Annotated in this window: 48 protein-coding genes and 2 pseudogenes (2 of these 50 running past the window's edge); 26 read left to right on the top strand and 24 right to left on the bottom strand. The window is 60.1% G+C overall.

The window, feature by feature from the left end; all coding sequences use genetic code 11:
* A protein-coding gene (gene petA, locus K410_RS0100830; protein ID WP_028133079.1) for a ubiquinol-cytochrome c reductase iron-sulfur subunit crosses the window boundary here: on the top strand, nucleotides 1–359 show its 3' portion. 169 nt of this gene lie to the left of the window's left edge; 359 of the gene's 528 nt are visible here — the last part of the coding sequence; the start codon falls outside the window, past its left edge; it ends in the stop codon at nucleotides 357–359.
* Nucleotides 360–703: 344 nt separating this feature from the next.
* On the opposite strand, the gene K410_RS0100825 is transcribed toward petA, so the two are convergent.
* Both K410_RS0100825 and K410_RS0100820 read right to left on the bottom strand, forming a co-directional pair.
* Nucleotides 704–1,966, bottom strand: coding sequence for a tetratricopeptide repeat protein (locus tag K410_RS0100825; protein ID WP_063831398.1), 1,263 nt, complete (start codon nucleotides 1,964–1,966; stop codon nucleotides 704–706).
* An 88-nt stretch (nucleotides 1,967–2,054) separates the two neighbouring features.
* A complete protein-coding gene (locus K410_RS0100820; protein ID WP_245269302.1) occupies nucleotides 2,055–4,517 on the bottom strand; it encodes a glycoside hydrolase family 15 protein in 2,463 nt (820 codons plus the stop codon).
* 699 nt (nucleotides 4,518–5,216) lie between these two features.
* Here K410_RS0100820 and K410_RS0100815 point away from each other — a divergent pair.
* The 4 genes from K410_RS0100815 to K410_RS0100800 are packed head-to-tail and all read left to right on the top strand — an operon-like array spanning nucleotide 5,217 to nucleotide 9,029.
* Nucleotides 5,217–7,013, top strand: coding sequence for a 2Fe-2S iron-sulfur cluster-binding protein (locus K410_RS0100815; protein ID WP_245269301.1), 1,797 nt, complete (start codon nucleotides 5,217–5,219; stop codon nucleotides 7,011–7,013).
* 1 nt (nucleotide 7,014) lies between these two features.
* Nucleotides 7,015–7,722, top strand: a complete 708-nt coding sequence (locus tag K410_RS0100810; protein WP_028133075.1) for an iron reductase — start codon at nucleotides 7,015–7,017, stop codon at nucleotides 7,720–7,722.
* Nucleotides 7,719–8,489: a cytochrome c3 family protein gene (locus K410_RS38215; RefSeq protein ID WP_080672104.1), complete on the top strand. Its 771-nt coding sequence runs from the start codon at nucleotides 7,719–7,721 to the stop codon at nucleotides 8,487–8,489. The genes K410_RS0100810 and K410_RS38215 overlap by 4 nt, the downstream gene beginning before the upstream one ends.
* A 45-nt stretch (nucleotides 8,490–8,534) precedes the next feature.
* Entirely contained in the window at nucleotides 8,535–9,029 is a 495-nt protein-coding gene (locus tag K410_RS0100800; RefSeq protein ID WP_028133073.1) for a MarR family winged helix-turn-helix transcriptional regulator, read from the top strand.
* Nucleotides 9,030–9,127: 98 nt separating this feature from the next.
* Here K410_RS0100800 and K410_RS0100795 read toward each other — a convergent pair whose 3' ends face one another.
* Complete coding sequence (locus K410_RS0100795; RefSeq protein WP_028133072.1) at nucleotides 9,128–9,721, bottom strand: DUF2939 domain-containing protein; 594 nt, start codon at nucleotides 9,719–9,721, stop codon at nucleotides 9,128–9,130.
* A gap of 329 nt (nucleotides 9,722–10,050) precedes the next feature.
* Between K410_RS0100795 and K410_RS0100790 the strand changes: the two genes are divergently transcribed.
* The 3 genes from K410_RS0100790 to K410_RS36310 all read left to right on the top strand — a co-directional run bounded on the left by K410_RS0100790 (nucleotide 10,051) and on the right by K410_RS36310 (nucleotide 12,268).
* Nucleotides 10,051–10,575: an OsmC family protein gene (locus K410_RS0100790; protein ID WP_028133071.1), complete on the top strand. Its 525-nt coding sequence runs from the start codon at nucleotides 10,051–10,053 to the stop codon at nucleotides 10,573–10,575.
* Between the two features lie 480 nt (nucleotides 10,576–11,055).
* Complete coding sequence (locus K410_RS36315) at nucleotides 11,056–11,718, top strand: MFS transporter (protein ID WP_196235980.1); 663 nt, start codon at nucleotides 11,056–11,058, stop codon at nucleotides 11,716–11,718.
* Nucleotides 11,719–11,743: 25 nt separating this feature from the next.
* Nucleotides 11,744–12,268 carry a hypothetical protein gene (locus tag K410_RS36310; RefSeq protein WP_155253175.1) on the top strand — a complete coding sequence of 175 codons (525 nt, stop codon included), beginning with the start codon at nucleotides 11,744–11,746 and terminating at the stop codon, nucleotides 12,266–12,268.
* A 137-nt stretch (nucleotides 12,269–12,405) separates the two neighbouring features.
* On the opposite strand, the gene K410_RS36305 is transcribed toward K410_RS36310, so the two are convergent.
* Nucleotides 12,406–13,800, bottom strand: a complete 1,395-nt coding sequence (locus tag K410_RS36305; RefSeq protein WP_080672085.1) for a TolC family outer membrane protein — start codon at nucleotides 13,798–13,800, stop codon at nucleotides 12,406–12,408.
* A gap of 281 nt (nucleotides 13,801–14,081) precedes the next feature.
* Between K410_RS36305 and K410_RS38210 the strand changes: the two genes are divergently transcribed.
* Nucleotides 14,082–14,543, top strand: a complete 462-nt coding sequence (locus K410_RS38210; RefSeq protein ID WP_080672103.1) for a hydrogenase expression/formation C-terminal domain-containing protein — start codon at nucleotides 14,082–14,084, stop codon at nucleotides 14,541–14,543.
* Here K410_RS38210 and hypE read toward each other — a convergent pair.
* The 14 genes and pseudogenes from hypE to K410_RS38205 form a co-directional block, all read right to left on the bottom strand.
* Nucleotides 14,462–15,502, bottom strand: a complete 1,041-nt coding sequence (gene hypE, locus K410_RS0100775) for a hydrogenase expression/formation protein HypE (RefSeq protein WP_049819854.1) — start codon at nucleotides 15,500–15,502, stop codon at nucleotides 14,462–14,464. The two genes, K410_RS38210 and hypE, sit on opposite strands and share 82 nt — an antisense overlap.
* Entirely contained in the window at nucleotides 15,499–17,769 is a 2,271-nt protein-coding gene (hypF, locus tag K410_RS0100770; protein ID WP_049819853.1) for a carbamoyltransferase HypF, read from the bottom strand. Before hypF ends, hypE begins: the two co-directional genes overlap by 4 nt.
* On the bottom strand, nucleotides 17,769–18,281 hold the full coding sequence (locus tag K410_RS0100765) for a HyaD/HybD family hydrogenase maturation endopeptidase (RefSeq protein WP_049819852.1): 513 nt from the start codon (nucleotides 18,279–18,281) through the stop codon (nucleotides 17,769–17,771). The genes hypF and K410_RS0100765 overlap by 1 nt, the downstream gene beginning before the upstream one ends.
* Nucleotides 18,282–18,287: 6 nt before the next feature.
* Complete coding sequence (gene hypD, locus K410_RS0100760) at nucleotides 18,288–19,421, bottom strand: hydrogenase formation protein HypD (protein ID WP_028133067.1); 1,134 nt, start codon at nucleotides 19,419–19,421, stop codon at nucleotides 18,288–18,290.
* A 15-nt stretch (nucleotides 19,422–19,436) separates the two neighbouring features.
* Nucleotides 19,437–20,228, bottom strand: a complete 792-nt coding sequence (gene hypB, locus K410_RS36300) for a hydrogenase nickel incorporation protein HypB (protein WP_080672084.1) — start codon at nucleotides 20,226–20,228, stop codon at nucleotides 19,437–19,439.
* Nucleotides 20,221–20,643, bottom strand: a complete 423-nt coding sequence (locus tag K410_RS36295; protein WP_049819851.1) for a hydrogenase maturation nickel metallochaperone HypA/HybF — start codon at nucleotides 20,641–20,643, stop codon at nucleotides 20,221–20,223. The genes hypB and K410_RS36295 overlap by 8 nt, the downstream gene beginning before the upstream one ends.
* On the bottom strand, nucleotides 20,636–20,878 hold the full coding sequence (locus K410_RS0100745) for a HypC/HybG/HupF family hydrogenase formation chaperone (RefSeq protein ID WP_028133066.1): 243 nt from the start codon (nucleotides 20,876–20,878) through the stop codon (nucleotides 20,636–20,638). The genes K410_RS36295 and K410_RS0100745 overlap by 8 nt, the downstream gene beginning before the upstream one ends.
* Before the next feature lie 17 nt (nucleotides 20,879–20,895).
* A complete protein-coding gene (locus K410_RS0100740; protein ID WP_028133065.1) occupies nucleotides 20,896–21,738 on the bottom strand; it encodes a Spy/CpxP family protein refolding chaperone in 843 nt (280 codons plus the stop codon).
* Nucleotides 21,738–23,452 (bottom strand): annotated as a pseudogene (locus K410_RS0100735) (nickel-dependent hydrogenase large subunit). The gene K410_RS0100740 and the pseudogene K410_RS0100735 overlap by 1 nt, the downstream one beginning before the upstream one ends.
* A gap of 61 nt (nucleotides 23,453–23,513) precedes the next feature.
* Complete coding sequence (locus K410_RS0100730; protein WP_028133064.1) at nucleotides 23,514–24,491, bottom strand: hydrogenase small subunit; 978 nt, start codon at nucleotides 24,489–24,491, stop codon at nucleotides 23,514–23,516.
* A 382-nt stretch (nucleotides 24,492–24,873) separates the two neighbouring features.
* Nucleotides 24,874–25,326 carry a four-helix bundle copper-binding protein gene (locus K410_RS0100725; protein ID WP_028133063.1) on the bottom strand — a complete coding sequence of 151 codons (453 nt, stop codon included), beginning with the start codon at nucleotides 25,324–25,326 and terminating at the stop codon, nucleotides 24,874–24,876.
* A gap of 43 nt (nucleotides 25,327–25,369) precedes the next feature.
* Nucleotides 25,370–26,284 carry an LOG family protein gene (locus tag K410_RS36290; RefSeq protein WP_049819850.1) on the bottom strand — a complete coding sequence of 305 codons (915 nt, stop codon included), beginning with the start codon at nucleotides 26,282–26,284 and terminating at the stop codon, nucleotides 25,370–25,372.
* 62 nt (nucleotides 26,285–26,346) lie between these two features.
* Nucleotides 26,347–26,838, bottom strand: a complete 492-nt coding sequence (locus K410_RS39195; protein ID WP_155253174.1) for a hypothetical protein — start codon at nucleotides 26,836–26,838, stop codon at nucleotides 26,347–26,349.
* 644 nt (nucleotides 26,839–27,482) lie between these two features.
* Nucleotides 27,483–28,112 (bottom strand): RNA polymerase sigma factor, encoded by a 630-nt coding sequence (locus tag K410_RS38205; protein WP_245269300.1) that lies wholly within the window; start codon nucleotides 28,110–28,112, stop codon nucleotides 27,483–27,485.
* 294 nt (nucleotides 28,113–28,406) lie between these two features.
* Between K410_RS38205 and K410_RS36285 the strand changes: the two genes are divergently transcribed.
* Together K410_RS36285 and K410_RS0100695 are read left to right on the top strand one after the other, a co-directional pair.
* Complete coding sequence (locus K410_RS36285) at nucleotides 28,407–29,810, top strand: MBL fold metallo-hydrolase RNA specificity domain-containing protein (protein ID WP_049819849.1); 1,404 nt, start codon at nucleotides 28,407–28,409, stop codon at nucleotides 29,808–29,810.
* 654 nt (nucleotides 29,811–30,464) lie between these two features.
* A pseudogene (locus K410_RS0100695) lies at nucleotides 30,465–32,045 on the top strand (oleate hydratase); the annotation flags it as partial.
* 176 nt (nucleotides 32,046–32,221) lie between these two features.
* Here K410_RS0100695 and K410_RS39190 read toward each other — a convergent pair.
* Both K410_RS39190 and K410_RS0100685 read right to left on the bottom strand, forming a co-directional pair.
* Nucleotides 32,222–32,395, bottom strand: a complete 174-nt coding sequence (locus K410_RS39190; protein WP_155253173.1) for a hypothetical protein — start codon at nucleotides 32,393–32,395, stop codon at nucleotides 32,222–32,224.
* 285 nt (nucleotides 32,396–32,680) lie between these two features.
* Nucleotides 32,681–33,421, bottom strand: coding sequence for a flagellar hook-basal body complex protein (locus K410_RS0100685; protein WP_028133059.1), 741 nt, complete (start codon nucleotides 33,419–33,421; stop codon nucleotides 32,681–32,683).
* 722 nt (nucleotides 33,422–34,143) lie between these two features.
* Between K410_RS0100685 and K410_RS0100675 the strand changes: the two genes are divergently transcribed.
* From K410_RS0100675 to K410_RS0100645, 6 genes are all read left to right on the top strand, one after another.
* The gene (locus K410_RS0100675; RefSeq protein ID WP_028133057.1) at nucleotides 34,144–34,536 is read left to right on the top strand and encodes a FixH family protein; all 393 of its coding nucleotides are present in this window, start codon (nucleotides 34,144–34,146) and stop codon (nucleotides 34,534–34,536) included.
* 91 nt (nucleotides 34,537–34,627) lie between these two features.
* Nucleotides 34,628–36,073, top strand: a complete 1,446-nt coding sequence (locus K410_RS36280; RefSeq protein WP_080672102.1) for an efflux RND transporter periplasmic adaptor subunit — start codon at nucleotides 34,628–34,630, stop codon at nucleotides 36,071–36,073.
* Entirely contained in the window at nucleotides 36,070–39,264 is a 3,195-nt protein-coding gene (locus tag K410_RS0100665) for an efflux RND transporter permease subunit (protein WP_028133056.1), read from the top strand. The genes K410_RS36280 and K410_RS0100665 overlap by 4 nt, the downstream gene beginning before the upstream one ends.
* A gap of 132 nt (nucleotides 39,265–39,396) precedes the next feature.
* Nucleotides 39,397–40,599, top strand: a complete 1,203-nt coding sequence (locus tag K410_RS36275; RefSeq protein ID WP_080672080.1) for an OpgC domain-containing protein — start codon at nucleotides 39,397–39,399, stop codon at nucleotides 40,597–40,599.
* 119 nt (nucleotides 40,600–40,718) lie between these two features.
* Nucleotides 40,719–41,492 (top strand): cytochrome c3 family protein, encoded by a 774-nt coding sequence (locus K410_RS0100655; protein ID WP_063831397.1) that lies wholly within the window; start codon nucleotides 40,719–40,721, stop codon nucleotides 41,490–41,492.
* Nucleotides 41,493–42,857: 1,365 nt separating this feature from the next.
* Entirely contained in the window at nucleotides 42,858–44,666 is a 1,809-nt protein-coding gene (locus tag K410_RS0100645; RefSeq protein ID WP_245269299.1) for a glycoside hydrolase family 17 protein, read from the top strand.
* 378 nt (nucleotides 44,667–45,044) lie between these two features.
* On the opposite strand, the gene K410_RS0100640 is transcribed toward K410_RS0100645, so the two are convergent.
* On the bottom strand, nucleotides 45,045–45,305 hold the full coding sequence (locus tag K410_RS0100640) for a hypothetical protein (protein WP_028133053.1): 261 nt from the start codon (nucleotides 45,303–45,305) through the stop codon (nucleotides 45,045–45,047).
* A 276-nt stretch (nucleotides 45,306–45,581) separates the two neighbouring features.
* On the opposite strand from K410_RS0100640, the gene K410_RS36270 reads away from it, so the two are divergent.
* Both K410_RS36270 and K410_RS39185 read left to right on the top strand, forming a co-directional pair.
* Nucleotides 45,582–47,399, top strand: coding sequence for a DUF3141 domain-containing protein (locus tag K410_RS36270; RefSeq protein ID WP_080672078.1), 1,818 nt, complete (start codon nucleotides 45,582–45,584; stop codon nucleotides 47,397–47,399).
* Between the two features lie 910 nt (nucleotides 47,400–48,309).
* Nucleotides 48,310–48,915 carry a hypothetical protein gene (locus K410_RS39185; protein ID WP_155253172.1) on the top strand — a complete coding sequence of 202 codons (606 nt, stop codon included), beginning with the start codon at nucleotides 48,310–48,312 and terminating at the stop codon, nucleotides 48,913–48,915.
* A gap of 377 nt (nucleotides 48,916–49,292) precedes the next feature.
* On the opposite strand, the gene K410_RS39180 is transcribed toward K410_RS39185, so the two are convergent.
* Nucleotides 49,293–49,685 carry a hypothetical protein gene (locus K410_RS39180; RefSeq protein WP_155253171.1) on the bottom strand — a complete coding sequence of 131 codons (393 nt, stop codon included), beginning with the start codon at nucleotides 49,683–49,685 and terminating at the stop codon, nucleotides 49,293–49,295.
* Nucleotides 49,686–51,174: 1,489 nt separating this feature from the next.
* Between K410_RS39180 and K410_RS0100620 the strand changes: the two genes are divergently transcribed.
* The 6 genes from K410_RS0100620 (at nucleotide 51,175) to K410_RS0100595 (ending at nucleotide 56,284) form a co-directional block, all read left to right on the top strand.
* Nucleotides 51,175–52,617, top strand: coding sequence for a TolC family protein (locus K410_RS0100620; protein ID WP_245269298.1), 1,443 nt, complete (start codon nucleotides 51,175–51,177; stop codon nucleotides 52,615–52,617).
* A gap of 34 nt (nucleotides 52,618–52,651) precedes the next feature.
* Entirely contained in the window at nucleotides 52,652–54,019 is a 1,368-nt protein-coding gene (locus tag K410_RS0100615) for a multicopper oxidase family protein (protein WP_028133049.1), read from the top strand.
* 47 nt (nucleotides 54,020–54,066) lie between these two features.
* Nucleotides 54,067–54,360 carry a copper-binding protein gene (locus K410_RS0100610; protein ID WP_028133048.1) on the top strand — a complete coding sequence of 98 codons (294 nt, stop codon included), beginning with the start codon at nucleotides 54,067–54,069 and terminating at the stop codon, nucleotides 54,358–54,360.
* A 67-nt stretch (nucleotides 54,361–54,427) separates the two neighbouring features.
* A complete protein-coding gene (gene copC / locus K410_RS0100605; protein WP_028133047.1) occupies nucleotides 54,428–54,796 on the top strand; it encodes a copper homeostasis periplasmic binding protein CopC in 369 nt (122 codons plus the stop codon).
* Entirely contained in the window at nucleotides 54,796–55,716 is a 921-nt protein-coding gene (gene copD, locus K410_RS0100600) for a copper homeostasis membrane protein CopD (RefSeq protein ID WP_028133046.1), read from the top strand. Before copC ends, copD begins: the two co-directional genes overlap by 1 nt.
* 166 nt (nucleotides 55,717–55,882) lie before the next feature.
* Nucleotides 55,883–56,284 (top strand): DUF1622 domain-containing protein, encoded by a 402-nt coding sequence (locus K410_RS0100595; protein ID WP_028133045.1) that lies wholly within the window; start codon nucleotides 55,883–55,885, stop codon nucleotides 56,282–56,284.
* Nucleotides 56,285–56,426: 142 nt separating this feature from the next.
* Here K410_RS0100595 and K410_RS38190 read toward each other — a convergent pair whose 3' ends face one another.
* Together K410_RS38190 and K410_RS36265 are read right to left on the bottom strand one after the other, a co-directional pair.
* Nucleotides 56,427–56,864: a helix-turn-helix domain-containing protein gene (locus K410_RS38190; RefSeq protein ID WP_080672099.1), complete on the bottom strand. Its 438-nt coding sequence runs from the start codon at nucleotides 56,862–56,864 to the stop codon at nucleotides 56,427–56,429.
* 25 nt (nucleotides 56,865–56,889) lie between these two features.
* Nucleotides 56,890–57,336 (bottom strand): helix-turn-helix transcriptional regulator, encoded by a 447-nt coding sequence (locus K410_RS36265; RefSeq protein WP_049819844.1) that lies wholly within the window; start codon nucleotides 57,334–57,336, stop codon nucleotides 56,890–56,892.
* A 255-nt stretch (nucleotides 57,337–57,591) separates the two neighbouring features.
* On the opposite strand from K410_RS36265, the gene K410_RS0100580 reads away from it, so the two are divergent.
* Nucleotides 57,592–57,671, top strand: the beginning of a protein-coding gene (locus K410_RS0100580; RefSeq protein WP_028133043.1) for a TorF family putative porin. The gene runs 910 nt beyond the window's last position; the window shows 80 of its 990 coding nt (coding positions 1–80); the start codon lies at nucleotides 57,592–57,594; the stop codon falls past the right edge of the window.

Genomic DNA, 57,671 nt, shown 5'->3' with positions numbered 1-57,671 from the left:
CCATTGCCGAAGGCCAGATCATCAAAGTCTTCTGGCGCGGCAAGCCAATATTCGTGCGGCACCGCACCGCTAAGGAGATCGAGGAGGCGCGCGCCATCGATCCGCGAACACTGCCCGATCCGCAAAGTGATGCCGATCGCGTGAAAAGCGGCCACGAACAATGGCTTGTTGTGGTCGGCATTTGCACGCATCTTGGTTGCATTCCGCTCGGCCACCAAGGCCAATATGACGGCTGGTTCTGCCCGTGCCACGGCTCCGTCTACGACACCTCTGGCCGCGTACGACGCGGTCCCGCGCCTGCCAATCTGTATTTGCCGCCCTACGAGTTCCTCTCCGAGGCGCGGATCCGCATCGGCTAACGCAATCCAATGGTTCCTGGCCGGCCAAGCAGGGCAAGCCGCGCGACAGCCCGCAAATGGCGTGCTCGGCGAAGTCGCCGAACTTGATTCACGTCGGCTCAATGCGGATCACGGTTTCGGTGCCGCGCTAAGATGCATGCGTGGAGGACATCGATCTGCGCACCCGCGTCAACTCGTTGGCACTCGCGATTTCATCGCGTTAGTTGCCCAGCAGAATGATACTGCGGATCCCGACCAGAAACGATGTCGCAAGAGTTCGTGCGACGGCGCCGATACCCGTGGTACGCTACTCTTCACGGAATCCCTGGTGTGCACCGTGCTTGTTGCAGATAACGACCAACGCTTCAGTGCTGCGCCAAGCGGATCTCCGCCCGTGCGGAGCCGTAGACAAGGGCAAAAGAGCGGCAGCGCGAAACAACACCCTTCATGATGTCCAAGGCCTCGTTTGTAGCGCCTCGGTGGATACCATAGTCGGCGACATAAAACTGAGCCTCGCAAAGCCGCCGCTCGGAGTCATGCTCAGCACCTTCTTGGGCCTTTGCGAGCATGTCCGTCGGCATCAGTGCTCCCAGATACAGGTCGAGCACCGCGCCAGGCCACACGTCACGTTTCACTCTTGCGGCGTTGGTGGCGAACTCATCGTCGTCAATGGATTTTGCATGAAGCCGTGCGATGTGCAGCCAGATCGCAGCGTTGCCATCGGTCGGCCGCAGCCGCACCGCCACCTGGAGATCGTTGATTGCGTCCGCGGTATTTTCCAGAAACAGGCGGGCGCGGCCACGTCCAAAATACAGCGCGGGATTGCCGGGATCGATCTGCAAGGCCTCCTCGAACTCGGCAAGCGCGTCGCTGTAGCGGGCCTCAACCAGATAGGCATTGGCACGGGCGTCATGATATCGCGCGTTGCGCGGCGCGAGCTCGAGGGCGGCGTTGAGGTCGGAAAGAGCTCTTTCGAAATTCCCATTCGCCAGATACAGCGCCCCGCGACTGGCGAAAGCATCCGCGAACGAGGGACGAAGCTCGATCGCCTTGTCAAAATCCGCCATTGCGCGTGCGAAATCGTGCTTAACCGTGTAAGCGCCCGCCCGATCAAAGTAGGCCTTGTCGAAATCCGGACGCAGCGCGATCGCTTGGCCGTAGTTCTCAATTGCGAGCTCGAGCCTGCCCGTTTGAGCGTAGAGGTTGCCGAGATTCAGAAGCACGCTCGCATCGTTCGGGGCAAGCTGATGGGCTAGCTGCAAATCCGTGAAGGCCTCTCCGTATCGCCGCTCCGCGGCCCAGATCACGGCGCGATAGACGTAGCCGCCAGGAAAATCAGGTAGCAGCGCGACCACCCCGTCCAGATCGGTGAGGGCGGCCTCTGTCATCCCGAGTTGCTGATAGGCGGCGCCACGGCCGAACAGCAGCAGGCCGCGTTGCTTTTTCGAAAGTTGCTCGTCCTTCATGGCCTGATTGAACAGGCCGATCGCCATCAGGAACTGACCGCGATCTTTGGCCTCAAAGGCGGCTCGCGCGACCTCCGAAGTGTCGGGCGCAGAAGCAGCTGCTGTCATTGCGAAGGCAAGCGCGGCGCAAACAACAGAAAGTGTTCGAATACAGCGATACATGATGATCTCCAGCCGAAGGAGATGGGAAGGAATTCTTCTACCATGGCTATCCCACCCGCTATCGGGAGTTTGGCATGGCTGAACGCCCTCACATATTCTCGCGAGCAGATACCACCTCGATGCGATGGTCGATCCGTTCCCAACCACCCTCCTGCCAACGGATGGTGAAATCGATACTTTCACCCTTGTTCATCCGGCCAGTGTCGAGTTCCGCCACCCAGAAGCCGAGACTGCTATCGAGTGCTTCGAGGTCCGAGACCTCACGCCAGCCATTGACGCCCCAGTGCACCATACCCGCCCGAGGCAGCGCAATGACCAGACGGCAGCCAGCGATGATCGACCGGATTTGCGCGTGGGGCCACCAGAAGGCGTAAGCGGATGTCTTCTTCCTTCCCCCGTAGCGATTCCAGACGGCCTCCGGTCGGTCGAATGGCCGGCCGTGGTTGCGGGAGACGGCAAGCTTGACAAATTCGGCATGCGCCCATGCGAGCGGCATGGCCGATCCGGTGGGGCGGCCGGGATGCAATCGCCGCTCCTGGATTGGTGACGCATCCCAGACCTGTTCAGGGATCATACCGCCGGGGCTGGCTGATGCGGCCATCGTCTCAAGCATCGGCAAGGGATCTTCGTCGGCGCTTAAGGCATAATGGCCCCGCTCCCCTGCGAGAAGCGGCCAGGGCCGGCCCCTGCCGGCCCCATCATACGGCCGGCCATCATCGTGCTCGCCGTAGCCATCGCCATTATAGCGGTGCCAGAACGAACCGGAGGGGGTTTCGACTTTTAGGAGCCGGTCCATCACCTTGATCGTATCCAGGATCAGTGGATCAGATGCGTCCCTGAGGCCATAGCGGACCAGGCGCAAGAAATCCGTGCTGACTTGTTCGCTCGCCCGCATTCGCATCCCATCGCTTCGGTTGCGAATGGGCACGTGCTCATCGAGCGCGGTCTGGCCTTCGGAAAGTACTGATGGCGGCGACGTGCGAACATAATAGCCGGCAATGGCGAACTGTTTTGCCAGATCGGTGCCGCACGCGGTGAGCCAGTCTTCCAGATGGGCGTTCCAGAAGTCTGCGAGCGCCGTGGCCCAGTGGCGCGCCATAGGCTCGAGCAGCGAGCCGCCTGCGACAAGCGCCGCGATGCAGGTGGCAAGGGTGAACGCGTTCAGTCCGCTATTTTCTTCCCAACGGTCCTGATCGGTCGAGGGGCCAACCCGGGCGATATAGCCGAGCGCGCGACGGATCATGTCGTGGGGCTCTGTTCCCCCTAAGGCATCCCGGTCGGCGAGCAGAGCGGCCAAAAGAACCGGATAGGCCGCTTCGTCGAGTTGGACCCCGCGCCAATAGGGTTCGCCACCCAACCATTGGTTTTGCTGCCAGTGTCCTTCCACATTTTGTGTTGCGATCAGGTAGCGTAGGGTGTTGCGCGCTTCCGCCTCCCCTCCGAAGGCAAGCAGCGCCGTGGCGCACTCGACGAGGTCGCGAGGCCAAACCAAATGATAACCGCTCCGCTCGTTACCCGTGTCGCCCCAGGGCACGCTCAGGCTTGCCACCATCGCGCCCGGATAGGTCTTATCGAGGTGTGTGCGCAAAACCATCACGGATGTAACAAACTGATCCTGCAAATGAGCCGGAGCGCCCGCCGGTCGGGCGCAACATTCAGCGCAGCTGCGGTGCCAGGCGCTCCAATCGGCGATTTGCGCGTCCAAAACGCTATCGAACGGCTGCATCAGTGATGACACGGCCAGTGTCGCGGCCGCACCTTGGCTGCTTGCGAAGGCCAAAGCGAGCACGCTGAATGGCTGCAGCTCCGCCAACAGCGCGACGTTGCCGGGACCGGCAGCCGGGTACTCCCATGCCATCCTGCCGTTGCCGGCGAAGTCTTGCCAGCCGTCGCTGGCGCCGACATAACCCGCGCTCGCCCTCGTGACGGCGTCCTGCTGGTGCTCGTCGACGGCGGCAAGGGCCATCGCAAACGGCGCCCGTTCCGCCGACAGAAAACGCCGTCCGCGATGCTCGGCGATGACAGCGCGATTGCTGTAGCCGGTGGCGCCGAGATGGGGGGCAACCAGCACATAGATTCGCAACGCCGGATCGTCACTCTCAAGGCGACATTCGATCAAAAGCACATCGCGCAGCGGGTCGGGCGTGATTCGAAGCCGCAAGCTGAACCGCGAATGGGAATGGGTGATTTCATAGGCGGGAACGCCTGGTGCGACCGATCGCAGCTGATATTGACCGATCCGCTTGACCTCGATCCAAAATCCCCGGTCGTCGGCTACGATGAAGCCGAGGTCCCGAATCTGCGGAATGTCGATCCTCGGCCAATAGACTTCGTTGATGATGCCGTAACCTGCCGTGAACCAAAGCCGGGCGGGCCCGAGCGAGCAGCCGACCACGTCTTTTGAGCTGCTCGTCCAGGTCGGAAGTATCCCCGGCGCGCCCGGCGCATCGAAATACGGGGCCGGTTCCCAGTGGTTGGTCCGGCGCCGCGGAGCTGTTGAAATCGCCGCTTCCTTCGCAAGCGCGTCCAGGTGATCTCGAGCAGTTATCACGGCTTGATGCTTGGATTGACACTCTGGCAAAGGAGGGCAAAGGTTCCGTTCACAATGTTGCATTGCATGAGCTCGATGATCGGATGAACTTATAACAGTTTGTCGAACATCCGGCTTGTCAAGTATGATGCAGGTCAATCACGGCGACCCAATCCGGTTCATTATGACCATGACGCATTGCAGGTGTAGGAGCCGGGGCTTTGCCAATTCCTGAAACCTCTGCAGGAAAGGGGGCGATTCGTGGCCCGCAACATCCTGGACGCAGCCGGCGGCTTGTGCAGGAGGATAGGGTGCGCGGGGTGACTTCAAATCCCGCCATCTTCCAAAGGGAAATCGCTGAGTCCCGGGACTATGATGTCGCGCTGTGTGCCCTCTCTGGCGATGGGACGTGTCTGGAGACTCCGGGAAAAGCAACCGGGTTGTGTTCTCTGCCAGATGATGCTCTCTCATAATAGAAGTTCGGGAGTCTCTTTCGTGCCGTTCGCATCTCAACGTCGCCGTTCATGGTTGGCCCGGATTGCAGCAGCCACGTTCGTGAGCCTTTCTGTCTTCCACGCCGATGCGCAGACGGAAGGGGGGCACGAATCCCATCATCCGAATGCATCTGCGCCAGCGAATCCAGCGGCGCCGGGCAGCATGGGATTTCCGCCTGTCCCGTCGAGGCCGCCAATGGGCCCGCCGAGCGCAGGGATGGGAGAAATGGGAGGCGCATCCCCGGGCGGCGCAGGCCACGGCGGCGGCATGGGCGGGATGGGCGAAATGATGGGGGGCCGTCCGCGCAAGGAGTTTTATCCGTCGCTGATGGAGATGCCGAGCCTCTCAGCCGAGCAGCGCCAGCGCATCGAGTCGCAAACGCGCGCGGCGCTCAATACCGCCACAGAAGAGATCGCCAGCGCTGAAGCGGCGCTTCGCCAGGCGAATGCGAGGGCTGATTCCAAGGGCGCGGAGGAGGCTACATCGCGGCTTCGGGATGCGCTTAACCAGGCGAAGAGCGCGGCTACCACGCTTCGGGCGCTTTCAGAAGGAAAGCCCCCACAGCAGATCGCGCTGGACTGGTTCAGGACACAACTGAATCTTCCTGCCCTGACGGCTTCGAACGATGCGGGGCTTGGATTGTCGTGGTTTCATGTCGTCACAATGGCGGTGCTGGCGACATTCACCGTGGCCATGATCCTCGTGTATGTTCTGCGTCTGCGCCGTGCCAACCTGTTGGTGCAAAGATTGACGAGCGCTCCCGCTCTCGCCACTGCATCTGGCAGAGTAGCTACTCCGGGGCCGCCAAGTGCGCCGCCGCCCACCACACCACCTCCTGCCGCATCTCCGGGTACGCCTCCATCGACCCGGGCGGGTGAAGCTGCCCCGCCAAGCTCGGCAGTTGCGGCGGCAAGTCCTGCCGCCGCATCCTCGCCCTGGAAAGGCAAACTACAGGTCGCCGGCATCTTTCGCGAAACGAACGACGTCAAAACCTTTCGACTCAAGAGCCCCGACGGCGGTCCCATTCCCTTTACCTTCCTGCCGGGGCAGTTTCTCACCTATACCGCTGAAATTGATGGCAAGCTCGTGCGGCGCTCCTACACCATCGCCTCGTCGGCCGCACAGACCGCCTATGTGGAGACGACCATCAAGCGGGAGGAGCCAGGCATCTTCTCCGATTACATGCATGACAAGGTCAAACAAGGCGATCTGATCGAAGTCACTGCGCCCTTTGGCGCGTTCACCTTCAGAGGCAAGGAGGCCGACAGCGTCGTCCTGATCGGTGGCGGGGTGGGAATCACCCCTTTGATGGCTGCCATACGCTATCTGTTTGATACCGCCTGGCGGGGCGACATTTTTCTCGTCTACGGCGTCCAGACCACCGAGCACTTCATCTTTCGCGACGAGCTTGAATATCTGCAACGCCGCATGCCGAACCTGCACGTGATCGCCACCATGGCGCGCGCAGAGGGCACCTCCTGGATGGGACCGCAGGGTCACGTGACCAAGGAGCTCCTGAGCCAATCGGTTCCAGATATCCAAAAGCGGCGCGTCCACCTCTGCGGCCCGCCCGGCATGATGGAGGCCATGAAGAAGATCCTTGCGACAGTCGGGGTGCCGTCTGACCAGGTGAAGACCGAGGCGTTCGGACCAGCGCGCGGCGCCGTGCCGCCACCGGGGGTGACACAGGTGCTCTCAGCCGAGCCGGCTGCTCCCGCGGCGGCGGGTGCGCCGCCTGCCGCACCTGCTCTAGGGCCGGCGACGGCAACCATTCGGTTTGCCAAGGCCAACAAAATCGCAGCCCTGCCGCCCGACAAGACCGTGCTTGAGGTCGCCGAGTCCAATGGAGTGTCGATCGACTACGCCTGCCGCGTCGGGGTTTGCGGTACCTGCAAGACGAAACTCCTCGAAGGTCAGGTGACGATGGAGGTCGAGGACGCCCTGACACCCGAGGACAAGACCCAGAACATCATCCTCGCCTGCCAAGCCAAATCCGTCGGCAATCTGGTTGTCGAGGCCTGAGATGAATCAGACCGAACGGCAGATCACCGAGGCCGTGCTCTCTGTCATCCTCTTCCTGGTGCCAGCATTCCTGTTTCACACCGCGCCGCGCTTTGCCGGAAGCCTGACAGGCTTTGTGCTCGGGGTGGCCGCTGCCACCTTGATGGTCTTGCTTCTGATCTATCCGCTCGTCAAATATACGGCTTGGCTCAAGCGATGGGTGACTCGCGTCGTGTCGCTGCGCGCGCTGCTGGCGTTTCACGTCTATGCCGGTGTCTTCGGCGCGTTTCTGGCCATTCTTCACACCGGCCACAAATACCAGAGCCAACTCGGAATCGCGCTTCTCGTCACGATGTTGATCGTGGTGGCGACGGGGTTCATCGGCCGATATTACCTGCCGCAGACGTCTCTTGAGCTGAAGGAGGCGGAGTCGCACCTGGGGACACTTCGCGCGACCTACAATCAGGCAGCGGAAGCCCTTGCCGAGCGCCAGGCCCTCGAGGACGCCGCTGCCGCTAATATCAGCGCGCCAGCCCTGCAGAACGTTTCGATGCTGCAGGTCGTTGAAGGCATCGCCGATCTCGAATATGCCATCGGCTCGCGCGAGATCCTGAAGAAGGTGTCGATGCGCTGGATCGTGGCGCATGTCGTGGCCGCAATCCTCATGTACACTTTGCTCGCCCTGCACATCGCAGGAGAAATTTACTACGGGCTGCGGTGGCTGTCGTGAAGCCGCTCAATGCCTTTTACCTTCTGCTGGTCGTCGCCGGGCTGCTTGCCAGCGGAACCGCCATCGCGATGCTCTATCGCACCGGATCGGCCTCTATTCCGGGATGGCAAGAAACCTTCCAGCCTGGTCCCCTCTCCAAGGAGCATGCGTTCTTGAGCGGCAAGTGCGAAGCGTGTCATACACCTGCGCGCGGTGTTGAAGCTCAGACCTGCATCAAATGCCACGCCAACGCCGCCGCGGATCTGGCCAAGCAGCCGACTGCCTTCCACGCCACGGTCGAGGATTGCCGCGGCTGCCATAGCGAACATCAAGCGGCAGGCCGGCCGACCCGAATGGATCACGCGGCGCTCGCGCGAATTGGCTCACACCTCGCCATCGGAGCGGCAGGCCATCCGGGAGTAACCCGGCAGATGGTCAAGGATATGGCGGATTTTCTCGGAATTTCCGTCTCACCTGGGGTGGAGAGGAGTGCGCTGGATTGTGCGAGCTGCCACAGTAATCAGGACCCACATCAGGAGCTCCTGGGACGCAATTGCGCAAGCTGCCATGACACCGAGACATGGCGGATCACTTGGTTTCTGCATCCCTCTCCCGCGTCAAAGATCTGTGCGCAATGCCATCAGGCCCCGCCGAGCCATTTTACCGAACATTTTTCGGCTGGTTCGATGGGTGGGCACGGAAGCACGCAGATCAATCAATGCCACCAATGTCATAAAACGAACTCGTTCAAGGATCGCAAAGAAGCAGCCGGCGGCGGCATGCACTGACGCCGTGCTGCCGCCGGAATGCGTTACGCTGTGACGGAAAGAACGATGTCCGCGACCAAGAGCACAGACTGGAAGCGCGAGAGTGAGACGGCCAATCGCCTGACCTGGGCAATCACGGCGATCAATGCCCATCTGGAGGAGCTTCGGCAGATTTTGGCCCGAGCGCTCGGCATCAGCGGGCCGCAATGGATGATCCTAATGGCCATTTCCGATCTGGACACCGGCGACGGCGTTCAGGTCAATGCCGTTGCGAGGATGTTGCATGTTAATGGATCCTTTGTCACAACCCAATCCAAGCTGCTTGAAAAGGCCGGGCTGGTGGGGCGCAAGCCTTGCCCGTTGGACCGGCGGGTCGTTCGGCTTTCATTGTCACGCAAGGCGCTCAAGCAGCTAAGCCGCGATAGCGAGCAGCAGCAAGCCGCCGCCGATATCGTTTTCGCGGGCTTTGAAGGTGAGGAGCTCAATCAATTCATCACCCGCCTGGCAGCGGTAAGTCGGCGGCTCGAGAAGGCCCGGTTAAGAGTGGCGCTCGAGTTATGAGCCCCTCGTCTCCGCCGTCATCAATTGTGAACGCCTTCATCCGCAAGCTTCGCGGGGCTGCTGCAAGTGCAAGCGCGCTCATGAGTGGCTGCGATTGATCATTCTGTCGTCGGTCCGGATGCGCCGGACCCGGGAACGGCGATACCGCGCGCGCGCGGCCAGACCAGGTGATCGACCTGCCACCTCAAACCCTTCAATCTCATCTCGAATTCGATATTCGGATATTGCGGCTCGTTCATCCTCAGTGTGACTAGGAAGCGCGTCGGGGTCCGGAAGAACGCGTAGCTCGTTGCCTCCCATAACGTGCTCGATCGGCCCGATCTTCGTGCGTCCGAATACCAGGCGATGAGTCCGGACGGCGAGATAACGCGCTCGGCTACGGGGTCGAACACATATGGACTTAACGCCAGCGCAAAAGCCGCGCCAATCGCTTCCGGCCCGCTTGCGCCATAGGCCTGCGTTGCGAGCGACGTCGTAACGTCCGTCTTCAGCTGCGTCCGAATGCTCGGCCAGTCGATCAGTTCTGCAACCACGCGGGTATCGCTGGCTTCCAAGGCCCGATCAAGCCGATACAGGGTCACATAGGGATAGGATAAATAACTGGCGAGCAAAGTGCCGAGAAGCACATATGCCACCGTGCGGCGGCGAATGTGGCGGTGCGCCGCTATCACCTCGGTCTCCAGGTATGCCATGTCGATCTCCCGTCGCGGCTTCGCCACCGGTCCCTAGCAGGGTCCGTGAGATTGCCGTGCAAGCCGTGACGTGTGTTGATCTGCCTCAAGCCTGGAAGAATGCGATCGCCATCCTGATTGATCGCGCGGGAGTGGTGGAGAATTCGAGTTCTTGGTCTTCGTTGCCCGGACAGCGGAATTTGTCTTTCCTCCATCGCATCAATAGGACGAAATAGCCGTGAGCTCTTGGTTCAGATGACGCCCGTCGTTTTCTGTGCGGACCGATTGATAGGCCGTTTGATCTGTACAACCATCGCTTTTCGCGACCGTCACAACCCGTCGAGGAATAAATGGCATTCAAGTTCAAGGAGGTGTTCTCGAGCGCGCAGGCTGCGCTGAGCGCTGACCCTGCCCAAGCGTTAGCGACCTTCCGAGCGCAATCCCGTCTCGGAGATGGCGTTGACAGCGCCGTCGCGATTCGCCAGTTCAGCGTCCAGGTCGACGAGCCAGCGGGCCTCGGCGGGCAGGACACAGGACCGAACCCAGTGGAGTACATTTTGGCTGCCCTGGGCTCTTGTCAGGAAATCACCTACCGCCTCTATGCCGACGCGCTTGGCATTCCCCTCAATGGCGTTTCGGTTCGGCTTTCCGGCAGGATTGACTTGCGCGGCTTGTTCGACGTCGAAGCGGACGTTCGGCCGGGTTATCAAGTCATTGAAGCCGAGGTAATTTTGGACAGTCCGGCTCCCGAAGGCGAGTTGGCGCGCCTCAAAGAAATCGTTGACCGTCATTGCCCCGTGCTGGACATCTTACAGAATCCGACCCCGATTCAGCTTTCACTTCGTGTGGACCCATTGCGGAGCGCGGGTGAGTGAGCCGCCTGCCGTTCGTGTCATCCCCCGGAAAGCCGCGTTCGAACGATCTAAATGGCTGATCAGGTCGGAAGGATAATGGTCCCGTGAGCCGGCTCTTTTGGCGGAGGCGGATCAAGAGTTTTCTAGCCCTGAGCATCTTCGTTGAGGGTACGTCCACTGCACAGCAGCACTTGAGCTTCCGGTTGGCTTACCCCTGTGGTCACCGCCAAGTTCGCGAGAATTCCGCGCCCCCTCCGAATTTGTCAGCTGAAGCGGCGAGCATCGCACGGAGACGACGGGGCGCGTTTGCGCGTCGTACCAGAAAGCGCGTCATCTTTGAGCGAATTGCGTCAACAGACCAATGCCCGCTAGATGATCATGGATGCTCAAGGGATGATCACTTCTATAGTCGGTGAGGCGTCACTGCATCCAACCAGCACGCGCAGGCTTGTTTATCGATTGTGCAGCTGTTTAAGGTCTCCAGTTGAACGAGACCGCAAGATGTCAGATAGTGTTTCCAACCGCGGCTTGCCGCTCACAACCAGGGGGGCATTGGTACTCGCCGCCTTTGCGACCGCCCTGGCGTTCAGCATCATTCTGCCAAACCTGCCGTCGCGGATTGCGGCCGTGTCCGGCTTCGATGATCCCGCGACGATATCGCGGCATACAGGTCTCATGACGGCGGCCTACACGGCTGCCATTTTCGTTTCCGCTCCCTTCCTTGGGAGGATCTCGGACGGCTGGGGCCGTCGACCGGTGCTCATCCTGGGTCTTGCAGGATTTTCCACCAGCCTGATGCTGTTCGAACTTGCAGGCGACTTGTTGCTTCTTTACACGGCGCGAGCGCTGGCCGGGGTTTCGGCAGCGGCAATCACACCCGTGGCGCTCGCGACCGTTGGTGACTGGTCGCCCGACGATGGGTGGCGTGCGCGGCGGTTCGCCTGGATTGGAGCGGCAACCATGATCGGCTTTATGGTTGGTCCGCTGCTCGGCGGCACCTTGTCCATCCTGAGTTCGAAGCAAGCTCAACTTGAGGCCGGAGCCCCGCTGTTTTGGCCAATCGTGCTTGCGCTGGTTAGCGCTTGCGTGATCGCGCGCACAGTTCCCGTCTCGAAGAGACCCTCCAGTTCACATGCCAATGCATACCCTCCGCGGAGCCGATGACCAACGAACCTCCAAGAGCTTGCTTGTGCTGGCCGCGATCGTTGCGGGCGCTGTTGCTGCTCTTGACGTTCACCTGGCCTTGCGCGGCAATCTTGGCTCAAGCGCCTCCGGGTTGACCATCGGATTGATGCTCGCCGAGTGCAGCGCTGTGATGCTGCTCGCCCAAATACTCGTGTTCTCGCCGGTTGTGCCGCCGAAGGCGACGCGCTGGTTGATCGCGCCCGCGCTGGGCATGCTTGGGATCGCTCTTGCTCTCGCCTCGGCCGCGACAACTGCGCCAGCACTTGCGCTTGGCGTCGGCGCGATTGCGATGGCGGCGGGTGTGGCTGCCCCGATTATCACCTACTGGACCTCCCTGATTGCGGGCGAGCATCAGGGCGAGGATTTGGGCCGATGGATTGCGGTCACCAGCCTTGGTCAGGCCCTGGGGTCGGGCGCCGCCGGCCTGTTGCTGGCATATGGGTTGTCCAACGTCATGTTCGCTATCGCGAGCGCGCTGGCGCTCGCCGGGATGATCATCGCCGCGTGGTTGGCAAAGCGGTTGGCATAGCCCAACAACGGGATCAGCTGGTTTTCCGCAGAAATCGGGAGCTCCGCCGAGCCGGAATCGCCCGAGCGCGCCGAGTTGGCTCCCGGAACAAATAACTTCTCCCATGAGTCCGTAGCGATGTGCAGTCGGAAGCGGCATCAGCGGCCATCGGGTGTGCGCACCCCGAACCAGGAATCCCTGACCTGATGATAGTGCACCGACGGATCATAGGATTCTGTCGGCAATCCGAGAACGCCAGGAGCGAGCCGGCCAACGGCCGCGAGCAGCGCGTAGGAGGACGTCACCCGCTCCCGCTGAGTCATGACCAGGGCGATCCGCGCATTCAGCAGCTCCTGCTGAACCGTGAGCAGCTCGAGCGTGCTGCGCTGGCCGGCGCCGAACTCGCGCCGGACGGATTCGAGTGCGAACTCGGCCGCCTTCACCTGAGCTTGCGCCGAATCGACCTGCGCCCTCGTTGCAGCAACCGCGCTCCACGCCTGCACGACGGTGGCCCGTGCGAGCTTGCGCACCGCTTCAAGCGACAGTCGTTTCTGACCGGTCATTTCCTTCGATTGGCGGATCTTGGCGTACTCGCTGCCCCCCTGATAGAGAGGAATGACCACCCGGCTGATGATCGACGCATCGGTGCCCGTCGCCGGAAACATCAGATTCTGGTCGGGCATGATGTCCCAGCGGCGTTTCACGCTACCTTCCAGCGTCACCATCGGGTACAGCGCCCCTTCGGCAATTTTGGTCTGCAGAAGCGCGATATCGACGCCGTACATGGCGGCAAGAAGGGCCGGGTGCTGGGTGCGCGCAAGTGCGATGGCGGCCTCGAGCGTCGCAGGAGCAAAGCGATCCACCGGTTGGCCGGGCGTCAATTTGCCGGGTTCGCTGCCGATTACGCGAGCGAATGTGGCGCGCGACGAGTTGTACGTCGCCTGAGCCGCGAGCACCGCTGTCCGCGCCGCGGCAAGGCGAGCTTCCACTTGCGCCACATCGGCAGTGGTCAGGTCACCGCTCGCTTGCCGGTTACGGACTAGGTTCAGTTGCTCTCCCAGTAGGTCGAGATTACGCTTCTGCAGTTCAAGGATCGCGGCATCGCGCAGTACATCCATATAGGCGGTCGCTGCATCCACCAGCACGGTCTGCTCCATGACGCGGAGCGCCTCCCGGCCGGCAAGCACCTGGTTCTCGGCCGCACGCACCCGGTTTGCCGTCTGGAATCCGTTGAAGATGGACTGGCTTGCCGTCACCCCGACGCCGCGAGGGGTGGTGGTCGAGCTTTGCTGCGCGCCATCGGCTCCCTTCTCGTTGAGGTAACGAGGACCGGCCTCCGCGGTCGCTTCGATGCGCGGGCGATAACCGGAGAGCGCCTGGGGCACCTCTTCGTCCGTCGCCCGCAGATTGGCGCGTTCCGCATTGAGCGTCTCGTTGTTGCGGTAGGCTTGAGCCAGTGCCCCGTCGAGCGTCTGCGCCGCACCGCTGCGCCAAGACCAAACCGCGACGACCGCCATGGCCAGCAACCGAATTGACGTACGCGCAATGCTCATTGAAGTCCCCGGATCGCGATACCGAGCCAGGTCTGCTCCCCGCCCTCCGGCGTCGTCATGCGAGATTAACCAGCCCCCAAATGCGACAATAGCGTCTGGACGGGAGATGTGCAAAGCTCGCGCCCTTAGCGTTGGGCGCGCCGTGGGAAGTTTTCGGCGTTGTCGGGTCGCGCGCATTGCCTTCGGTGAATGGCTACGGGCACGTCATGCGTCACCGCTGGCGGCCCAAGCCGGACGCTGCCGATCCATGCGGGTGGGGCAAGTCCCTGAGGACGTTGATAATGACTGGCAACGGCAATTTCGTTTCTGATCCAATCATCGCGGCGCTGCTCTCGGAAGTGAGCGCAAAGTTGGCGGAGATCGTCGAATCGGGGACGAGCTTTCGCATCGATCTGCGCCGGCTTCCGTTGCCTGTAGGCGGTACCGCCGCGCTACGCGACTTTCTTGGCAACGGGCAGGTCGAGGCAAGTTTTAGGGGCGTGGGATCATGCATCTTTTCGGAAACGGCCGTGGCCGGCGTATGGTGGGGGCAGCAATACAACACCGGCGGTGATCTTGTCGGCGAATTTATCGAAATTGCCTATGTCCCTGAACTACTGAAGTGCGAGACCGACGAGATCGAACAGGCCATGAAAGACCTTCGGCTCAAGATCCGCGAAGCTCAGCAGATTCGTGGTAGCGGGTCGGAATCGAGCTCCTCGACCAACCGTTCGCCGCCGAGCTCCGTTTCCAACACGACGTAAGGCCCATCTTCGCCCACGACGCCGATTTCCGCTGCGTCTTCTCCACCCGGCAGGCCGCGCCAAGCCTGCACCAGCCGTTCGGCTGACGGGGAATCGGCGACAGCCACGATCCTGCCCTCACAGGCTAGATAGAGCGGATTATAGCCGAGCATATCGCAGACGGCCTGCACTTCATCGCGCAGCGGAATCTTACGCTCGAACAGGCGCACGGTTTTTGCTGTTGATCGAACGATCTCGTGGGCGACGCTTGCCAGTCCGCCCCGGGTCGGGTCGCGCATGAATCGGATGCCCTGCTGCATTAGGGCGCTTCTAGCAAGCGGCAGAACGCTGGCGCAGTCCGACTGTAGCGTTCCCGTGAGACCAAATTGCTTGCGGGCAAGCAGGACGGCCGTTCCATGATCGCCGATCGAGCCACTGGCGATGATGCGATCGCCAGGGAGGATCTGATCGAGGCCAAGGGCGATGTCAGGGCTGCGAAATCCAAGCCCGGTTGTCGCCAGATAAAGCCCGCCACCCTCGCCATTGCGGAGGACTTTGGTGTCGCCCGTCACCACCTTGACCGATGAGGCCCGCGCCGCGGCGGCCATGGATGCGACAAGGCGCTCGAGGCGCTCCCGTTCGAAGCCCTCCTCGATGAAGCAGTTCAGCGCGATGTAGAGCGGCTCTGCTCCCGACACTGCGAGGTCATTGACGGTGCCGTTGATCGCCAGACTTCCGATGTCGCCACCTGGAAACTCCAGCGGATCCACCGTAAAGCCGTCCGAGGTCAGGGCCGGAAAACTGCCGGCTGGCAGCATCGGTAAGATCGCTGCATCGGCACTTGTATCGAACAGGTCGTTGTGGAGATGTCGGCGGAAGACCTGTTCAATCAGCTCACGCATCCTTCTGCCGCCATTGCCGTGCGCCAGCGAAATGCGGCTCAGGTCGCGCGAGGAGTGCTTGGCGTCACCAGGTTTCATGGGGCTTTCCGCGCAGAAAATTCAACGACCTGACCATAACTCAGTCCACCGTCATTCATCGGTATGCGTTCATGCAAGAGAACCTGGAAGCCGTGGCTGATCAGAGCGGCCGCCGCATGCTCGGTGAGCAGCTTGTTCTGGAACACGCCGCCCGTCAGTCCGATGATACTGGTGCGATTGGCCGCGCCATGATGCAGGGCCTCGCGAACCAGGGTTGCTGACAATGAACCGTGGAAGCGTCCGAGCCGCTCGCCAACGGACAAGGACGAATCCACGAGCATTGGAACCAGGGGAGTCCAGTCGATCCGCCGGATCTCGCCCTGGGGGCGGACCGGCAGAGCGGGCTCGGTGATGACTTCACCTGACATGCTCTCAGCCAGCGCCGGCGCCTGGCCATCGTAACTGCAGTGCTCGATGAGGCCCACCATTGCTGCGGCGGCATCGAACAATCGACCGACCGAGCTGGACATCATGCCGGCCCCGGCAGCCCAGGCACGGCGGTAGGCGGCTGCATGGGTGTGGACGCAGTCCCACCTATGATCGGCTTCCAACGACAGCGTGTACGCGCTGCGCCACGGCTCGACTGCAACGCGGTCGCCGCCGATGAGCCGAAACGGACGCAGGCTGCCGACCCTCTGCCATTGTCCGGGCGACCCGTACAAGGTCTCGCCGCCCCACAAGGTGCCATCGGTCCCAAGCCCCAGACCGTCCCAGGTGAACGCCAGCATCTTCTCCTTGCAACCATGCTCCCCGGCCAGCGCAGATGCGTGCGCTACATGGTGCTGGATCCCGATTGCGGGCACTTCTTGCCGCAGAGCCCATCGCGTCGTCGTGAAATCCGGATGAGCATCGTGGAGGATACATGTTGCATCCGTCGCATAGAGTCTTTGAAGATCGCTAGCTACCTGCTTCAGCGTTGTTTGTGAGCGCAAGGATCCCATGTCCCCAATGTGTGGCGACACGACGACCCGGTCGCCTAGCCCGAGCGCCACCGTCGCCTTGAGTTGACCTCCGCAGGCGAGCACGGCGTCAGCCGCCGCATAGGCGTTGTGCAGGATGATGGGTGCCGAACCGCGGCCGAGCCTGATCGATCTGGTCCGCCCGCCCATCACCCGCCAGACCGGATCGTCGGCAGGGCGCTGGATGGGACGATCGTGGTGCAGGAAGGCGTCGCAGCAGCGGGCGAGCCGCTCCTCGGCCTCGTCCGGATCGGTGATCACAGGTTCGCCGCTGATGTTGCCGCTCGTCGCGACCAGCACACCATCAAATTCGCTCAGGATCAGGTGGTGCAACGGGCTATAGGGCAACATCAACCCGACCTGGCCAAGTCCGGGCGCAACGGCAGCCGCGACCGGCGCGCCCGCGCGCCGCCGCACCAGGACGATGGGCCGAACGGGGTCGCAGAGGGCCGCTTCTTCGATTTCATCGAGATCAGCGATCGTTCTGGCAAATCGATGCCGGTCGTTGCCGCCCGGCACCATCACGGCAAGCGGCTTGTCAGGGCGTCCCTTCCTGTTGCGAAGCCTGAGCACCGCAGTCTCATTCGTCGCATCGCACATCAGGTGGTACCCACCGATACCGCGAACGGCCACTGTCAGGCCGTAGCGCAAGGCCTCGACAGAGGCGGCGAGTGCTTGTTCGCTGCCGGATATCTCCTCGCCATTCGCCGTCCTGAAGACCAATTTCGGACCGCATTCGGGACACGCCAAAGGCTGCGCGTGAAACCGGCGGTCCTGCTGGTTCTCAAACTCGTGCCGGCAGTTTCGGCACAGTTCGAAGCCCGCCATCGAGGTGTTGGTGCGATCGTAGGGCAGGGCGGTGATAATGGTGTATCGCGGGCCGCATTGGGTGCAATTGGTGAAAGGATAGCGGTACCTGCGCTCTGATGGATCATCTATCTCGGCGAGACAGTCGTCGCAGAGGAACAAATCGGGCGGTAGCTCCGCATCGCGAGTCGAACCAGATTTGCTTGCGAGGATCGAAAATTCGCAACAATCGGCTCGTGGGCGCGGGCTAACCGACCTAATCATCGGCCGCGCCAGCGGTGGCGTTTGGGCGATCAGGCCGGCCGCAAAGCGGTCGAGCGCGTCAGGCTCGCCACTGGCAAGCACGGACACATGGCTCGCCTCGTTCTTCACCCAGCCCACGATCTGGTGAGCGTCCGCGAGACGCTTCACGAACGGTCGAAATCCAACACCCTGGACACGACCCACGATTTCGAACAGCCTTGTCTCACCGCGCGATTCGATGGTCTCATTCCTGTTCATCAGAGCGCCGCGAGCCGATCGGCGCGGACCCATTTGCGAGCCAGGCGCAGCACCAATCCGGCGGCCAACGGCACCGCCGTTGCGACTCGGTCGCTCAGGCCTTCGCCCCAATCGATGCATTGAGGATGAATACCGATCAGCGCGCGACGATGCGGCAGAAGGTCCTCCATCCGAGCCATGTCGAACAGTTCCTTCAGCCCGATCTCGTGCGCGGTATGCTTCGAGGTGCCGAGGAACGCGTCGAGCTCGTCACCAACCAGGCCGCGAACCGCTCCAGCCTCATCTCCGATCATCGCAGCATCGATGACGATGAGACTTCCGGCGGTTTCGATGACCGGCAGCAGATTGAAACTCAGGGTACCGCCGTCGACGATCGCCAGCTTTGCGCTTGGTTCCGGACAGTCACGCAGGTACCGGATCACGTGAACGCCTACCCCTTCATCACCGAGGAGCACGTTGCCGATGCCCACGACAGTGACTGCTAGACCAGCGGCATGCGGTGCGGAGGACATCGGCGCTCACCTTGCTGCGCGGGCCACGCTGCCGCCCGCAAAGGCATGGCAGCCGCTGCGGTAGCCGGCAGTCCACCACACATGGCAGGCCCCTTCGTCCGACACCATGCAAGGACCTATCGGCGATTCGGGCGTACAGGCAGAACCGTACAATCGGCAATCGGTTGGCAGGACTTTGCCGAGAATGACCCGCGCGCAGTCGCAACCTGGGGGCATTTCGCCACGACGAGGGCGTTCTGTTGCTTCGTCCAACGGAAAATCTATCCTTGCATCGTGGTCGGCATATTCGGGCCGGAGGCGGAAGCCGGATCGGGGGATGACGCCGATGCCGCGCCAGGCGGCGTCCGTCACCTCCAGTGTTTCGGTAAGATACCGGCGTGCGACGGCATTACCACCGGGCCTGACACTCTTGGGATAGCAGTTATCGAGAAAGTACCGGCCTTCGAGCCGCTGCCGAAGCGTCGAATAGGTGGCCGCCAGCAAGGCGTCAGCCGTGAAGCCCGCGATCGCGGCGGGCATGTGGTGACCGCGAACCACGAACTCCCATTCCTCGGGGCCCATGACGGTTGCGACGTGCCCCGGCGCGATCAAAGCGTCAAATCCCGGTTGTTCGGACTGAAGGAGCATGGCGACCGCTGGCCATGTCAGCCGCCCGGAAATCAGCAGCTTAAGATTCGGCGGAAGGCCCATCGCGATCAGCGCCGCGACGGGAGCAAGAGTGGTTTCAAAGCCGGCGACGAAGAAAACCACCGTTTTGCGCGGATTCTCCCTGGCAATAGCGGCAGCTTCGCTCGGACTCGCGACGGGGCGAACGTCCGCGCCGAGCGCGATTGCCTGTTCAAGGGAGCGCGGCTGGGCCTTCGGTCCATTGACGGGGACGCGAAGCATATCGCCGAACGCAGCCAGGATGACGGACTTTGTCAGCGACAGTTGGATAGCATGGAAGACATCCTCTTCCGGGCAGACGCAAACCGGGCATCCGGGTCCCGGAATCAGCTGCACCGCAGGCGGAAGCAGGCTTCTGATGCCTGAGGTCGCAATCGTCCGCTCATGACCACCGCACACGTTGAGGATCCGAATCGGCCGATCGAGCGGGAGATCCTTGATCCGGTCCAGCCAAATGCGAGCAGGCGAGCTCATCAAGCCTCTCCTGCTTCAACCGGGGTGGTTGCGATTGAGGAATAGGCCGGCGCGATGATCGGCCAGACGCTGGCGGAGCCATGCCAGCCATTCGCCCACGTCAACCGACTTGGCCACCGACGTTCTCAGAAGCGGACCGTCGTAACCTGATGCCTTGAGCGTTGCTGCTGCTCGATCCACCTGAAAGTTGTCCAGGTACGGCAAAAGATCCGATTTCGTGAGCATCACGAGATCGCTCTTGCGGAAGATGATCGGATATTTGGCCGGCTTGTCGTCACCTTCCGTGGCCGACAAGAGCGTAACATTGCAGTGCGCTCCAAGATCGAATGAAGCGGGGCATACCAGATTGCCCACATTCTCAATGAACAAAACGTCGACGCCGTTCAGATCGAGCTCATGGAGCCCGTGATGCACCATGGTCGCATCGAGATGACAGGCGCCGCCGGTCGTAATCTGGAGGGCGGGGACCCCCTTTGCTCGGATCCGGGCAGCATCGTTCTCGGTTTCAAGGTCGCCCTCGATGACGGCGAAACCGAGTTCGGGGCCGAGAGCATCAATTGTTGCTTCGAGAAGCGAGGTTTTGCCGGATCCGGGGGAGGACATCAAATTGATCGCAAGCACACCGCTCTCATCGAAATGCTGCCGGTTGTGGCTGGCGATCCGATCGTTGGCGGCGAGAATATTGCGGATCACGCCTTCCTCGTGGGCAAGCCCGTCTACCGACGCAATTGTGCTATCTTCCGAACCCCTATGTGGAAGATGAAGCCGGTGCTTGTTGTTGGCGGCGCAGCCGCAATGGCTACACATGCGGCGCCTCCTCCGTGTTCAGGTTCGCCGATCCGCCGGCTGCTGGTGGATCCGAGGTGCGGGGGATGCCGGTTCCGGTAAATTCGACTGCCGCGATCGACAGTTCGTCGCCGCCGATGACATTTACTCGAAATGAACCGCAGCACGCGCAAAGCAAGCGATTGGGGCGTGTCACGTTTTCCAGGCCGCACTCCGTGCATTTGACACGTGGATCGCAGCGCTCGATCGTCAGATACGCATGTTCCGCTTTCGTGCCCGAACGCGCGACCTCGAATGCGCGAACAAGCAGGCCTGGGTCCGTACCCGACAGCTCACCGACGCGGATTGCGATATGCGCAATGCTGTCCTCGCCCGCCTCCTGCGCGAGGCGCTCGACTTCGGAAATCAGAGCCCAGCACACCGAAAGCTCATGCATGCGAGTGGTTGTCCCCTGCGGCCAGCATGGCGTCGAAGACTTCCCAGGTGGACTTGGCCTCCCGCTCGTCGATGAGCTGGATCGCATAGCCCAGGTGAACCAGGACGTGGTCACCGACCGAGACGTCCTGGTCCTGTAGCAGGAACAGGTTCACCTCGCGAGAGACGCCTTTGACGGAGCATTGCGCGAGGAATCCTTCGATTCTATCCACCCGCATGGGGATGGCGAGGCACATGATAGTTCTCCGACGATCTACGGTGGGATGGCGGCCAGGATCGGTCTGAGCCCCTCGACAAGCCTCTGGCGCTGTTGATCCGAAAGGCTCGCATTGAGGCGCGCAAGCGCGAGCCCAACGGCGCGCATGCTCGCCACGTGTTTGGATGATTGCAGCTCATGAACCTTGAGTAACGTCACCGGGTCCTTGGTGGCAGCTTCGGCAGGACCGGAAGGACGCTGCAGCGCGCGCGCGGCTGCGTCGAGGAGGTCGAGCCACGCCGGCTCCTGTGCCGTCGTGATCCCGACCGCATCATGTAAGGCCGCCATCTCCCGAGACAGCTCCTCGTCTGACGTCGCCGGCTGCGCATTCACCTTCGGTTGACTCTCGGAGGACGCAGTATTGGGTTGCGCGCCCTCCGGCGTCGGCAGAGATGGACTTGGGCCCGGCGGCATACCCATTGGGCTTGTCGAGTTCTCAGCGGCTTCTGCCGTTGCGCTTTTAGGCCCCGGAGGCAACTTCTCTCCGGGCACGCGCGCCGTTTGGGTGCTATCGGTCCCCCCTGGGCAGAAGAAGCCGAAATCGCCAGTTGTTCGTCCTCTGATGAACTCGTTCCAGTTCGGTTCGATTCGATGTTCGGGAGACGTGTCGAAGGTGCCAAGGTGGTGGCACATCGCGCAATGCGGCTGGTGCGCGCGGACCCGCAAGCGGCCACGTTCGATGCAATAGTTGTCGATCAAGTCGCCATAGCCATTCCCAGGGCGGGCGAGGACAGGGGACATTTGCCAACCAAGCAGAGTCAGGACGAATATGGCGACCGATGAGAAGACGCTCAGTCGCCGCTGCCGGTCTTTCCTCGCTGTCTTGTTCGCATTCAGCATTAGAGCACCTTCACGCGAACCAGTTCTTCGCCGTTTGGGTCGACGACATGAACGGCGCAGGCCAGACACGGATCGAAACTGTGGATCGTGCGCAAGATCTCCAAGGGACGGGAAGCATCCTGTAACTTGTGGCCGCGTAACGCCGCCTCGTAGGGCCCCTCTCGCCCTTGGGCGTCGCGGGGGCCGGCGTTCCAAGTGCTGGGGACGACGGCCTGATAGTTGCCGATCCGTCCCTCCTCGATCGTGAGCCAGTGAGCCAGTGCGCCGCGAGGCGCCTCCATCATGCCGACGCCACGCGCCTTCTTCGGCCAGGTCTTCGGATCGAACAGCACATCATCGAAGGTGCGAAGATCGCTGCGCGCGATGTTCGCCATCAGCGCATCGTACATGCCCGGCATCATGTCGGCGATCAATTTCGTCTCGATGGTGCGGGCAGCGACGCGGCCCAGCGTGGAGAACAGGGCGGAGATCGGAAGTCCCAACCGTCCGAGGCTGTGGTCGACGAGTCCTCGCGTCCGCACCTCTCCGCTTGCATAGAGAATCAGAACACGCGCAAGCGGCCCGACTTCGACCGGCAGACCCTTCCATCGCGGCGACTTGATCCATGAATAGGACTGGTCAACATCGAGCTGCTCGTAAGGGGGCTTCGGTCCCGTATATTCGAGCTTCGTTTCGCCGTCGTAGGGGTGCAAACCGACTTGCTTGCCTGCCGAATAGCTGTACCAGGAATGGGCGACGAATTCCTGAATCTCCGTCGGGTCCTCAAAGTCGACCGGCTGTATCTTCGAAAGGTCCCTGTTGATGATGACCCCGGCGGGAAACTGCAAGGTCGCTCGCTCGGCGGCACCCACCCCGGTCGGAAATTCACCATAGGACAGGAAGTTTCCGACGCCTTCGCCTCGCGTTGTCCAGTCCTTGTAGAATCCGGCGATCGCAAGCGTGTCGGGCAAATAGACCTGATCGACGAACTCCCGCATCTTGCCGATGACCTGGCCTACGAGACGCAGATTTTCTGCATTCACCGCGGTTGCATGCGAGGTTTCAGAAATCGCACAGGGGACCCGCCGACGACAAAATTGGGGTGGGGGTTCTTCCCGCCGAAGATGGCGTGAATTTTGACCACGTCGCGTTGCCAGGCCAAGGCCTCCAAATAGTGCGCAACCCCGAGCAGATTGACCTCTGGCGGAAGCTTGTACTCTGGATGACCCCAGTACCCGTTCGCAAAGATTCCAAGCTGACCGCCCTCGACGAAACCCTTCAACTTCTGCTGGACTCCGCCGAAATACGCCGGCGAGTTGTTCGGCCATGGGCTTAAACTCATCTGCAGTTTGGAAGTCGCGGCGGGATCTGCCTTGAGCGCGGAAACCACGTCGACCCAATCGAGCGCATGCAGATGGTAGAAATGCATGACGTGGTCATGCACATATTGCGCGGCAATCATCAGATTGCGGATGATTTGCGCGTTCTCCGGGATCACATAGCCGAGTGCGTACTCAACAGCCCGGATCGAGGCGATGCTATGGACGACCGTGCAGACGCCGCAGAAACGCTGAGTAAACGCCCACGCATCCCTGGGATCACGCCCCTTCAGGATCAATTCGATGCCGCGCACCATCGTGCCCGAGCTGGATGCGCGGGTGATCACGCCCTGAGCATCCGTCTCCGCTTCTATTCTGAGGTGCCCCTCGATTCGAGTAACGGGGTCGACGACAATTCGCCGAGGCTGCGCGGCGGGCGCATTCTTGGCCGCAGCGGTGGGCTTTTCGTCTACCTTCTTAGAAGACCTTGCCATAGAAGCCGCCTTCGCGATCCCAGAATTTCGGTTGGGCGCAGCCTAGGCAGCCGTGGCCCGAGAACATCGGGAAGCTGGTCTTCTCGTTCCACTTCACCGTCGTGCATGCGTTGAACGTCGTGGGTCCCTTGCAACCAAGATCCTTGAGGCAAAACCCCTTTTGGGCGCCTTCATCGTCAAAGCTTTTGGCGAACAGCCCCTGATTGAAGAAGGGCAGCCTCGGACAATCGTCATGAACGGTCCGCCCGAAAAATGGAATGGGGCGTCCCAGATTGTCGAGATCAGGCGGTTTCCCATAAGTGAGAAAATACACCACAACTCCGGTCATCACCTCCGGGACCGGCGGACAACCGGGAACGTTGATGATGGGAGCCGCGACCTCCGTGTTGTCGACGAGCTCGCGCAGGGCATCGTGAACTCCGCCCGCTCCAGTCGGGTTGGGCGAGGCTGCAGGGATGCCCCCATAAGTGGCGCAAGTGCCGACCGCAATGATGAGCGCCGCTCCTTTTGCTGCAGCGCGCACGAGATCGCGTCCGCTCTTTCCGCCGGTTGTGGAGTAATATCCATCCGGATCAAGCGGGATTCCGCCGTCAACCACAAGCACGTATTTGCCGAAGTTTTGCTCAATCGCCCTGTCGCGCGCCTGTTCGGCGGCGTTTCCAGCGGCCGCCTGCAGCACATGATGATAGTCGAGAGAAAACTGATCGAATATCAGGCTTTCGAGCGTCGGCTCGAACGAGCGCAGAATCGACTCGCTGCAGCCGGTGCATTCCTGGATGGACAGCCAGATGACGCTGGGGCGAGGCTTGGTCGCAAGCGCTTGTGCGATCGCTTGGCTTGCGCTCGGCGGCAGGGCAAGAATCGAAGCCGTATAGGCGCACCAGTTCAAAAAATCACGCCGCGACACGCCTTGACGGCGAAGATGGTCCAGCAGCGTTGGATGGTTGTCCCGTGCTTCCATTGCCGCGTAGCCTCCCCGAAAATGCTACCTTGGCGCTAAATGCCCCGCAAGAGCCAAAGCGATCCGAAACTTGTCTCGAAAGTGAGGCGAACTCGAGCGAGTCAACTCGCTAAGATAAGACGCTAAGGGTCGCTTTTTATTACAGTGAACGAGGGTGAGCTGCTGGTGCCGTCGACGCGTTGCTCAATAGCAACACGGGGCAAAGGGTGAATGGTTGATCAGCTATCCCAAGCGAGCTCGATTGCGGAAGACGAATGAAACTTTTCGTGGCTCGGGATGCGCAGAAGCTTATTCCCGGTCGAGCGCTCGCGGGCGGGCCGGTCGGCGAGGCCCCGGGCCGGGGACCATTATGCACTGTACTGGTGCTTCGCTGTCTCCCAAATCAGATCGGCATGTTCACCATGGCTCTACAATCACGAGCACAGTCACGACAGAGCGAGGCGCAATGCGCCATTTGCTCGTCTCCGGCGATGGTCTCGCAATCGTTGGCACAGGCATCGCACAGTTGCGCACAGGCGCTGCAAATCGCTCCGTGCTGCGGCGACCTGCGCATCAGCGAGTTGGCCGTCATCTGGCACATCTCGGCGCAGTCGAGCAGCAGCGCCAAATGCGTGGGCGCGACGTGGGCGCCGCCCTTTTCGGAACAATATCGCGCCGTCTCAAGGCACATGCGGTGCGACTTGATGCAAATATCGATGCAGCTCTCTCGGGTCATTGGGCTCTGTCCCATGCCCGGCATTCCCATCCCCGGCATACCCGGCGCCTGAGCTCGGGCGATGCCGCTGGATGCGGCCAACACGAGGCACGATCCCAAGAGGTTACGTCGATTCCACATGACTAAATCTCCTGTCCTAATCGTGACAGCGACTCATGGACGGCTAACGCCTACTCGTTGCAGAGCCGAGGGGAGCGGGGCTGGCGACTGTCGTGGCGGAAGTTGTCGATCGGCCGTCGAGCAGGTGGTGATAGCGCGACGCCGCGCACGAGAGGCCAGGCACGCCCAATCCGCAGGACAGCAACTCATTCCAAATCTCCTCGGCATCTTCGGCAAAACGGAATAGCGTGCAGTCCGACTTGTCGACCGTGCCACTGGCGATCAGCGCATCGAAGTTAACCGCCGCGCGCCAGTACTTCTCGTCAAATAGGACGATCGGGATTGGCGGCGACTTTCCGGTCTGACGCAGCGTGAGAATTTCAAAGAGTTCGTCGAACGTGCCAAAGCCGCCGGGAAAGGCGACCAAGGCGTTGGCGCGCATTGCCAAATGCATCTTGCGCATCGCAAAATAGTGAAATTGGAAGGTCAGTTCGGGAGTCGAGTAGGGGTTCGGCTTTTGCTCCCTCGGGAGCGTGATGTTAAAGCCGATAGAGGGAGCGCCAGCGTCATGCGCGCCGCGATTGACCGCCTCCATAAGACCGGGCCCGCCGCCGGTCGCTATGACGTTGTCACGCACGCCACCATTGTCGGTCAGCGCGCCGCCACGTTGCGACGCTATCAAGCCGAACTGACGAGCTTGTTCATACCAGTCGGCGTGTTTTCCAGGCCCGTTCTGCCGCACGCGCGCTGATCCAAAGACCACGATGGTCGATCGTACGCCCCAGCTTCGTAGCGCTTCTTCGGCCTTGGCGTATTCGAGCAGAAACCGTACGCCTCGCATCGAGTCGCCTAGGAGGAAGTCTTGATCCAAGGCGGGCAGAATGTATGAAGACGAGTTTCGTTGGGAGAAAGCAAGCCCGGAATCGGGTTGCGAAACACCGTCGGACGTCGCTTTTTGCGAGGAATTATTTTCGGTCATTCCGCCCACTTTCGCTCCCGCCGCCCGTCCCGGCTTTCGCTGGGACGGGCGGGAGTGGGATCCTACTTGCAGCCGGAGTTCTGTGTCTGGGTTTGCCCCGGTCCGCAGGGGCGAGTTCCCATCTGGCCATGCTCCATGTTCTTATCATTCTGCATCATCTTCTGGCCCTGGTCCCGCATCATACGGCCGTGCTCCATGCCTTGCGGCGCGGAAGTCGTTCCGGTCGTCTGTTGATCGGTCGCTGTCCCCGAGGGCTGCCCCGGCTGAGCTTGCGTGGTCGACGGCTGATTGCCAGTCTGGGACTGGTCGTTATGCATCATCTTCTGACCCTGGTCGCGCATCATGCGACCGTGCTCCATGCCTTGCATAGGCATGGAATTGGTCCCAGTTTTCGGTTGATCGGCTGCTGCCCCCGAGGATTGGCCTGGCTGAGCTTGCGTCGGCGGATTGCCACTCTGCCCCGATTGGGACTGAGCCAGCGCAGCACCAAAGGACAATGCCATCGCTGCCGCGATGGCGGTTGGGATTGCGATTCTTGAGAACGAGTTTGACATGGGAATTCCTTATTCTCGATGAGAGGGCTCCGCAGCCCTAAGCTAAAGGTTAAAGCGCCGAGCGCCCGCCAAAGTTGATCTAGCTCAACAAGGAGCGGGTCACATCTGTAACGAGTTCCAGCGAACATCGTTCAAATGCGAGCATCGAAAGTTGCTCTGAACTGCAGGCCAATGCGGTCCGCCACGAAATCTAAAGGATGATTTTGCCCTCACCCTAAGTCGTGAAGCAGGCCTTACCACAGCTCATTCGTAACGCTCCTTGGTATGGGCTCGTTTGCCGCGACGGTAACGACGAGCCTGCCGGCAGAGTCCCTGCGGGCACGCTGGTCTGCCGACGCGCATGGAATTGTCGTCTGCGCCGCGCCCCTCTATTTTGCATTCCATCATCTCGGGTCAAGTCTCCAGGCCAAGCTATCCGGACCTTGCGTTCCCCAGCTTTGTCGATAGCCAACTGTCGTCCTTCGCAGTATAGAATGGTCGCGATATTTCGCCGTGATGGCGCTTCGTTCCGTGTTCCCAAACTTGCCCTGTTGGCGGTCGGTGGAATTTACTGCTTGCTGCTTGCCGGTGCTCGCCCCACAGAGAGTGGGGTTAGGTCGCAGCGAGGTTCCTGCACATTCGAGAGTTTGTCGAAAGCTGATCTTCTAGCAACCGCAACGTAGGAACGAGTGCTCGCGGCAGGACCGGCACATCTTGAGCAATCGCTGCCTGAGCTGGCCGCGTGCGCGATGCAGCCGAACCGTCAGCGCATTGACTGTCAGCCCAAGGGCGGCGGCGGCCGCAAGCCTATCCTCGGCCTCCAGGTCAATCCGGCGGATCACTTGCGCATATTCCGTGTTGAGCGAAGGCAAAATCAGGTGAACGCACTCGCACGCCGCGGCCTCGCTCTCGTCGCCAATCGGTTCCGGCGAACCCTGTTGCAGCAGAAGGTCGTTCTCATTGCGGCGGCGGAATGCCTGGCGGCGCTGGTGATCAACAATAGCAGACGCGACGATGCGGCTGAGCCAGCCATGGACGGCACCTTCATCGCGAAGCGCTTCGGCTTTCTCCATCGCGCGAAGAATGACACTATGCAAAACATCCTCGGCGTCGGCCGCATTTCCAAGCCGGCGGACAAGGTAAGCTCTCAGACGATCATAGCCCCGAGATAGCGCGTCCCCGACGACGGCCTGCCGCGGAGAGGAGGTCGTCTGAGGAGCGGGCGAAGCGGACGGCTTCTCTGACATTTTGGCGCCAAGCTTGAATGTGACGGGGCCGTGCTTAAAGGAAAACAATAATCAGCTTCCGCTTGATACAGCTCAACAAACACGAGCGCAAGCCGAGATACATTTTAAAGAAACTTGAGAAGAGGAGGGATCGCGCTTCCGCCGCGTCCCTGATTTTTGATCGTTTGGTTCTGACGCTGCTCCGCGCGTTCGGCCGTGTGCGCAACTGGGCGCCTGACGACTTTGTGTGATGGGCGCTAATGCAGGGTGTGTTTGTTCGATTGCAGCGCAAGACCCGGCACGCCGGCAAAAGCAGCTCGATCACGATCTAAGAGGACTTGGAGTTCTGAGGGGAACCTTTCCGTGAGCATTAAATTGAGCTTTCTCGGCGCCGCTGGCACGGTCACGGGATCCAAATATCTCTTGGAAAACGGATCGCAACGACTGCTGATCGACTGTGGGTTGTTCCAAGGCGAACGAGAACTCCGCGAGGCAAACTGGTCGCGATTTCCGGTCGATCCGGCAAGCATTTCGGCCGTGATGCTGACCCACGCCCATCTCGATCACTCCGGCTATCTTCCCAAGCTGGTCAAGGGCGGCTTTCGAGGGGATATCCTGTGTAGTGAGGCAACAGCCGACCTCTGCGAGATCCTGTTGCGCGATGCTGGGCATCTCCAGGACAGCGATGCGCATTTTGCCAATCGCCACGGGTTTTCTCGCCATAAGCCGGCTCTGCCCCTCTACACGGTTGAAGATGCTGAAGCTGCGCTGCGGCAGCTGTGGACCATTCCCTTTCATCAGACTCAAACGTTGCCCGGCGGCGCGCAGCTGCGTCTCTCGCGCGCCGGACACATTTTGGGTGCGGCATCGCTCCAAGTCGAATGGGGCGGGGTGAGTGTCCTGTTCTCTGGCGATCTCGGGCGGTTCAATGATCCGCTGATGGTTGACCCTGAGGCGCGTCCCGATTCGCAATATGTCGTCGTCGAATCAACCTATGGCGATCGCCAGCATCCGCAAGCCGACCCGCAGAGCGAACTCGACGACATTGTCAATCGCACCGTTCGGCGGGGCGGAACGGTCGTCGTACCAGCCTTTGCGGTCGGGCGGGTGCAGAGCCTGTTGTTCTACTTCGAACGTCTGAAGGCGGCCGAAAAGCTCGCAAACGTCCCAATTTTTCTCGACAGCCCGATGGCGGTCAATGCCAGTGAGATCTTTTGTCATCATCGAAGGGATCACAAACTGTCAGAAGCCGAATGCCGTAGTTCGTGCGCGGTGGCGACCTACATCCGCAGCGTGGAAGATTCGAAGCGATTGGGCGCCATGGCGATACCCAAGGTCATCATATCCGCGAGTGGGATGGCGACCGGCGGACGCGTCCTGCACCACCTCAAGCGCTTTGCGTCCGATCCGAAAAGCACGATTCTGTTTGCCGGCTATCAGGCGAAAGGGACGCGCGGGGCGGCGATGATGGCGGGTGCGAGAGCCATCCGGATCCACGGCGAGGACATTCCAGTCCGAGCCGAAGTCAGGAATATCAGCGCGCTGTCGGCTCACGCGGATGCCGAGGAAATCTTGGCATGGCTGAGGACCGCCAAGTCCGCCCCTAGCATGACATTCATCACGCACGGCGAGCCCGCTGCGTCGGATGCATTGCGCTCTCGCATTGAGCGCGAGCTTGGCTGGAGCGCGACAGTCCCGGCGCGGATGGAGGTCGCCGTCCTTTCTCCACCCAAGCCTATTGCAACCGCCCGCGCAAAACGTTCCTGATACGGCCGACTCGGCGAGCGCCTGGTCATTTGATACGTCCGAACCTCGCTCGCTCTCCTGTGATCGCTGCTTTGCAAAATCGGCAGTGCGGTGATCCAGTCGATCGGCCCTCGTTTGAAACGCATGGACTGTGTGGAATCCGTGGATAGGCCCGCATGCACAGCGGGCGACTGAGCTCGTGTCGTTTCCAACATGTTCATCGTCGCCATCACCCTTTAAGTTGAACCCAGATGCGGTGTTCCCCTTGTAGGTGACATCGAATGGAAGCACTCCTCGGTCAGCGCCTCGCTCGCCTCGGGCACGGCAAATCGTCTTAGGAGGAGTTCTTGCCTTCCTTGCCGAAACCAAGAGCGACCACGCCGCGCACAGCCGACGTGGTGATGGACGACATCTCCCCGACCCGATCGCAGCCTTAATGGCTTCAACCAACATCGTTGGTCACTGATGCTTCTCCATGCAATACGCATACATGTCACCATTATGGTGGCACGTCATCATCCGCACGGTTGGGCGATAGGAACGGCAACCAGGCGCGGCCGATCGAGAAGAATCCCACGTAGCTTCGGGTTTCAACCCGATATTCCGGGGAGCCGATAAACCTTGATCCACCGCAAGCCCCGACACCCCATTCGGGTGCAATAATCAAACAACTCTGAACGGCAATCGAGGCAAGCAGTGAAGGCGTATTTCATTGGCGGGGGCATCGGATCGCTTGCTGGCGCGGCATTTCTGATCCGCGATGCCGCCGTTGCCGGACGCGGCATCACGATCTACGAGGCGCTGCCGGCGCTCGGCGGCAGCCTGGACGGCGCGCAACTTCCGAACGGCGCCTATACGTTGCGCGGCGGCCGCATGCTCACCACCGATCAATACGAATGCACCTGGGATCTCCTGTCGTCGATCCCCTCGCTCGAACGTCCCGGCTTGAGCGTGCATGACGAGACAGTCGCCTTCAACGAGGAGAACAGGGCCAATTCCCGCGCGCGTCTCGTCGACCGCAATCGCTTCAAGGTCGACGTCTCGCATATGGGCTTTTCCGGCCGCGACCGGCTGGAGCTCTTGCGCCTGGTCGAGACCTCCGAGGAGACGCTCGGCAACAGTCGGATCACCGACTGGCTGTCACCCGGATTCTTCGAGTCCAATTTCTGGTACATGTGGCAGACCACCTTCGCCTTCCAGCCCTGGCATAGCGCGGTCGAGCTGAAGCGCTATCTGCATCGCTTCATGAACGAGTTCCCGCGCATCGAAACGCTCGGCGGCGTCAAGCGCACCGTCTACAATCAATACGACGCGATCGTGCGGCCGCTGACCGACTGGCTGAAGCGACATGGCGTGCAGTTCGTGCAGGACACGCGTGTGGTCGACATGGCGTTAGAACGGGAGGGCGAGAAACTGCGCGTGCGCCAGCTCGTGCTCAACCGCGACGGCCGGACGGCGGAGATCCGCCTCGAGGATGGCGACCTCGTGTTCTTCCAGAACGGCTCGATGACGGATGCCTCGAGCCTTGGCTCGATGACGGAGCCGCCGACGCATCTGACCAAGGCCGACAGCCAAGGCTGGGCGCTCTGGGAGAAGATCGCGAAGGGACATCCCGAATTCGGCAACCCGGCCGCGTTCAACAGTTCGATCCCCGAATCCTGGTGGTTGTCCTTCACCGTCACCTGCCGTGACAGCCGGTTCTTCGACCAGATGGAAGCCTTCTCCGGCAACACGGCCGGCACCGGCGGCCTCGTGACCTTCAAGGATTCCAACTGGCTGATGTCGGTGGTGCTGTATCATCAGCCGCATTTCGTGAACCAGCCGCAAAACGTGCAGGTGTTCTGGGGCTATGCGCTGCATCCCGACCGCGTCGGCAATTTCGTCGCCAAGCCGATGTCGGAATGCAACGGCGCCGAGATCCTGACCGAGCTGTGCGGGCACCTGAACTTCGATCGCACGGTGTTCGAGGATGCGATCTGCATTCCCTGCCGCATGCCCTACATCACCAGCATGTTCATGCCGCGCGCGCTCACCGACCGGCCGCTGCCGGTGCCGAAGAACTCGGTCAACCTCGCCTTCGTCAGCCAGTTCGTGGAGATTCCCGACGACGTCGTCTTCACCGTGGAGTACTCGGTGCGCGCGGCGCAGATGGCGGTCTATCAACTCATGAAGATCGATCGCCCGATTCCGCCGGTGACCCGCCACGACAAGTCACCGGCTGTGCTACTGAGGACCGTTGAGAAAGCGTTTGCTTGACTTAACCGCTGAATGCGAGGTGTCGGATGACAATGCGACTCGCCCATCTATTTGGTGCAATTGCGCTCGCGCTTCCAGTTGCTGGATCGGCGCACGCCGGGCAGTGCGCCCAGGAGATCGCGGCTTACGAAAGCGCGGTTGCCGACCTTGCGGCGCGGGGTTGGTCCGCAAACCAGTCAGTGCGTGCGCAGATGCATCGCCAGCCCACGATCAGGTCCGCGACCGAGGCCGACGCGCGGGCAAAGATCGAGGCGGCCCACGATCGGGCTGCGTTGGATCGCGCGCGGAAAGCTGACGAGGTAGGTGACGAGGCCGGCTGTCTCCGCGCCTTGTCGCAGGCGCGTCGCCATCCGCATCGTCAGAATGATTGAAAATGCCACTTTAATTTAGTGCTCAGCTTTATCGTCACGAACCCATAGAATTCAGGTCTTCGGCGATAGGACTAGACTTTGAAGATGTTTGGAGCGGCTCGCAAGCGCGAGCCGCGGCAATATGCCGCTACGGGAGCTGCTTCATTGCTCTGCGAGGAGACAATCCAGGCACGCAATCTGGCCGACGACAGCGCGACGATCAGCGCAGCTCTACTCCGGCGCGCGATCGACGCGGCATGGACCATACTGCTCACGGCGCCATGGCTATTCGGGAACATTTGCCAATTTATTGATGTCGTCGGCATCCTGCGAGCTCTTGAGCAATCTGCCGACCATCTCGTAGGTTCGGGTAATCTCCGCAAGGCGGCTCATTTCGCGCGTGCTCTGCACATTGGATTTCTCCAAGGCGCCGCTCGTGAGGGTGATAGCCGGCGGAGCGATGTCAGAAGGCGGGTCGTCGGACCTGAATAGAGTCCCGCCGATGGGTTGAAGTAACTGCGGCCGTTCGAAGCGGACCACGCGGAGCTGACCGAGGAAGCCTTGCTTCGTGTTGACAATCCCAGTAGGCGAGATCTCCAATCCCCCTTGGTTGGGCGGGACCTGCAGTGGACCGTTTTGGCCGAGGATAGGTTGTCCTTCCAGCGTCACGAGACGGCCACTGCCATCAATCGTGAACGCGCCGTTTCGCGTGAAGCGCTCGCCTCGCTCGGTCTGTACTACGAAATACCCCTGGCCATTGATGGCAACATCGAGCGGGTTGCCCGTCAATTCAGTGGCGCCTTGGGAATCGTCGGTGAATTGAAATCGTGGGTCGGGCAGCGAGAGCGGTCGCTCTCGCTGCGCCGCTTCATTCAGACCTCTCTCCGGCTTGAGGTATTCACGAAACGACAGTTCCCGCGCCCGAAATCCAACCGTATCGAGGTTTGCCACGTTCTGCGCGGTGACATCGAGCTTGCGCTGCAACGAGATCAGCCGCGACAGGTGAATCAGGGTCGTCCCACCCATGACGAGAAAACTTCCGGTGCGAATCAGAGCCACGTCGAGCTGAGTTGAGGTCGGGCGCGGTGTCAATGGCGGCTTCGACCAACACGGATGATCGCTACGCCGGGGCGCATCACTTCTGTCCGGGAAAGTCGTGGGCGCTCCACCTATGGTGATCGAGTGCGGACAGGGTAGAGAAAGCACCGGGGTTTGAGCTGGATCAAGGAACGTCCGAGGGAATATCCTTAATCTCCTAAAAGGAGGATCTTGACAATCTCTTGCCTCTCTCAGTATGGCCACGCAGGTGGTTGAAACGCGATGCGCCTTGTTCGGCCGATATTTGCCCTGATCATCGCCGTCTCGGTGGCGCTGCTACCGACGGTGGGGTTTGCCGCACCCATGAACGTACTGGCGGGGCAGCAAACGATGGCGGGGTCCTCGGCGGGCGAGGACGGATGTTGTCAAGATGACATCGACGTCAAGCCTTGCGACCAGCAGAAGGCTCAATGCCCGATGGCCTTCTGCGCGGCGCAAGCAGCTAGCATCGGTTTCGCATCACCCTTCTGGTTCAATCCCCCAGTAGCCAGTGGCGATCGGCTGCCGACCCCGCTGGATCAGGTCGCTTCGCTCCACCGCGGAAGTCCCCCTTTCAAGCCTCCTCGCATCTGACTGTTGGCACTGCAACCGCGGGAGCCCGTTCGCGCCCGCGCGTGACGCACTATCGCGACAGTCAGAGAGGGAAAACCATGCAGTGGAAGATTGCAGCCGTTGCGGCGCTTGCCGCGACAACAGCCATTGCTGAGCACGCCTGGGCCGCGGCCAGCGATTACGTTTTCGAACCTGTAAGCGCGGAGGTGAAAAAGGGGGAGGACGTCCCCATTGCGGTCCGCCTGATCAACAAGGCGACCGGAAACCCAGTCACTGATGCGGTGATCTTTCGTTCGCGGGTCGATATGGCGCCGGACGGAATGGCGGAAATGGAATCCCCAGTGACGGCCTTACCGTCAAAGGAGCCAGGTATCTATCCGTTCACGGCTGATTTGCCGATGCCAGGACGCTATCAGCTGAGTGTTGCCGCCAAGGTCCAAGGCGAGCAGGAGACGGTGACCGGCAAGGTCGTGATCAAGGCCAGCAAATAGGCGCGCATTTCGAATGCGAAATGCCGTCAAGCCGTTGCGCCTCTTGATGCAGCTCAACACGCCTCACAGCCCTCCTTCCAAGGTAACGACGATGAAACACTCCATCATGACAAAGCTCGCGCTCGCAATCGTGCTGGGCGCGGCCAGCTACTGGTCGGCCCAACAGCCGCTATTACAAGAACTCTTGCATCCGGCGCCACCGGCATCCGCCGCCGAGCGCTCGGTGCTTTATTACCGCGATCCCAGCGGAGCGCCCTTATGGTCGGCCGCTTCCAAAAAAGACCAGCGAGGGATCGACTATCTTCCAGTCTATGACGATCAGGAGCCATCACTCGAGCCCCCGGGGAAAAAGGCTCAGGTTCAAAACGCGAACGGGCCGCGCAAGATTCTCTACTATCGCAATCCCATGGGCCTACCGGATACTTCGCCGATACCCAAGAAAGATCCCATGGGGATGGACTATGTGCCCGTCTATGAGGGCGATGAGCCGGACGACGGTTCGATCAAGCTCTCACCGGGCAAAATCCAGCGTACGGGAGTAAAATCCGAGCCGGTCGAGCATCGGATCATGCGCACGCCGGTACGGGCACCCGGGACTATCCAACTTGACGAGCGACGTGTCTCGGTCATTGCAATGCGGTCCGAGAGCTTCGTGCAGAAGATCGCTGACGTCACAACCGGCACGCGCGTGAAGGCCGGCCAGCCGCTGATGCAAATCTACAGTTCGGCAATCGCGTCTGCCGCTGCGGAGTACCTCACAACGATCACCTCGAAAACCACCGGAGGTGTGGAGGAGTACGGCCGGGGTTCGCGACAACGCTTGATGAATTTGGATGTTCCTGAGCGGGTCATCTCGTCGATGGACAAGACGCGCGTTGCGCCGGTGACGATCGAATGGACCGCGCCGCGAGACGGTATAGTCCTTGAACGAAACGCGGTTGAGGGAATGCGCGCGCAACCCGGCGACGTACTCTTTCGGATCGCCGACATTTCGTCGGTCTGGGCGCTGGTCGATGTGGCCGAGCGCGACCTCGGCAGCGTCGCGGTCGGCCAGCCCGTCAATGTCCGGGCTCGCAGCTTCCCTGGCCGGACGTTTACCGGAACCATCAGCGTGATCTATCCGCAGGTCAACCGGGATACCCGCACAGCCCGCATGCGAATTGAACTGTCCAACTCCGATTTTGCACTGCTTCCGGACATGTATGTCGATGCCGAAATCGACACCGCAAGTTCAGCTCCTACGCTCGCGGTCCCCGAGAGTGCGGTATTGGATACCGGCACCCGACAGGCCGTTCTTGTCGACAAGGGGGAGGGGCGCTACGAGCCGCGCGAGGTCAAGCTAGGCCGACGGGGCAGTGGATACGCCGAGATCAGAGACGGCCTTGCCGAAGGCGAAGCTGTCGTGACAACGGCGAACTTCCTAATTGATGCGGAGAGCAACCTCAAAGCCGCTCTGAAAAGCTTTGCACAGGCGGCGACAAGTTCGGATGCAAGCGACACCTCAGGGCATACGCAGCACACGGGAGACCACAAATGATTTCCCGTGTGATTGCCTGGTCGGCACGAAATCTGTTGTTGGTGTTGTTCGGCACCGGCTTTGCAGCCGCTGCGGGGCTGTATGCCCTGATCCACCTGCCTCTGGACGCAATTCCCGATCTGTCCGACACGCAGGTGATCGTCTACACCGAATATCCCGGTCAGGCGCCGCAGGTGGTGGAGGACCAGGTCACTTACCCCTTGACCACGGCGATGCTGACAGTGCCGAAGTCCAAGGTGGTGCGCGGGTTCTCCTTTTTCGGCGTCTCTTTCGTCTATGTGATCTTCGAGGATGGCACCGACATTTACTGGGCGCGTTCGCGCGTGCTCGAGTTTCTCAACAGTGCCGCCTCCCGCCTGCCCGTGGGAGTTGCGCCGACCATCGGGCCAGATGCGACCGGGGTGGGGTGGGTGTACCAGTACGCGGTCATCTCGAAGGAGATGAATCTCGCCGAGACGCGAACACTCCAGGACTGGAATCTGAAATTCGCGCTGGCGAAGGCCGAAGGAGTGGCCGAGGTCGCAAGCGTCGGCGGCTTTGTCAAGCAGTACAACGTCGTCCTCGATCCTCAGCGCATGCGCGATCGCGGCATCAGCATGCAAAAGATTCGAGAGGCCATCCGCGCCAGCAACACGGATGTGGGCGGCCGCACCGTCGAGTTGTCGGAATTTGAATATGTGATCCGGGGCAAGGGCTATCTGAAGAGCATCGACGACCTCGGCAACATCGTGCTTAAGACCAGCAACGGCACCCCGGTTCTGCTGCGTGACGTCGCGCGGGTCGAACTCGGACCTGACGAAAGGCGCGGAATTACCGAACTGAACGGTGAAAACGAGGTCGCGAGCGGGATCGTGCTGCAGCGCTTCGGCGTGAACGCGCTCAACGTCATCGAGAATGTCAAGAAGCGTTTTAGCGAGATCGCAACCAGCCTGCCGAAATCGGTGGAGATCGTGCCGGTCTATGACCGCTCCAACCTGATCTATGCCGCGATCGATACGCTCAAGCACACCCTGCTTGAGGAAAGCATTGTGGTTGCCGTCGTCTGCGTGCTGTTCCTGCTGCACGTCCGCAGCGCGCTGGTCGCGATACTGATGCTGCCGGTCGGTGTGCTGATGGCGTTCGGAGCCATGAAGCTGCTTGGGCTGGGCTCGAATATTATGAGCCTAGGGGGCATCGCAATCGCGATCGGCGCGATGGTGGATGCCGCCATCGTCATGATCGAGAACGCGCACAAGCACCTGGAGCGCGCCGAGCCAGACCAGTCGCGCATCAGCATCCTGATCGATGCAGCTTCCGAAGTTGGTCCGGCGTTGTTCTTCAGTCTTCTGATCATCACCGTCTCGTTCATGCCGATCTTCACCCTGGAGTCGCAGGAGGGGCGCCTGTTCAGTCCCCTTGCGTTCACCAAGACGTTCGCGATGGCAGCCGCAGCCCTGTTATCAGTGACCCTCGTGCCCGCTCTAATGGTGATTTTTGTGCGGGGCAAGATCGTTCCCGAGCACAAGAACTTCATCAACCGTTTCCTGATCTGGATTTATCGGCCCATCATCAAAGGTGTGCTGCGCGCCAAGATCTTGGTCATCCTGCTCGCGGTGGCCGTGCTCGCTGCGACGCTATGGCCGGCCCGCCAGCTCGGTACCGAGTTCATGCCTGCGCTCAACGAAGGCACACTCTTGTATATGCCGACGACCCTGCCCGGCATTTCCGTGACCAAGGCGGCCGAATTGATGCAGATGCAGGACCGGATCATTCGATCGTTTCCGGAGGTCGCCTCCGTCTATGGCAAGGCCGGCCGCGCGTCGACCGCCACCGATCCTGCTCCGACCGAGATGTTCGAGACCGTCGTCAATCTAAAGCCGAAGGAGGAGTGGCGTCCGGGCATGACGATCGACAGCCTGATTGCAGCAATGGACAAGGCGCTCCAATTCCCGGGCGTTTCCAACGCCTGGACCATGCCGATCAAGGCGCGGATCGACATGCTCTCGACCGGAATTCGCACGCCGATCGGTGTGAAGGTGATGGGCACCGACCTCGCCGAGATCGACAGGCTGGCCAAGCAGATCGAGCCGGTGCTGAAGGCGGTGCCCGGCACGTCTTCCGCCTACGCGGAGCGCAGCCTTGGTGGCTATTACCTGGAGATCAATCCGGACCGGGTGGCGCTGTCTCGCTATGGCCTGATGGTTCAGGATGTCCAGGACACGATCGCCAGTGCGCTGGGCGGCCAAGCCGTCACCACCACAGTGGAGGGGCGGCAACGCTTTACGGTGAACCTGCGCTACCCGCGGGATCTCCGGGACAATCCGAAGGCGATCGCAAACGATATTCTGGTGCCAATGCCGGCCGGTGGCGCGGTGCCGCTCGGAGAGGTCGCAACGGTCGACACAAAGCGCGGTCCGACATCGATCCGGACCGAGAATGGACAGCTCTCGACCTACATCTATGTCGACATCCGCGACCGCGACATCGGCGGATATGTCGCCGATGCCCAGCAGGCGGTAGCGGCAAGCGTCCAGTTTCCGCCTGGCTATTATGTGGTCTGGAGTGGCCAATACGAATATCTGCAGCGCGCCGCCGCGCGGCTGAAGATCGTCGTCCCGGTCACGCTCACCATCATTTTTCTCCTGCTCTATCTCAACTTCCGCTCACTCACTGAGACCGCCATCGTGATGCTGTCCCTGCCATTCGCGCTCGTCGGAGGGCTCTGGATGATGTGGTGGCTCAGCTTCAACCTGTCGGTTGCGGTCGTCGTCGGCTTCATTGCACTGGCCGGGGTCGCAGCTGAAACCGGCGTCGTGATGCTGATCTACCTCAATCACGCACTCACCGAGATGAAGATCAAGCGGGAATTCGAAGGTCGCGCATTAACTCGCAACGATCTTTACGCTGCGATCATGGAAGGCGCCGTCGAGCGGGTGCGACCGAAAATGATGACCGTCGTCGCCATCATGGCAGGCTTGCTCCCGATCATGTGGAGCACGGGGACGGGGTCCGAGATCATGCAACGGATTGCGGTGCCGATGATCGGAGGCATGATCTCATCGACCTTGTTGACGCTGATCGTCATCCCGGCCATTTTTGGCCTAGTCCGGGGTGTTGGATTACCTGATGAAGATCGCGACCAGAAGCCGGGACGTCCGTCGGTCAGCAAGCCAACTGCCCGTATTCGCCTTGTTCCCGAGCCAGCCGAATGAGGCCATCCGTAATGGACACTACAAGTTTGCCGCCTGAACTTGAGGGGCTCTCGAAAGACATGGCAGCGACATCATCATCCCCCGAGCCTGCTCGCTCGTGTCTCTCAACCTATCAGCTGCGGTGGTGAATCCGTGCACGATGGCGTTCATGAAGCCGGCGCAAGCCAGTCCGCGCTGAGAGGATGGACGCGGGTGAGGGCGGCTTTCGTCACCAGCCAGCGGGACCTGCGGCTGGACTTATTCCGGGGCTTCGCAAACTGGGCGATCTTCCTCGGGCACATCCCGGATGCCGTCCTTTCCTGGTTTACGACGCGCAACTACGGCTTCAGCGATGGTGCGGATCTGTTTGTGTTCATTTCGGGCTACACCGCCACGCTCGTTTTCGGGCGGATGATGCTGGAGCGTGGATTCCTGATTGGTGCCACGCGCCTGATGCGCCGGGTCTGGCAGCTCTATGTAGCGCATTTGCTCATCTTCCTGGTCTATACCGTTGCGGTGCACTATCTGGCGCACAATTTTGACGTGCCGCACCTGATGGACCAGTTCAATGTCCGCAATTTGATGGACCATCCGGTGGAGACGCTGGGTGAGGGCCTGATCCTGAAGTTCAAGCCCCTCAATCTCGACGTGCTGCCGCTCTACATCGTTTTGATGGCGTCGTTTCCACCCATTCTGTGGCTGATGCTGCGCTTCCGGAACGGCGTGCTGATCGGCTCAGTGTTGCTTTACCTCGCGGCGCGCCACTTCCAGTGGAACTTGCCGTCCTATCCCGCCGGTGTTTGGTACTTCAACCCGTTTACCTGGCAGCTCGTCTTTTTTCTGGGCGGCTGGCTTGCTGTGGGCGGGGCGCAGACCGTGCAGTTTCTGGTGAGGTCGCGCGCTGCGCTCGCGGTCAGCATGAGCTTTTTGATCTTCGGTCTTCTGATGACGCTGGCTCAGCCGATCCCTCTGCTGCGAGAGCTCTTCCCGGACGCACTGTTCGAACTGTTCACGCCGAATGACAAGACGAATCTGGCGCCCTATCGCGTTCTGCATCTGTTGAGCCTTGCGCTCGTCGTCGTCCATTTCCTGCCTTCGCACGCGCGAGTGTTAACATCGCCGGTGCTGCGGCCCTTGATCAAGTGTGGTCAGCAATCGCTTGAGGTCTTTTGCGTTGGTGTATTCCTCTCCTTTTTGGCGCATGTCGTCCTTGAGTTGACCTCTGATGGCATGATTGCTCAGCTCATCGTGGGGGTCGCTGGGCTTTGGATACTAACCACTATCGCGTACTATAGGTCCTGGTCGAAGCGCGTCGACAAGTCCGCGCATCACGAAGCGCGCGCCACGAAGGGATAGAATGGCATGAAGACGCTCAGAGGCACAGAGCTTGGAGCGAAGAAGGCGGCGCTTGCTCTCGCTGATGGCGTTGAAGAATTCTACACGAGGCGACGTTCTCGAACACCGAGGGAACGATCGTGAGGTTCGCGCCTCTCTATGTCGGGCTGATCGCGGCCGGAGTTTTTGCGGCAGGGCTTATCAGCATCCCACTATATCGAAGTGGTTCGATGGTGACGGCCAATTTTGCGGGCGCTGTTCAGCCGCTGCCACTCTCTGCCAAGCATGAGTTTATCGGCGGAAGATGCGAAGCATGCCATACCCCGTTGCGCGGCATCGAGGCGGCCTCCTGCATCTCATGTCATGCGACCGCAGCGGGCGATTTAGGCAAGCAGTCGACCGCCTTCCACGCTTCTGCACAGCAATGTCGCGACTGCCACCCCGAACATAAGGGTACGGGCCGACTGATCACGATGGATCATTCCGCGCTGTTAAAAATAGCCGCTCGCTCGCCGGCTGGCCAGCCGCAACATCTCTCCATCTCCCGAGAGATGGTCGACGACCTCAAGGGCGTTTTGGGAATTCCTGCTTCGCAGTCAGAGCAGAGAACCGGCCTCGATTGTATGAACTGCCACAGCAATCGGGATCCGCACCGCGAATTATTCGGAAAGGACTGCGCGGCGTGCCACGAAACTACCGCGTGGCAGGTCGCGGGCTACGTTCATCCGTCTGTGACATCGAAGGACTGCGCCCAATGCCATCAGGCTCCGCCCAGCCACTACATGGAGCACTTCGTAATGATGGACCGCATGATCACCGGTCAAGAGCATGCTGAAGTCAACCAGTGTCATCTTTGTCACCGAACCGACTCGTTTAATGACATCAAAGATATCGGATGGCTGAAGCATCACTAGTCCGCAAAGATGGCTATGACGGATAGCATCTTTGCGGTCTTTCTTGCAGAGCGAATGATGCAGAAGCGCAATGTGTCGCAGCGCAAGATGCTGGGCCAAGCCTGATTGACTGGCATCCCGAGTGTTGCATGGTTAATGCGAGCGAGATTGCGAAGGCATATCGGCGTTTTTCCTGAACGGTTTGCTTACAGAAGCCGGAGCATCGGCATGCTCCTTGCCGGCGAGACAGAGCAGGCCGGCGAAAGTCCTAACCTCGCCTGGCCCGGCTCTCAAAGGGAGCATTCACGATGAGATTCACGCCAAAAAGCGAAAGAGGACGCCGAAAAGCGGCGAATCCATATCTTGAGCAGTCCCCTCGGCACCGTCTTGTAGCTGGAACGGCTATTCTCGCGCTGGATAGGAAGAGGCTCGCCCATGATGCAGCGGGGATCGAGGCGCTGCCCGTGCGCTGTTCCTGGAAGCGCACACGCGACCGCCGGCGCAGGATCATCCTCGATTTCGACGCCACCGACGGCCCGCCGTACGGGCATCAGGAGGGACGCTTCTTCCATGGCTGTTCCGATTGCTGCGTTATCGACCGCTCTGCGTGTTCTGCAGTCGGCATCTGTTGGCAGCCAAGCTGCGCTCCTCGGACATCGACCCAGTGCGGGCAGCATCGCTTTGCGCGCGAGGGATGGCGCGGTGCGAGCAGAACCGTGTGGAGTACCTGTTCGGGCTTGCCGCAACAGTACGCGAGAAGGATTGCGCGACGCGTCGCGCCCTCGAAGGTCGAGAGGCCCATCTGGAGACGGCGAGCCAGTGGAACCGCGCCTTTTCCGGCTCGAAAGTGCTGATGGCTGCGGACTCCTGCCAGATTTCCATCCCCAACTATGACAAGCTGAGGCAGAACCTCGGCTGGATGATCCGACACCACTCGGGGCGAGATCCTGGACCGCCAGCTTTTCGCCAAGGGAACCGGGAGCCGCCGCCTCACGGATGGCAAGCCGGTCCGCGATCAATACGGCCGCGACCGGATCAGGGAGCTGCATCTGCAATCCCACGGGAGTCTTCACAACGGCGAAGTCGCAGCCATCCCGCCATCATCCCGGCGTTTGTTCCAGCCGGTTTCGACCGTTGCCCATGAAGCTTGCGCCCCACACGCATCATCCCAGGTCATCACGATGATCCTGCGGAAAGGAGCATTGTATCTGCGACGGAGCGGCGCGGCAGATTGTCGTGCTCATGATCAGCAGGCCGATACCGGTGTGGGCCGGCGGCATTATGTCGCTGCCATTAAATGCGGGTTCTGTCGTGTAGAGTGCGCCCCGACATTTCTTCGCATTCTCTAAGTGGGAAGGGCCTAGCCGACGGCAATGGGCGATAACAATGGTCAATCGTGGGTTGATCCGGATCAACTATGTCCGGAACGTCGCCGGTAAGGTGCGCCACCTTCTAGGGCATCTCAATATGCTGTTTGAGAACCGAACTGATGCCTGGCGGCTGCCCGCGACCGCACTCCCGAAATACGGTGGGCGGCGTGCCGACTCGCACACTGAAGAAGCCTGGCGCATCAGTTCTGTAAGGAGGCCCCCGTTTTTTCTTCGCGCGCCGCTGACGCTTCTCCTGATATCCCTCGGCGTTGTCGCCGCGGTGTGGTGGTGGCTGGGCACACCCGTCAGCTTGGTGCGCGCACCGATCGATCCGAACAACAAGCTACAATGCATATCGTACGCGCCCTTCCGCAGCCGTCAGACGTCATTGTCGCCAGCGACGCAAGTGTCGCGCGAACAGATCGCGGAAGATCTCGTCCAGCTTGCGAAAATATCCGACTGCATCCGCACCTATGCGACCGATCTCGGTCTCGATCAAATTCCCGAACTTGCGGCCAAGGCCGGCCTCAAGGTCATTCAGGGCATTTTTCTTGATAAGGACCGGCAGAAGAATGCGACGCAGATCGCAACGGCGATACGCCTCTCCAAACAGTTTCCGGGAACCATCATCGCGCTCGTGGTCGGCAACGAGACCTTGTTGCGTCATGACATCACCGCGTCCGATCTCGCCGCTACGATCCGCTCGGTCAAGGCGCAGGTTGCCGTTCCCGTCACCTATGCCGACGTCTGGGAGTTCTGGCTGAGCAACCGCGAACTTTACGACGCGGTCGATTTCGTCACGGTTCATATCCTGCCGTACTGGGAAAATGTGCCGATCCGGGCCGAATTTGCTGCCGCGCACGTCGATACCATCCGCCGGCGGATCGCGTCGGCTTTTCCGGGCAAGGAAATCCTGATCGGAGAAATTGGCTGGCCAAGCGAGGGGCGGATGCGCGAGTCAGCGCTGCCCTCGCGCGTCAATCAGGCTCGTGTGGTCTCCGAGGTCCTCGATCTCGCTCGGCGCGAGAATTTCCGAGTCAACCCGTTCGAGGCCTACGATGAATCGTGGAAGCGAGACATCGAGGGCACGGTCGGCGGCTCCTGGGGCCTGTTCGATTCCGTGCAGCGCACGCTGAAATATCCGCCCGGCATTCCGATCAGCAATTTTCCGCTCTGGAAGCTGCAAATGTACAGCGGAATGGCGCTGGCAGTCCTCGTATTCGGCGCGGCCTGGCTGACCTTGCGCCGCAAGCCGGGGGAGCCCCGGCTCATCTCATGGCTTGCGGTCGGACTATCGGCAAGCACAGCCGGAATCCTGTTTGGGGTGGCCGCCCAGAAGATGTTCGATGAAAGTTACGGAGCGGGAGGCTGGCTTCTGTGGGGCTCGCTTCTGGCCGCGGCAACTGCTTCGCCGGTTTTTGGCGCCAACGCCCTTATGTCGGGTCGCCCGTCGCCGAGTTTTCTGGACGTGCTGGGTCCGAGGGGCTACCGGACTGAATCGCTGCTGGCGATCATGCACGGATTGGTCTTGATCGTAATCGTCGTGATCGGCACGGCGACCGCACTCGGCCTCGTGTTTGATCCACGATTCATTGACTTTCCTTTCGCGGCGCTGACCATGGCGGCGGTGCCTTTTGCGGCTATGACGGCGCTCAATCCCCCGAGGAAAGGAAACCGCCCTTTGGCGGAATCGATTTTTGCCGGCGTTTTTCTTGGAGCGGCGATCTACATAGGGTTCAACGAGGGGCCGGCCAATTGGCAATCGTTGTGGACTTGCGCTGCGTATGTACTGCTGGCTGTTACACTGTGGCGCGCGCGTGCCTGAGAATGGCGAGAGTCCTGTAGCTTCATGGCACATCATCCAACGGCAGCACTACTTGCGTTCGGTGCTTTGGTGTGGCGAGCACCCACTCGCGGTGTGTTGCGCAAGTATGCTGCTATCGTTCTCAGGTCAGGCCATTCTTGCGAATGGCCTGGAACAATCTCTTAACGCAAGCGCTGGTGACACTGGGCGGTATCGTGACTATGACAGGGTCGCGCCCAGGCTCGCGCACCTAAATCGGTCCCGCGGGAGCCCTGCTCCCCGTTTGATGCCGTGCCATTCACTCCCGTAAACGCGCCAAACTCTAGGCCCAGCCGCCACGGGGTAGCGGGACTGCGACGGATAAAGGCGCTGAGCGCCTGCAGCTGCTTTGTTTCAGCCTTACTTCGCACCCGTGTGATGCGGGACATCCGAATTTGGCCCCCCACTGTAATGATGGCTTCCGCCAGCACCTTTCTTCTTACCGGAAGACATGCCCATGTCCTTCTTTCCCATGTGATGGGGGACCTCGGTCTTCGGGCCACCGGAATAATGGTGGCCATTCTTCTCGGTATCGGGAGTCGTTTGCGTGCTCTGGGCAAGAGCAGACCCCGCGGCGAGGGCGGCGACGGCAGCGATGGCGAGCATCTTTGTCAAGTTCATGATTTCCTTCTCCTGGCAACGACAATTGCGACCTTAGGTCTAAAGATAAAAGCAAAATCGAACCTCTGCCAGTTGATTCATGTCAAAAGCGCATTCTGTTAGCACCCTCTGTGCTGCCTGAAATTTCAGCAAAATGCGCCGCATGCTTGCGGGGAGCCGGTTGCGAGACCTCCTACCAAGGTGTGTTATGAGAAGAAGCATGGGGTTGATTTGGCGCAAATCTCGGCAGGCAAAACCGGTCGATTGTTGAGTGTCGAACAGCTTTCGAGGCGACCCATGCCAACTGCTCCCGCCGCAAACCCAACAGTCGATCAGGTCGTTCCGACGACGACGGTGCAAGCCGCTCGCCTGCAAGCAATTTCGGAGCCTCAACAACCGGCATATTTGCAAAGACCGGATTTTGGCGCCCCGCAGGGCGCAGGCGAGCCTAGCGTATCCACCGCATTCGCGTATGGACGCGATTTGTGGGAGCGAACCATCCTGTTCTGGGACGCGCTCCGGCAACGTGCTGACAACATGATTGCTCATGAGCGAGCCGGCAAACCGCCGTTGCTCAATTTCGACTACGAAATCTTGTTGGACGCGCGTCAGTTTGAACGGCCCGTCAACTACGCGTTGGCAGCGATAAGAAAATATGGAGACAAATGCGTCGACGACTGTCTCGATCCAGCAAAGCCGCCGGTTGTGATCGTCGACCCACGCGCCGGGCATGGTCCAGGCATCGGGGGCTTCAAACGCGACTCGGAAGTCGGGATCGCCATGCACGAGGGGCATCCCGTCTACTTCGTGTTGTTCTATCCCGATCCGGCCCCGGGCCAGACCATTGCCGACGTACTGCATGCGCTTCGCCGGTTCGTCGTGGAGGTATCGAGGAGGCACGATGGAACGCCTCCGATCCTCTATGGCAACTGTCAGGCCGGATGGGCAATCGCCATCCTGGCGGCGGATTGCGAGGGGCTCGCCGGACCAGCCGTCTTGAACGGCTCGCCCTTGTCTTATTGGAGTGGTGAACCGGGCATCAACCCGGCTCGCGTGTCCGGCGGATTGTTGGGCGGGGCATGGCTCACGCACCTGACCGCCGATCTCGGCAACGGCCGGTTCGATGGAGCATGGCTCGTGCAGAATTTCGAGAACCTGAAGCCCGAGGCGGTTTGGGACAAGTATGCCAATCTCCTTGCTCACGTCGATGAGGAGCGCGACCGCTTTCTTGAATTCGAGCGGTGGTGGAACGGCTTCTATTTTCTCAGCCGAGAAGAGATGCTCGCCATTGTCCAAAATCTCTTCATCGGCAATAAGTTCGAACAAGGCCTGTTGCGGGTGTGCGAATGCTGCTTTGCCGATCTGCGCCGCGTCCGTAATCCGATGGTCATTTTTGCCTCGCAGGGCGACAACATCACCCCACCCCACCAGGCGCTTGGGTGGATCCCGACGGTCTACGGCAGCACCGAAGACTTGAAGCGCGCCGGCCAGCGGATCGTGTATCTCATCAATCCTCACGTCGGGCATCTCGGGATTTTTGTCTCTGCCAGCGTTGCGCGTCTCGAACACCGCGCGATTCTCGAGCACCTTGATCGAATCTCCGCGCTTGCGCCCGGTCTCTATGAGATGAGGATCGACAATCCGACCGGCAATCCCGATTGCAAACGCGAAGCCTATACCATCCACTTCGAGGAGCGGCGCGTTGAGGAGTTGCACTTTCCGGAGAACCGAGCTGCGTTTCGGCGCGTGGCCGAGGTTTCGTCGCGGCTGGATGAACTCTACTCAGCAACCCTCGGAAATTGGGTGAGAGCCACCTCGACGCCCTTGTCTGCCCTGCTGCTCGAATGGTTCCACCCGATGCGAACCAGCCGGTTGATGTTCGCTACCGCTTTCAATCCATTGTCGTCGATCTTGATGCCGCTCGCGTCGTCCATTCGACAGGACCGGCATGTTGCCCCTGATACGAACCCCTACAAGGCTGCAGAGCTCAAGGCTTTCGACACGATAGGCGGCGCCATTACCGAAGCGCGACGGCAGCGCGATACGACTTATGAGCGATGGTTCGAGTTGCTCTACGGCCGGTTACCGGGGCCAAATGATGTGCTATCGAGGTGATTCCGTAGTCTGAAGATCGAACGCGATGGTGTCAACGCCCATAGGGTTCGCCTTTGTCTCCGAATCCGAAGCTCAGCGAGTCTTTAAGTGTAGCGTCCGAAAGCTGCCGCCATGGTTAGCCAGCCTACGCGATTGCGCTTCTCCTTGGAGCCTTCGCGGTCGGACTGGGAGCCTCGCGTATATTTCGAATGAGCCATCAACGGCGAGGACAGAGTTGCAAACCCAGCAACTGAACACCCGAAGAGGGGTGACGGCCTATTTCAGTCTCGTGCCTGCGGAACATCAAGGAACTGATCATGAGCGCCGCTGAACAAGGGCTGCGTGGCCACGTGCCTAGGCACCCCGCACGAATACCAGATCCTTGCGGCGCTGTTCAATGCAGCGAAATGCTGTGCGAATTGCGGACGCCGTCGTGAGCGTCGAGTTCTCACGGCCGGGATCGCAGATGGTGGCAGGCAGAAGTTAACGCCGATGCAGGAAGGGGCGGCAGCGTGTGGAGGAGTCTTCGATCTGCCCGTGTTCGACCTCTACAGAGTGAAATGTTGTGGAGCGCCCTGGCGCGGGCCCTACAACCATCGACCCTAGGTACTAGATCATCTGGGCGAACCAGGCACGCCGAACTTGTCAGTTCGCGGATCCACCAACGAGGACCCATCCTTGTTGAAACATAGCGCCTTCGGGCAGCTGCAGCTGATGCAGCCATTACGAGTAATCAGCAGGAATCCCGTTGCTTGAAACCAACGCTTCCGATCTCGCGCGTTGCCCGAGCAGGAGTTGAGTACTGTCTTAGCTGGGTCTAGTCTACCGGGAGACGTCCAACAAGAGAGTGAATTGCCAGCCGATGAAGGCTAGAACTTTAAGGAGCCGCATCCATCCGTTCGGTGGCCTCGCGACTCACCCGGGTACAATCATGAATCGCATTGGCATTTCCTTGTGTCTGATCGGGATCATATTGGCATTGTTCCCCCTGATGCTGGGAGAGCATTTGCCTGCAGATTATCACAGAGTCTGGATGTATTCTGGGTTTGCGATTTTTGGGATCGGATTTGGAGCAGGTCTTGCCTCTCTGTTGGCTGAGCCAATCCGAAAACGATCGCGTTTCTTCTTTGGTCCGTATCCACTGCTGATGATGTACGTCTGGGTGAGCAGAACAGGGTTGGTAAAGGATCGCGTAAAGACGCTTAATTTCGTCGAAAGGCTACGCGCGGCCGGCGTCAAGCAAGAGCTCGATTTCTATGGGCAGCTCATCACCAAGGACGGCACCAATCCTGAATTAACGAAAATACCACCTGCGCACCTCGAAAAGTGCGCGATCAGCATCGCGACCTCGCGTGCGCTCACGCAGGGCGGAAACGAGCAGGTCTGTACCTACAATCCCAGGCGCAAGTCGGGCACGGTTTCCGGCCAGCCGGGACATTATTGCAATCTGCATGTCAGCAGGAAGGTTCTCAAGGTGATCAAGGAGCTTTGGTATGAACCGGATGTGTCGACCGGTGACGAGCGAGCGAACACCTGATCATTGCAGTTCACGGACCCGAATCGGCACAGAGCTTACAGAATTGTATTGAAGCAGAGACCGTATGAGGCGAGGAGGGGCGCTTCAGAGTCGCGGTTTCGGCCGGGCCAGCCATGCAATCGTCGCGAAGCTTGATCAATAGCAATGGACCTACAGAGCTTGGCCGAGAGGTATGCATACAGCGCCGCGACGGGAGGTAGCTGCTGTGCAGCGGACAGACCCCGCGCATCATCCACAATATATACCTATCAAAAGTCGCAAAGGGAAAGCCGCCCGGAGCGGCGCTCGATGAACGTGGAGGACGAATTAGTGCGCTCGAACGAACGTGCGTCCGGTCCAGCGAAAGCTTTGCGTTTCGCTGCCGAGCGTAGCTCTGATCAATAGGGTTCCCGAATAGCTTTCCATTCGGACATCCTGCGCGAATAGGCCGAAGATCTTTCCGAAGGTGCCGTTGCGTCGCCTGTAGATCTCGTGCAAACAGCCGCCTTCAGTGCAAATCGATTGCCTGTTTTGGCAACTTGATCTTGGAAGTGAAGGGCCCGGAAACCTTCCTTGCCGATCTCAATCGATGTCGAAAAGTAGTGTTGCGCGGAGATTTCGGACCCGCAGGTTCTCTGCAGCACCAACACGCGACGTTGTAGCTCAGCGGGAAGTTGCGCCAGATGATTGGTCGACCAGTGCCGGTCGCTCACAACGCTCGCAGCTATTACCGGCAACACGCCGAAGAGCAAACCGATCGCGGCCGCACCCAAATTAAACACCATTTTCATAGAGATTGCTCCGGACGTAACCCCAATGGTCAGCGCTACGTTTACGCCGGGGTGTCTTTCAGGAAGCGTGCGCGCGAGGTCGGCCCTGCAGCAGGTAATGCCAGCGCTCTCTAAGAAGGCGATCCGGATACAATCGTCAGCTTTGCTCCGCTCGCGGGAGCTCCACCGGACCGCCTCCCTCACGAGAGGCATTCCATTTCCGCCAATGGGTCGGCTGAATATCAACGTGCCTCCTGTTTGCGGCGTCCACAAAGCCCACTCCGCTTCTGTGGCATGGATAGGGAAGCGCGACGATCAGGCCATCATAATCCATGACTCCGATTTCCAGATCCCCATCCGGCGCGACTATAGAGACCGGTAGCCATTCTTGGACTTGAATTCGAGGTTCCATCATGACTCCGCTCCTTCAAGGCGATGATAGAACAAGCCTATTATATGTTGGTTCTACGTTGTTGATTTGCATCAATATTCATGTGTGCAGTCCGTCCGCAGCGATGGGGCGGGCGCATGATTCGCGGGAGAGATCCCTGCGATATATTGCAACAGGTACCCCGAACGGGTATATATGCGACACACCTCGGCTACCGTGAGCCGGGCGGAGCGCATGGTCCAGTACGCGGCAATTCGATGTTGTCGGCTTTTCCGCACGCGCGAACGATGGTAGAGACGGTTGTATGTTGTCGTGGTTGACGAACGCGGGTCGGCGAAGAGCGGGATATGTCCTTGCTCTCGTGTATGCGTTTTGCGCATTCGCCCCTAGCCTTGCTGTTGCGTCATCGCACTGCTCGCCCCGCGACAGTCATGAGCAAGGCGTCGTGGTGCACAATCACGAGCATGGTGACGCTTATCATCATGTAGCCGCCTCAGGAGCGAGCGTCGTCACCGACGACGCATCGGCCGATAACAATGGGCGCGTCGACCAAGATCAGCCGGCCAAGGCTCCTCGCGGCGCGACCTGCTGCAGCTTGATTTCAGTGCCCGGGCTGCCAGCCGGAAGTGCTGAGATCTTGACGCCGACCCCACAGCGCTCTTCCTACCTGCCGGAGGCGTACCTCCGCTTGAGGGATAACGCGCCGCCTCGGCACTACCGTCCTCCGATTTCCTGACCAAACGGACTAAGCTGACGCATGGCCCAGCGCACCAGCGCGGGCCAGGTGATTCATGTCAATTGGTCAGGATTCCTATCCATGTTCGATTTTCTCGGAGCGGTCCGCGTCCGAATACGTGCGGTCGCATGCCAGCGCTTGGCGCAGCTGCGGAATCCAGCGCTGGCGCTGATACCCGCCGCCGTCCTAGCTGGCTGTGTTCAGATTGCACCGCCGCTGGCGGGACCGGATCCCGCGGACCCCGGGGTGCGAGTCCGCGGCGCTTCCTATCGCTCGACTGTCGCTCCCTACACCAGCTTGCGGCCGGCATCGCCAGTCGGTTGGAAGGAGCACAATCAGGGCGTGACCCCTCCGGCCGCCAAGTCCGAGTAGGAGTGGAAACGATGAGAACTTCATACTCGATGCACCCTCGCGTCATCGCCGGCTCGTCATTGCTGGTGCTGACGCTGATGCTGGCCGGTTGTGCAAACTTCTCTCCGGACCACGGCATGACGCTCGTCGCAGACGGTGTCGGCGCCACGATCCAAAAAGACGTGGTTGCGGTGCGCACGGCCGAGGACGCCGACACGACGGAAGCAGTGGTAAAGAGGCTGCTCGGCCGGACTCTCGACGTCGAAACGGCGATCCAGATCGCCCTCCTCAACAACAAAGGTCTGCAGGCTGCATTTAATGAACTGGCCCTGGCCGAAGCAGACTCCGTCGAGCAGAGCCTTCCGCCCAATCCGGTCTTTTCGATCTCAAGAGTGAGTGGGGACGCGGCCTTCGAGACCAGCCGTCAGGTAGTTGGGGATATTCTGGCTCTCGCGACGCTTCCTTTTCGCGCCGAGATTGCACGGGAACGGTTTCGTGCAGCCCAATTCCGGGCCATCCTTGAAACGCTTCGAACTGCAGCCGAGACGCGGCGAGCCTACTACCGGGCGGTTGGGGCAAATGAACTTACCGTGGTGCTGAACGATACGAAAACCTCTGCGGAAGCGATCGCCGAATTGGCCGAGAAACTCGGCAAGACCGGGTCGATGAACAAGCTCGACCAGGCGCGCGAGCAGGTGTTCTACGCAGAGATCACTGCGGATGTTGCCTCCGCGCGGCAAGAGGCCGCGAGCTCACGAGAGCGGCTTGCGCGGGCGATGGGGCTCTGGGACCAGAAGCTGAACTTCAAGCTTCCCAGTCGCCTGCCTGACCTGCCGCGACGGCCAAAGAGTCTGCCGTTCATAGAGGTCGATGCGGTTGCACATCGCGTCGATCTGCAGATCGCTCGGATCGAGCTCGGCGCGTTAGCCAGGGCGCAAAATCTGACCGAGGCAACCCGATTTGTGACGCTCCTGGATTTGGCGGGAATTGATAGTCGCACCAAGGAGCCAGAGGGCAGCCCGTTTCGACAGCGCGGCTTTGAGCTGCAATTTCAGGTCCCTATCTTTGATGGAGGGGAAGTTCGGGTCAGGCAAGCAACTGAGATCTATAACCAGGCATTCAATCGCTTGACGGAGCGGGCGGTCAATGTGCGCTCGGAGGCGAGGGAAACTTATCGCAATTATCGCTCGCTCTACGATATCGCCGGCCACTATCAACGCGAGGTTCTGCCGCTGCGCAAGGTGATCGCCGACGAAACGGAGCTGCGTTACGGCGCGATGCAGGTCGACGTCTTTGCGGTGCTGGCTGAAGCGCGACAGCGTGTTGCCTCTCTCCGCGCCGCCACGGAAGCAAAACGCGACTTCTGGCTAGCAACGGCCGATCTCCAGACAGCCGTCAACGGCGGCGGGTCCGGCGACTCCGGCAGGGAAGGACGAATCACAACAGTGTCTGCCGTAGCATCGACTCCCAATTAATCGAAGTATTGGCAGTCAACCAATGGAGTGAGCGATGATCTCGAGAAGAGGTTTCTTAGGTACTGCTGCGCTCGTCAGTGCGACCGCGATCAGCGGCCGCGTTCAGGCTGCTGCAATCCCGGAAGCGCCAATCATGGACAAGGTCACGATGCAGCCGCCGCTTCATCCGAGCAGTGGCCCGGATTACAGACCTGTCGTGACTCTGAACGGTTGGTCGCTGCCGTGGCGCATGAACGGAGATTGGAAGGAGTACCATCTGGTTGCTGAACCCGTGGTGCGCGAATTTGCGGAAGGCATGAAGGCGTTCCTTTGGGGCTACAACGGGCAGTCGCCGGGACCAACGATCGAAGCGGTCGAGGGTGACAAGGTCCGCATCTTCGTCACCAACAAGCTTCCCGAAGCGACGACCGTGCACTGGCACGGCATGATTCTGCCGAGCGGAATGGATGGTGTCGGTGGTTTGACGCAGCCGCACATCAAACCGGGCAAGACCTTCGTCTACGAATTCGAGACGAAGAAGAGTGGCACGTTCATGTACCATCCGCATTCCGATGAGATGGTGCAGATGGCCATGGGCATGATGGGAATGTTCATCGTCCATCCGCGGGATCCCGCGTTCCGCCCTGTCGACCGCGACTTCGTGTTCATCATGAGCGCCTACGATATGGATCCCGGAACCTATCTTCCTAAGGTCACCGAGATGACCAATTTCAATATGTGGGCCTGGAATAGCCGAGTGTTTCCGGGGATCGACCCGCTGCCGGTTAGACTTGGCGATCGGGTCAGGGTGCGAATCGGCAATCTCACCATGACCAATCACCCGATTCACCTGCACGGGCATAGCTTCTCCGTAAGCTGTACGGATGGCGGTTGGGTGCCGGAGAGTGCGCAATGGCCGGAGACCACGATCGACGTGCCCGTCGGTGCGGTGCGCGCCTTCGACCTCATCGCCGACAACCCTGGTGACTGGGCCTTCCACTGCCACAAATCGCATCACACTATGAATGCGATGGGTCACGATCTCAGGACGTTGATCGGGGTCCCCAAGCAAGCAATTGCCAAAGCGGTCAAGAAGCTCGCGCCCGATTCCATGGCCATGGGATCGACGGGCATGGCGATGGGGGAGATGGAAATGCCACTGCCGGACAACACCTTGCCAATGATGACCGGCTCCGGACAGTTCGGTCCGATCGAGATGGGGGGCATGTTTACGGTCATGAAGATCCGGGAAGAACTTGCGCAAGACGACTACCGCGATCCCGGTCCTTATCAATTCCCGAAAGGCACCGTTGCCTATGAAGTTGAGACGCCGGCGGCGCAGCCAGTTCGGGAAGAGCAGGGAGCTCCGAAATCACCGACTAAGAATGGCGGGAATAAAGCGATGAAAGGGATGAAAATGTAACGCAGAGCTATGACTGGGACAAACGAAGACATCTGAAGGAGAATGCGATGAACAAACTGATCCAAACGGCAGGCGCCGTGCTCGTGGCGGCCATGTTGGTGACAGCCGCTGCGGCGGAAGACATCAAGGGCGAAGTCAAGAAAATCGACGAGAGCGCGGGCAAGATCACCCTGAAGCATGGACCTGCCAAGAGCATTGGCATGGATGAGGAGATGACGATGGTCTACCGCGTCAAGGACCCTGCGATGCTTAAGCAGGTGAAGGTGGGTGACAAGGTTACGTTCGAGGCGGAGAAATCAGACAACGGTTTCGCGGTAACCAAAATCCAGAAGGGCAAGTGATCCTGATCCTGGACGTCGCTGCGCAGACGGCGCCGTCCAGTCCAGATCTCACAAGGAAGAGGAAAGAATGTCGAAGGCATTTCAATATGGCGCCGCGGCTGGAGTTGCGGTCCTCCTGTTTACCTCGCTGGCGCAAGCTCACCCGCAGCTTCAGTCTGCGGAGCCGGCTGCTGGCACGACCGCGCCTGCGCCGAAGCAGATCCGAATCATATTTAACGAAGCTGTCATTCCGCAATTCTCAGGCATCGAGCTCAGGGATCCAAGCGGTAAGCTTATTCCAGTCGGGAAGTCAGATACGGATCGCGCAAACAAGAAGATTCTGATCGTCCCAATGAAGCAGGACCTCGCGCCCGGAGACTACAAGGTGGATTGGCACGCGGTCTCCGACGATACCCATCGCGTCAAGGGAAGCTACTCATTCAGCGTGGGACGCTGATGATAGATATTGGACTCGTAGCATCGCGACTGCTGCAGTACATAGCGGCAACAACCCTGTTTGGCATGGCGCTATTTCCCCTCTACGCATACCGAGGCCGAGAGCCAGACCGAATCTTCCGTTGGAGAGGGCGGCTGCTGTTTTTGGCGGCACTTCTGGCGATAGTGAGCGGAATCGCATGGTTCTTTTTTTCTGTCGCAAGCATGACCGGCGATGTTTCCGGTCTGCTCGATCCGGACACTCTCTTGCTCGCGGAGCACACGAGTTTTGGCACTCTCTGGACCTGGCGCATGCTGCTTGCCTTGCTCATAGTGGTCCTGATGAGCAGTGGGGTGACGTATGTCGCGGGAAGTGTGATGATATCCCTTCTCGCGGCCGTACTTCTCTTCTCGTTAGCAGGTACTGGCCATACCCAAGTCGAGGAAGGATGGGCCGGCATTGTTCATGTCTTGGCTGACGGGGTGCACCTTCTTGCCGCCGGAGCCTGGCTTGGAGGATTGTTGCCACTCGCCTACCTGGTCTCTCATTACTGCAAGACACCTGATGACGTGTCCCCGCTCGACGACGTCCTCGTCCGCTTTTCCGGTATGGGCTATTTGGCGGTCGCGACTCTCGTCGGAACGGGTCTGATCAACAGTTGGCTGCTGGTCGGTTCGGTTTACGCCCTATTGACGTCCGGGTACGGGCAGCTTCTGGCGGTGAAGCTTGTGCTTTTTATAGGTATGCTCGGCCTTGCCGTAGCCAACAGGTTCTGGCTTATTCCTGCGCTGGAGAAATCATCTGCCGTTGCATGCCGCTCGGGTACCATCGACTACCTTCGCCAGCTGCGGAACCACATCGTGAGCGAGCAGCTGTTGGGACTCTTGGTCCTGTTCGTTGTAAGTATACTGGGGACCATGCAGCCGGCGATCGTCCCGTGAGCGAGAAGCATTCTCCTCAATCGAACCTGGCCCCGGTGCTGGCTGCACTGGCCCTGCAGCCGCCCGCGGCGACATCTTACGTTTGGGAACGTTGAGCTGAGAAGGTCTTTTTCGACCGGTGCCACTGGTGGGGCTCGCGGTCGAGCCACCTGAAGGACGCTCACGAATGTCGGATCTATTGCTCAGCGGCGAAGTTCGGAATGGGCTAGGCCACACCCTTCATTGGATTGCAACAGGGATCGAAATACTTGGTGTCGCCGTCATCCTGTTGGGGGTGCTTGTCTCTACCACATGGATGGCGCGTGATCTTGCGAGCGGAGAGTGGACGAGAGCCTATCGTTCCTACAGAGCCAATTTGGGGCGAGGGATTCTGCTCGGTCTCGAGTTCTTCATCGCGGCCGATATCATCGGAATGGTCGCGATCGTACCGACGTTTGAACGTCTTGGCATACTCGCCGTGATTATTATGATCCGGACGCTTTTGAGCTTCTCGCTTCAGATCGAAGTCGATGGACGACTGCCTTGGCGTAGAAAGGAAGAAAGCAAAATCCAGAGTGAAGGCCTGTGATCATCGAGTGCGCCCCAGCACTTGGCATTCATCCGACCTATTCACCTATTCCGCTGATGCTGCTGCTGGACGAAGCGGCGACAGCGATGGAGGCGGGTTCCGACCAGACATCAGCCATACTTAACCGCCCTTGGTCTGCAGGTTATCTGCATCTGGATTTGTCAGTGAAGCGTCTGTCGCACTCTTTGAGAAGCGCCGGCGAATCCCAGATGACAGACCCGTCTTCGGCGAGAATGAACGGATCAACAAACAATGGATCTCGGGTCAAACGCCATGCCTGTTGAATGGCGGCTTCGTTGGTTGGATAGGATTCGCAGCGCAACACTGAGACTTGATAGGGCTCCTGCGAAGCCTGCAAGAGGGGGCCATCCGTATAAACAAGCAAGACCGGACCAACGCTTGGATGTCGGTTCGCGAGCTGGCTGAGTTCTTCGCAGGCGAGCTCGACTGCCTTGGGTACTGGTCTGATTTCACGCTCCCAGTTTTGTACTGCGCCGCGGTTTACTCCGAGTTTCTCTGCCGCCTCAAACTGGTTATATCCAAATCTTTTTCGCCACTTTTTCAGATCCCACGAGTCCACCGGCGTCATCCAGTTCGGGCGTAATCTACAGACCAAGAGGCGCGTGCACTGACGCCGACCTAAAATCTTCGCATTGCTTCGTCAACTCGTTGCCGCTCCAGATGGCACTTCCAAGGTCATCTAATATCATCGCGTTGAAGAAGGTCGAATTTTCGCTGAGTTCATTGATCCTTCGGAAGGCCTCAATGTTATTGACGCACCCCTTGCAAGTGAGTGCAGCCGGTTCGCTTGCAAGATTTGACCCATTCGGGAGCGGAATGATCGAGTAGACCAAAGTCACCGGTCCGAACTCGGGGCGACGCTTTTTTCGGCGTAAGAGTTGCCTGCAGGCTAAGGGCACGGTGAGTGGAATGGGAGTAATTACATACTCCCAATTTTGGATCGTCGCCCTGGTCACGCCGAGTTCGTCTCCGGCCTGCTGCTGTGTGAAGCCCATGGCCCTGCGCCACTCCTTCAACTCAACCCCGTTCATCCGCAAGTCTCCCGAACCGGAAAGTTGGCCCATCACGGCTCATGATATCGTCGGAATAGGAGCCTAAGGTGTGATGAAAATGCAACGAACGCCTGAAATCAGCCTGAAATGCCGGAAATCGCCCAATGCTTAGGCACGTGCCTACGTTTGTTGCTTCACGGGCCTGTCAATCTTCAGCGACAATGTGTCCTATCCGTTGCCGCACTCACTCGCTCAGATTCTCCGGCAACTGAAACTTAAAGTTGAGGGGACATCATGAAAACAGGGGCTTTGCTGGCAACGGCGCTAGCAATGATATCAGGTTCGGCTTTCGCCGCGGATATGCCGGTCAAAGC

The organism is Bradyrhizobium sp. 22 (assembly GCF_000482425.1).
Lineage (GTDB): Bacteria > Pseudomonadota > Alphaproteobacteria > Rhizobiales > Xanthobacteraceae > Bradyrhizobium > Bradyrhizobium japonicum_B.
This window is presented reverse-complemented; position numbering and strand designations above follow the sequence as displayed.

Bases quoted from the DNA above. Each gene is read 5' to 3' on its own strand.
- K410_RS0100825 (WP_063831398.1), bottom strand. From the start codon at position 1,966: ATGTATCGCTGTATTCGAACACTTTCTGTTGTTTGCGCCGCGCTTGCC.
- K410_RS0100815 (WP_245269301.1), top strand. From the start codon at position 5,217: ATGGGAGGCGCATCCCCGGGCGGCGCAGGCCACGGCGGCGGCATGGGC.
- K410_RS0100810 (WP_028133075.1), top strand. From the start codon at position 7,015: ATGAATCAGACCGAACGGCAGATCACCGAGGCCGTGCTCTCTGTCATC.
- K410_RS0100800 (WP_028133073.1), top strand. From the start codon at position 8,535: ATGTCCGCGACCAAGAGCACAGACTGGAAGCGCGAGAGTGAGACGGCC.
- K410_RS0100795 (WP_028133072.1), bottom strand. From the start codon at position 9,721: ATGGCATACCTGGAGACCGAGGTGATAGCGGCGCACCGCCACATTCGC.
- K410_RS0100790 (WP_028133071.1), top strand. From the start codon at position 10,051: ATGGCATTCAAGTTCAAGGAGGTGTTCTCGAGCGCGCAGGCTGCGCTG.
- K410_RS36315 (WP_196235980.1), top strand. From the start codon at position 11,056: ATGTCAGATAGTGTTTCCAACCGCGGCTTGCCGCTCACAACCAGGGGG.
- K410_RS36305 (WP_080672085.1), bottom strand. From the start codon at position 13,800: ATGAGCATTGCGCGTACGTCAATTCGGTTGCTGGCCATGGCGGTCGTC.
- K410_RS38210 (WP_080672103.1), top strand. From the start codon at position 14,082: ATGACTGGCAACGGCAATTTCGTTTCTGATCCAATCATCGCGGCGCTG.
- hypE (WP_049819854.1), bottom strand. From the start codon at position 15,502: ATGAAACCTGGTGACGCCAAGCACTCCTCGCGCGACCTGAGCCGCATT.
- hypF (WP_049819853.1), bottom strand. From the start codon at position 17,769: ATGAACAGGAATGAGACCATCGAATCGCGCGGTGAGACAAGGCTGTTC.
- K410_RS0100765 (WP_049819852.1), bottom strand. From the start codon at position 18,281: ATGTCCTCCGCACCGCATGCCGCTGGTCTAGCAGTCACTGTCGTGGGC.
- hypD (WP_028133067.1), bottom strand. From the start codon at position 19,421: ATGAGCTCGCCTGCTCGCATTTGGCTGGACCGGATCAAGGATCTCCCG.
- hypB (WP_080672084.1), bottom strand. From the start codon at position 20,228: ATGTGTAGCCATTGCGGCTGCGCCGCCAACAACAAGCACCGGCTTCAT.
- K410_RS36295 (WP_049819851.1), bottom strand. From the start codon at position 20,643: ATGCATGAGCTTTCGGTGTGCTGGGCTCTGATTTCCGAAGTCGAGCGC.
- K410_RS0100745 (WP_028133066.1), bottom strand. From the start codon at position 20,878: ATGTGCCTCGCCATCCCCATGCGGGTGGATAGAATCGAAGGATTCCTC.
- K410_RS0100740 (WP_028133065.1), bottom strand. From the start codon at position 21,738: ATGCTGAATGCGAACAAGACAGCGAGGAAAGACCGGCAGCGGCGACTG.
- K410_RS0100730 (WP_028133064.1), bottom strand. From the start codon at position 24,491: ATGGAAGCACGGGACAACCATCCAACGCTGCTGGACCATCTTCGCCGT.
- K410_RS0100725 (WP_028133063.1), bottom strand. From the start codon at position 25,326: ATGTGGAATCGACGTAACCTCTTGGGATCGTGCCTCGTGTTGGCCGCA.
- K410_RS36290 (WP_049819850.1), bottom strand. From the start codon at position 26,284: ATGACCGAAAATAATTCCTCGCAAAAAGCGACGTCCGACGGTGTTTCG.
- K410_RS39195 (WP_155253174.1), bottom strand. From the start codon at position 26,838: ATGTCAAACTCGTTCTCAAGAATCGCAATCCCAACCGCCATCGCGGCA.
- K410_RS39190 (WP_155253173.1), bottom strand. From the start codon at position 32,395: ATGGCGACGCGCCTGCGACAAGGCGCGGAGACAGCCGGCCTCGTCACC.
- K410_RS0100685 (WP_028133059.1), bottom strand. From the start codon at position 33,421: ATGGGTGGGACGACCCTGATTCACCTGTCGCGGCTGATCTCGTTGCAG.
- K410_RS0100675 (WP_028133057.1), top strand. From the start codon at position 34,144: ATGCAGTGGAAGATTGCAGCCGTTGCGGCGCTTGCCGCGACAACAGCC.
- K410_RS36280 (WP_080672102.1), top strand. From the start codon at position 34,628: ATGAAACACTCCATCATGACAAAGCTCGCGCTCGCAATCGTGCTGGGC.
- K410_RS0100665 (WP_028133056.1), top strand. From the start codon at position 36,070: ATGATTTCCCGTGTGATTGCCTGGTCGGCACGAAATCTGTTGTTGGTG.
- K410_RS0100645 (WP_245269299.1), top strand. From the start codon at position 42,858: ATGGTCAATCGTGGGTTGATCCGGATCAACTATGTCCGGAACGTCGCC.
- K410_RS0100640 (WP_028133053.1), bottom strand. From the start codon at position 45,305: ATGAACTTGACAAAGATGCTCGCCATCGCTGCCGTCGCCGCCCTCGCC.
- K410_RS36270 (WP_080672078.1), top strand. From the start codon at position 45,582: ATGCCAACTGCTCCCGCCGCAAACCCAACAGTCGATCAGGTCGTTCCG.
- K410_RS39185 (WP_155253172.1), top strand. From the start codon at position 48,310: ATGAATCGCATTGGCATTTCCTTGTGTCTGATCGGGATCATATTGGCA.
- K410_RS39180 (WP_155253171.1), bottom strand. From the start codon at position 49,685: ATGAAAATGGTGTTTAATTTGGGTGCGGCCGCGATCGGTTTGCTCTTC.
- K410_RS0100620 (WP_245269298.1), top strand. From the start codon at position 51,175: ATGAGAACTTCATACTCGATGCACCCTCGCGTCATCGCCGGCTCGTCA.
- K410_RS0100615 (WP_028133049.1), top strand. From the start codon at position 52,652: ATGATCTCGAGAAGAGGTTTCTTAGGTACTGCTGCGCTCGTCAGTGCG.
- K410_RS0100610 (WP_028133048.1), top strand. From the start codon at position 54,067: ATGAACAAACTGATCCAAACGGCAGGCGCCGTGCTCGTGGCGGCCATG.
- copC (WP_028133047.1), top strand. From the start codon at position 54,428: ATGTCGAAGGCATTTCAATATGGCGCCGCGGCTGGAGTTGCGGTCCTC.
- copD (WP_028133046.1), top strand. From the start codon at position 54,796: ATGATAGATATTGGACTCGTAGCATCGCGACTGCTGCAGTACATAGCG.
- K410_RS0100595 (WP_028133045.1), top strand. From the start codon at position 55,883: ATGTCGGATCTATTGCTCAGCGGCGAAGTTCGGAATGGGCTAGGCCAC.
- K410_RS36265 (WP_049819844.1), bottom strand. From the start codon at position 57,336: ATGAACGGGGTTGAGTTGAAGGAGTGGCGCAGGGCCATGGGCTTCACA.